General features: G+C 74.2%; 44 protein-coding genes and 1 pseudogene (1 of these 45 cut by a window edge). 24 read left to right on the plus strand and 21 right to left on the minus strand.

Going from position 1 to position 54,073, the window contains the following annotated elements:
* A protein-coding gene (locus tag ACFTWP_RS29085) for a glutaredoxin family protein (protein ID WP_380267886.1) crosses the window boundary here: on the minus strand, nucleotides 1–147 show its 5' portion. Its footprint begins 132 nt before the window's first position; 147 of the gene's 279 nt are visible here — the first part of the coding sequence; its start codon is at nucleotides 145–147; the stop codon falls past the left edge of the window.
* 176 nt (nucleotides 148–323) lie between these two features.
* On the opposite strand from ACFTWP_RS29085, the gene ACFTWP_RS29090 reads away from it, so the two are divergent.
* From ACFTWP_RS29090 to ACFTWP_RS29100, 3 genes are all read left to right on the plus strand, one after another.
* Entirely contained in the window at nucleotides 324–1,367 is a 1,044-nt protein-coding gene (locus tag ACFTWP_RS29090) for an HAD-IB family hydrolase (RefSeq protein ID WP_380267887.1), read from the plus strand.
* 574 nt (nucleotides 1,368–1,941) lie between these two features.
* A complete protein-coding gene (locus ACFTWP_RS29095) occupies nucleotides 1,942–2,766 on the plus strand; it encodes an ECF subfamily RNA polymerase sigma factor, BldN family (protein ID WP_380267926.1) in 825 nt (274 codons plus the stop codon).
* A gap of 256 nt (nucleotides 2,767–3,022) precedes the next feature.
* On the plus strand, nucleotides 3,023–4,249 hold the full coding sequence (locus ACFTWP_RS29100; RefSeq protein ID WP_380267888.1) for a DUF5667 domain-containing protein: 1,227 nt from the start codon (nucleotides 3,023–3,025) through the stop codon (nucleotides 4,247–4,249).
* Between the two features lie 83 nt (nucleotides 4,250–4,332).
* Here ACFTWP_RS29100 and ACFTWP_RS29105 read toward each other — a convergent pair whose 3' ends face one another.
* The 8 genes from ACFTWP_RS29105 to proC all read right to left on the minus strand — a co-directional run bounded on the left by ACFTWP_RS29105 (nucleotide 4,333) and on the right by proC (nucleotide 11,925).
* Nucleotides 4,333–5,340: a lysophospholipid acyltransferase family protein gene (locus ACFTWP_RS29105; RefSeq protein ID WP_380267889.1), complete on the minus strand. Its 1,008-nt coding sequence runs from the start codon at nucleotides 5,338–5,340 to the stop codon at nucleotides 4,333–4,335.
* On the minus strand, nucleotides 5,337–6,449 hold the full coding sequence (locus ACFTWP_RS29110) for an NAD-dependent epimerase/dehydratase family protein (protein ID WP_380267927.1): 1,113 nt from the start codon (nucleotides 6,447–6,449) through the stop codon (nucleotides 5,337–5,339). The genes ACFTWP_RS29105 and ACFTWP_RS29110 overlap by 4 nt, the downstream gene beginning before the upstream one ends.
* A gap of 238 nt (nucleotides 6,450–6,687) precedes the next feature.
* A complete protein-coding gene (locus tag ACFTWP_RS29115; RefSeq protein WP_003948845.1) occupies nucleotides 6,688–6,786 on the minus strand; it encodes a 30S ribosomal protein bS22 in 99 nt (32 codons plus the stop codon).
* A gap of 189 nt (nucleotides 6,787–6,975) precedes the next feature.
* Entirely contained in the window at nucleotides 6,976–7,185 is a 210-nt protein-coding gene (locus ACFTWP_RS29120; protein ID WP_063351305.1) for a helix-turn-helix domain-containing protein, read from the minus strand.
* Nucleotides 7,186–7,693: 508 nt separating this feature from the next.
* Entirely contained in the window at nucleotides 7,694–8,890 is a 1,197-nt protein-coding gene (locus tag ACFTWP_RS29125; protein ID WP_380267890.1) for an acetoin utilization protein AcuC, read from the minus strand.
* A gap of 149 nt (nucleotides 8,891–9,039) precedes the next feature.
* On the minus strand, nucleotides 9,040–10,236 hold the full coding sequence (locus tag ACFTWP_RS29130; protein ID WP_380267891.1) for an MFS transporter: 1,197 nt from the start codon (nucleotides 10,234–10,236) through the stop codon (nucleotides 9,040–9,042).
* Between the two features lie 165 nt (nucleotides 10,237–10,401).
* Nucleotides 10,402–11,058, minus strand: coding sequence for an HAD family hydrolase (locus ACFTWP_RS29135; RefSeq protein WP_380267892.1), 657 nt, complete (start codon nucleotides 11,056–11,058; stop codon nucleotides 10,402–10,404).
* 39 nt (nucleotides 11,059–11,097) lie between these two features.
* Nucleotides 11,098–11,925, minus strand: coding sequence for a pyrroline-5-carboxylate reductase (gene proC / locus ACFTWP_RS29140; protein WP_380267893.1), 828 nt, complete (start codon nucleotides 11,923–11,925; stop codon nucleotides 11,098–11,100).
* Between the two features lie 324 nt (nucleotides 11,926–12,249).
* Here proC and ACFTWP_RS29145 point away from each other — a divergent pair, with 324 nt between their 5' ends.
* Nucleotides 12,250–12,681, plus strand: a complete 432-nt coding sequence (locus ACFTWP_RS29145; protein WP_380267894.1) for a hypothetical protein — start codon at nucleotides 12,250–12,252, stop codon at nucleotides 12,679–12,681.
* Nucleotides 12,682–12,938: 257 nt separating this feature from the next.
* On the plus strand, nucleotides 12,939–14,270 hold the full coding sequence (locus tag ACFTWP_RS29150) for a hypothetical protein (RefSeq protein ID WP_380267895.1): 1,332 nt from the start codon (nucleotides 12,939–12,941) through the stop codon (nucleotides 14,268–14,270).
* A gap of 44 nt (nucleotides 14,271–14,314) precedes the next feature.
* Here the strand turns inward: ACFTWP_RS29150 and ACFTWP_RS29155 are convergent, their stop codons facing one another.
* The 9 genes from ACFTWP_RS29155 to ACFTWP_RS29195 all read right to left on the minus strand — a co-directional run bounded on the left by ACFTWP_RS29155 (nucleotide 14,315) and on the right by ACFTWP_RS29195 (nucleotide 26,724).
* Entirely contained in the window at nucleotides 14,315–14,854 is a 540-nt protein-coding gene (locus ACFTWP_RS29155) for a hypothetical protein (RefSeq protein ID WP_380267896.1), read from the minus strand.
* A 100-nt stretch (nucleotides 14,855–14,954) separates the two neighbouring features.
* Nucleotides 14,955–16,799, minus strand: a complete 1,845-nt coding sequence (gene ilvD, locus ACFTWP_RS29160; protein ID WP_380267897.1) for a dihydroxy-acid dehydratase — start codon at nucleotides 16,797–16,799, stop codon at nucleotides 14,955–14,957.
* A gap of 162 nt (nucleotides 16,800–16,961) precedes the next feature.
* The gene (locus ACFTWP_RS29165) at nucleotides 16,962–17,723 is read right to left on the minus strand and encodes a class I SAM-dependent methyltransferase (protein WP_380267898.1); all 762 of its coding nucleotides are present in this window, start codon (nucleotides 17,721–17,723) and stop codon (nucleotides 16,962–16,964) included.
* A 43-nt stretch (nucleotides 17,724–17,766) separates the two neighbouring features.
* Nucleotides 17,767–18,570, minus strand: a complete 804-nt coding sequence (locus ACFTWP_RS29170) for a sugar phosphate isomerase/epimerase family protein (protein WP_380267928.1) — start codon at nucleotides 18,568–18,570, stop codon at nucleotides 17,767–17,769.
* A 732-nt stretch (nucleotides 18,571–19,302) separates the two neighbouring features.
* A complete protein-coding gene (locus ACFTWP_RS29175; protein ID WP_380267899.1) occupies nucleotides 19,303–20,265 on the minus strand; it encodes a Ppx/GppA family phosphatase in 963 nt (320 codons plus the stop codon).
* Nucleotides 20,266–20,430: 165 nt separating this feature from the next.
* Nucleotides 20,431–21,312 (minus strand): glycerophosphodiester phosphodiesterase, encoded by an 882-nt coding sequence (locus tag ACFTWP_RS29180; RefSeq protein ID WP_380267900.1) that lies wholly within the window; start codon nucleotides 21,310–21,312, stop codon nucleotides 20,431–20,433.
* Nucleotides 21,313–21,546: 234 nt separating this feature from the next.
* Nucleotides 21,547–22,869: an SUKH-4 family immunity protein gene (locus tag ACFTWP_RS29185; RefSeq protein ID WP_380267901.1), complete on the minus strand. Its 1,323-nt coding sequence runs from the start codon at nucleotides 22,867–22,869 to the stop codon at nucleotides 21,547–21,549.
* Nucleotides 22,866–26,066, minus strand: a complete 3,201-nt coding sequence (locus ACFTWP_RS29190) for a toxin glutamine deamidase domain-containing protein (RefSeq protein ID WP_380267902.1) — start codon at nucleotides 26,064–26,066, stop codon at nucleotides 22,866–22,868. The genes ACFTWP_RS29185 and ACFTWP_RS29190 overlap by 4 nt, the downstream gene beginning before the upstream one ends.
* A 172-nt stretch (nucleotides 26,067–26,238) precedes the next feature.
* Entirely contained in the window at nucleotides 26,239–26,724 is a 486-nt protein-coding gene (locus ACFTWP_RS29195; RefSeq protein WP_380267903.1) for a WXG100 family type VII secretion target, read from the minus strand.
* Between the two features lie 327 nt (nucleotides 26,725–27,051).
* Between ACFTWP_RS29195 and ACFTWP_RS29200 the strand changes: the two genes are divergently transcribed.
* Nucleotides 27,052–27,861 carry a hypothetical protein gene (locus ACFTWP_RS29200; protein WP_380267929.1) on the plus strand — a complete coding sequence of 270 codons (810 nt, stop codon included), beginning with the start codon at nucleotides 27,052–27,054 and terminating at the stop codon, nucleotides 27,859–27,861.
* A 117-nt stretch (nucleotides 27,862–27,978) separates the two neighbouring features.
* Here ACFTWP_RS29200 and ACFTWP_RS29205 read toward each other — a convergent pair whose 3' ends face one another.
* A complete protein-coding gene (locus ACFTWP_RS29205) occupies nucleotides 27,979–29,148 on the minus strand; it encodes an NADH-quinone oxidoreductase subunit D (RefSeq protein WP_380267904.1) in 1,170 nt (389 codons plus the stop codon).
* On the minus strand, nucleotides 29,145–30,158 hold the full coding sequence (locus ACFTWP_RS29210) for an SAM-dependent methyltransferase (RefSeq protein ID WP_380267905.1): 1,014 nt from the start codon (nucleotides 30,156–30,158) through the stop codon (nucleotides 29,145–29,147). The genes ACFTWP_RS29205 and ACFTWP_RS29210 overlap by 4 nt, the downstream gene beginning before the upstream one ends.
* Nucleotides 30,159–30,275: 117 nt before the next feature.
* Here ACFTWP_RS29210 and ACFTWP_RS29215 point away from each other — a divergent pair, with 117 nt between their 5' ends.
* The 17 genes and pseudogenes from ACFTWP_RS29215 (at nucleotide 30,276) to ACFTWP_RS29295 (ending at nucleotide 51,180) form a co-directional block, all read left to right on the plus strand.
* Complete coding sequence (locus tag ACFTWP_RS29215; protein WP_380267906.1) at nucleotides 30,276–31,493, plus strand: sensor histidine kinase; 1,218 nt, start codon at nucleotides 30,276–30,278, stop codon at nucleotides 31,491–31,493.
* Nucleotides 31,494–31,661: 168 nt separating this feature from the next.
* Nucleotides 31,662–32,351: a response regulator gene (locus tag ACFTWP_RS29220; protein ID WP_380267907.1), complete on the plus strand. Its 690-nt coding sequence runs from the start codon at nucleotides 31,662–31,664 to the stop codon at nucleotides 32,349–32,351.
* Nucleotides 32,352–32,426: 75 nt separating this feature from the next.
* Nucleotides 32,427–33,507 (plus strand): annotated as a pseudogene (locus ACFTWP_RS29225) (Rossmann-like and DUF2520 domain-containing protein); the annotation flags it as partial.
* Nucleotides 33,428–34,336, plus strand: a complete 909-nt coding sequence (gene panC, locus ACFTWP_RS29230) for a pantoate--beta-alanine ligase (RefSeq protein WP_380267908.1) — start codon at nucleotides 33,428–33,430, stop codon at nucleotides 34,334–34,336. The pseudogene ACFTWP_RS29225 and the gene panC, both read left to right, overlap by 80 nt.
* A 102-nt stretch (nucleotides 34,337–34,438) precedes the next feature.
* Nucleotides 34,439–34,918, plus strand: coding sequence for an aspartate 1-decarboxylase (gene panD, locus ACFTWP_RS29235; RefSeq protein WP_380267909.1), 480 nt, complete (start codon nucleotides 34,439–34,441; stop codon nucleotides 34,916–34,918).
* Nucleotides 34,919–34,935: 17 nt separating this feature from the next.
* Complete coding sequence (locus ACFTWP_RS29240) at nucleotides 34,936–36,612, plus strand: L-aspartate oxidase (protein ID WP_380267910.1); 1,677 nt, start codon at nucleotides 34,936–34,938, stop codon at nucleotides 36,610–36,612.
* 2 nt (nucleotides 36,613–36,614) lie between these two features.
* Nucleotides 36,615–37,586: a carboxylating nicotinate-nucleotide diphosphorylase gene (gene nadC / locus ACFTWP_RS29245; RefSeq protein ID WP_380267911.1), complete on the plus strand. Its 972-nt coding sequence runs from the start codon at nucleotides 36,615–36,617 to the stop codon at nucleotides 37,584–37,586.
* Between the two features lie 39 nt (nucleotides 37,587–37,625).
* Entirely contained in the window at nucleotides 37,626–38,414 is a 789-nt protein-coding gene (locus ACFTWP_RS29250) for a type III pantothenate kinase (RefSeq protein WP_380267912.1), read from the plus strand.
* A 371-nt stretch (nucleotides 38,415–38,785) separates the two neighbouring features.
* Nucleotides 38,786–39,559, plus strand: a complete 774-nt coding sequence (locus ACFTWP_RS29255) for a hypothetical protein (protein WP_380267913.1) — start codon at nucleotides 38,786–38,788, stop codon at nucleotides 39,557–39,559.
* Nucleotides 39,560–39,801: 242 nt separating this feature from the next.
* Nucleotides 39,802–41,571: a hypothetical protein gene (locus tag ACFTWP_RS29260; RefSeq protein WP_380267914.1), complete on the plus strand. Its 1,770-nt coding sequence runs from the start codon at nucleotides 39,802–39,804 to the stop codon at nucleotides 41,569–41,571.
* Between the two features lie 123 nt (nucleotides 41,572–41,694).
* Nucleotides 41,695–43,284 (plus strand): bifunctional lysylphosphatidylglycerol synthetase/lysine--tRNA ligase LysX, encoded by a 1,590-nt coding sequence (gene lysX, locus ACFTWP_RS29265; RefSeq protein WP_380267915.1) that lies wholly within the window; start codon nucleotides 41,695–41,697, stop codon nucleotides 43,282–43,284.
* 4 nt (nucleotides 43,285–43,288) lie between these two features.
* Nucleotides 43,289–43,411 carry a hypothetical protein gene (locus ACFTWP_RS29270; protein ID WP_380255896.1) on the plus strand — a complete coding sequence of 41 codons (123 nt, stop codon included), beginning with the start codon at nucleotides 43,289–43,291 and terminating at the stop codon, nucleotides 43,409–43,411.
* A 131-nt stretch (nucleotides 43,412–43,542) separates the two neighbouring features.
* Nucleotides 43,543–44,073, plus strand: coding sequence for a BlaI/MecI/CopY family transcriptional regulator (locus ACFTWP_RS29275; RefSeq protein ID WP_380267916.1), 531 nt, complete (start codon nucleotides 43,543–43,545; stop codon nucleotides 44,071–44,073).
* Between the two features lie 9 nt (nucleotides 44,074–44,082).
* Nucleotides 44,083–44,619 (plus strand): amino-acid N-acetyltransferase, encoded by a 537-nt coding sequence (locus ACFTWP_RS29280; RefSeq protein WP_380267917.1) that lies wholly within the window; start codon nucleotides 44,083–44,085, stop codon nucleotides 44,617–44,619.
* A 93-nt stretch (nucleotides 44,620–44,712) separates the two neighbouring features.
* Nucleotides 44,713–45,072: an Lsr2 family protein gene (locus ACFTWP_RS29285; protein WP_380267918.1), complete on the plus strand. Its 360-nt coding sequence runs from the start codon at nucleotides 44,713–44,715 to the stop codon at nucleotides 45,070–45,072.
* An 885-nt stretch (nucleotides 45,073–45,957) separates the two neighbouring features.
* Nucleotides 45,958–48,474 carry an ATP-dependent Clp protease ATP-binding subunit gene (locus tag ACFTWP_RS29290; RefSeq protein WP_380267919.1) on the plus strand — a complete coding sequence of 839 codons (2,517 nt, stop codon included), beginning with the start codon at nucleotides 45,958–45,960 and terminating at the stop codon, nucleotides 48,472–48,474.
* Between the two features lie 402 nt (nucleotides 48,475–48,876).
* A complete protein-coding gene (locus ACFTWP_RS29295) occupies nucleotides 48,877–51,180 on the plus strand; it encodes an immune inhibitor A domain-containing protein (RefSeq protein WP_380267930.1) in 2,304 nt (767 codons plus the stop codon).
* Nucleotides 51,181–51,328: 148 nt separating this feature from the next.
* On the opposite strand, the gene ACFTWP_RS29300 is transcribed toward ACFTWP_RS29295, so the two are convergent.
* Entirely contained in the window at nucleotides 51,329–52,477 is a 1,149-nt protein-coding gene (locus ACFTWP_RS29300; RefSeq protein WP_380267920.1) for a threonine aldolase family protein, read from the minus strand.
* A 609-nt stretch (nucleotides 52,478–53,086) separates the two neighbouring features.
* Here ACFTWP_RS29300 and ACFTWP_RS29305 point away from each other — a divergent pair.
* Complete coding sequence (locus ACFTWP_RS29305) at nucleotides 53,087–53,986, plus strand: M23 family metallopeptidase (protein WP_380267921.1); 900 nt, start codon at nucleotides 53,087–53,089, stop codon at nucleotides 53,984–53,986.
* Nucleotides 53,987–54,073: the final 87 nt, after the last annotated feature.

Below are 54,073 nucleotides of genomic sequence, written 5' to 3' on the forward strand. Positions count from 1 at the left end.
CTCCTCGAAGGCGGCACCGGTCTCCCCGGTGACCCGGACGATCACCTCGCGGGCGTCGTCGCAGAGGTGGCAGCCCGGCTTGCCGACCAGGGTGACGGTGCGGTCGGCCGGGTTCGAGTTCTTGTCGCGTCGCAGCAGTGGGCTCACCCGGCCATTGTGCGCCAGCGCCGCGCGCCGTTCGCGGACGCCCGTCCGGACGCACGCACCGGTCGGCGGACCGGGCCCCGCGGCAGCTCTCCGCGTCCCCGTCCGTACCTGGCTGTTAACGGTGCCTGCACGCCGTAGTCACGGGTGAGCGGCCCGTCCTGGCTATGCTCGGTGCCATGGCCGTGCTGCGAAGGCTCACCCAGGCGAGGCGTTCCCCCACCGAGCGGACCGCGCTGGCGGGCGAGGCCGCCGCCGAGGCGGCGGAGGCCGCCCTGCGCGCGGAGCCCGTACCCGCGCCGGACGCCGCCGGCCCGCGCACCGACCCGCTCTCCGGGCCCGCGCCGACGGCCGACGGGGACGCGGAGCGCGCCGCCACCGCCGCGGGCGGCGGGAAGCCCGCGAAGGGGCCCCGGCCGCCGGCCGGGAACCACACGCCGGACCCGGACGACCCGCGCGCCGCCGCCTTCTTCGACTGCGACAACACCATCCTGCGCGGCGCCGCGGTCTTCTACCTCGGGATCGGCCTGTACCGGCGCCGCTTCTTCACCCGCCGCGACGTGGCCCGCTTCGCCTGGCAGCAGGCCTGGTTCCGGCTGCACGGCACCGAGGACCCGGCCCACATGGCCGACGCCCAGCACACCGCGCTCGGGCTGGTGGCCGGCAAGCGGACCACCGACCTGGAGGAGATCTGCGAGCAGATCTTCGAGGAGGTCATCGCCGAGAAGATCTGGCCCGGCACCCGCGCCCTGGTCCAGATGCACCTGGACGCCGGGCAGCGGGTCTGGCTGGTCACCGCCGCACCGCAGGAGGTGGCCAGGATCATCGCCCGCCGGCTCGGCATGACCGGCGCCCTGGGCACGGTGGCCGAGGCCGAGGGCGGCTACTACACCGGCCGACTGGTCGGGGAGCTGCTGCACGGTCCGGCCAAGGCGGCCGCGGTGCGCTCGCTGGCCCGCCGCGAGCGGCTCGACCTCGACCGCTGCGCGGCGTACAGCGACTCGGCGAACGACATCCCGATGCTCTCGCTGGTCGGCCACCCGTACGTGGTGAACCCGGACGGCGCGCTGCGCCGGCACGCCCGGGCGATGGGCTGGCGGGTGCGCGACTTCCGGACCGGCCGCAAGGCCGCCCGGGTGGGCATCCCGGCCGCCGCCGCGCTCGGCGTGGTCGCCGGGGCCACCGCGGCGGGCGTGGCGGTCCACCGCCGGCGCACCGCCTGACCGGTCGCGCCGCCGGGCGCCGGGTCGCCCGCCACCCGTCGCGACGTCAATCCGGGTGCCGGCCCGACCCCTCGTACGAGCGAACTCCGGGGCCCGGAGGCGGGTCGGGCAGCCGGATTGCGGACCTGCCACCGGATGACCGGATCTGATCGTTCGACAGCGCCCGAAAGTCGGGGATTGCCGGGCCCGGAGTCAGGGAAACCGCCGCCCGCACCACCGAAGTGGTCACCGAGCGCTCTCATCCGATCACGTTGAGCCGGGCGAATGACGTCAGCTCCGGTCAGTATCAGCTACATCTGCACGCCGAGCGGATCCCAAACGGCCACTTCGGCAACAGGGTGTAGCTGTCATTGCACAAAGCGTTATTCTCTCCTGGATGCACGCCTCCCCGTGCGTCCCTCAGGGCCGGGGCGGGGTGTGCTCTCCGCGCAGGCGGAGGTGATCCGTCCACAGTTCTGCCTCTGGGAGTCCCGTGTACCCACCCGTCCGGAACGACGCGCCTGCTCCCTCCCGCCCGTCGCCCGCGCCCCTGCGCTCCCGCTCCAACCGGGTCCGGCAGGCCTCCGACCGGCAGATCTCCACCGGCCTGGACCTGCTGCGGACCCTGCTCCGCTCCCAGTTCCTGCCGTCCCCCCAGCTGGTGCCCGCCGGAGCCGCCTTCGCGATCGGCCACGCACACCCTCCCGGGGCGGCCCTGCGCTCCACCGCGACCACCGGCGGCACCAACAGCAGCAGCGGGACCAGCGGCGGCACCGGCGCCGGCACGGGCACCACCGGCACCCGCGGTCGCCCGGCCGCGGGCAGCACCCGGGGGCGGGCCCGGACGGCTCCCAGCCCCGGCTTCGAGACCGAGCACAACCCGATCATGGAGCTGGTCGAGCGGGCCCAGGCCGGTGAGAGCGAGGCCTTCGGGCGGCTCTACGACCACTACGCGGACACCGTCTACCGGTACATCTACTACCGGGTCGGCAGCCGGGCCACGGCCGAGGACCTCACCAGCGAGACCTTCCTCCGCGCGCTGCGCCGGATCGGCACCTTCACCTGGCAGGGCCGCGACTTCGGCGCCTGGCTGGTGACCATCGCCCGCAACCTGGTGGCCGACCACTTCAAGTCCAGCCGGTTCCGGCTGGAGGTCACCACCGGCGAGATGCTCGACTCCAACGAGTGCGAGCGCAGCCCCGAGGACTCCGTCCTGGAGCGGCTCTCCAACGCGGCGCTGCTGGAGGCCGTCGGGCGGCTCAACGCCCAGCAGCAGGAGTGCGTCACCCTGCGCTTCCTGCAGGGCCTCTCGGTCGCCGAGACGGCGCGCATCATGGGCAAGAACGAGGGCGCGATCAAGACCCTTCAGTACCGCGCGGTGCGGACCCTGGCCCGCCTGCTGCCCCCCGACGCACGGTGAGCGGCGGAGTGATCCGGCGGAAATCGGGTGCCCCGTCACCGGCTCCGTCCGGCCCACACGTGCGGGTGAACGGTCGGTCCGATGATCAGTCGTGCGTAACCGACCGCCCGCACCACTCGTTGGCCAGCGTGCAAGCCTCCACCAGGCGTACGGTCAAGCCGGATCGCGACCTCTCACCCGATGGAGTGGCTTTGGCCCGCCGAGGCAACCGTCCGGCAGGCCGGGGTGTCGACAACGACGAAGGGAGGTGTGGTCCGTGACGGCAAACGTGCTGGAGCACCGGCGGGCGAAGGCCTTCGCCGAGGCGCTGGAGGCCCACCAGGTAGAGCACCGGGACGCTGCGCGGCCCGCCGACGCCGCTGACCGCGGGGACGCGATGGGCGCCCTGCTCAGCATGGCCGACTCGCTCGGCGCACTGCCGGGCCCGGAGCTGGACCCGGAGGTCCGAACGGTCCAACGCGCCCGGCTGATGGCCGCGTTCGAGCAGGAATTCGCCGGCGGCGCCGGGGCCACCGTGCCCAGGCAGCGCAGGAGCCGCGCCCACCGGGCCGTCCCGCGCGGGCGCTGGAGCCGCCGGTTCGCCATCGGCGGGCTGGTCGCGGGCATCGCCGTCGGCAGCTTCGCCGGCGCCGCCGCCGCGAGCACCAACGCCCTGCCCGGCGACACCCTGTACGGGATGAAGCGCGGCCTGGAGGGGCTCCAGCTGGACCTCGCGGGCTCCGACAGCGAGCGCGGCGCGCTGCTGCTCGACCAGGCCTCGACCCGGCTCGGCGAGGCCAAGGGCCTGCTGGGACGCGCCGGTTCGCCGACCGGGCTGAACCCGGACACCGTCGAGCAGGTCCGCCGGGCGCTCGCCGACATGCACGCCGAGGCCATCAAGGGCCGCGAGCTGCTGCGCTCCGTCTACCGCAGCAACGGCTCGCTGGAGCCGATGCGGATGCTGGCCGGGTTCGCCGAGGACGAGGACGGCCGCTGGTCGGAGCTGCAGAGCCGGCTCCCGGTCCAGCTCACCCAGGAGGCCGGCCGGGTCGACCGGCTCTTCGACGACATAAGCGAGGACGTCGCGCCCCTGCGGCTGACCGAGCCGTCCGCCCAGGGCGGTTCGGCGGACGGCAGCGGGGCGGGCGGCGGCGAGCACGCGGGCGGTCCGTCCGACAGCGGGCAGACCGGCGGCGACCCGGCCGGCGGCACCGGCGGAGCGAAGCCGGGCACCGCGGGCAAGGCACCCTCGGCCGGGGCGTCCGCGAGCGGTTCCGGCGCGCCGAGCGCGACCCCGGGCAACCCCCCGGCGGCCGTCGGCGGCCTGGTCGACGGCCTGGCCAACGGCATCACCGGCACGCACCCCTCGCCGAGCCCGGACGCCACCGCGGGCGGGTCCACGGCCGCGCCCACCGGCGCGGCGAGCGCCGCTCCGAGCAGCCAGCCGGGCCTGGACATCCCGCCGCTGATCCCCGGCCTGCTGCCGGGGCTGAAGCTGGGCTGACCGGGCGCAAGCAGCAGGGAGGGGCCCGGGCAACCGCCCGGGCCCCTCCCTGCTGCGCTGTCGGCCGGTGCCTGCGGCCGGCTTCAGAAGAACACCGAACGCCGCTGCACCAGCAGCTTGTAGAGGGTGTGCTGGATGGTCTCGCGGACCTCGTCGGTCAGGTCGAAGACCAGCATCGGGTCGTCCGCCGCCTCCGGCGGGTGGCTGTCGGTGGCGATCGGCTCGCCGAACTGGATCGTCCACTTGGTCGGCAACGGGATCGCGCCGAGCGGCCCCAGCCAGGGGAAGGTCGGCGTGATGGGCACGTACGGCAGGCCCAGCAGCCTGGCCAGCGTCTTGGCGTTGCCGATCATCGGATAGGTCTCTTCCGCCCCGACGATCGAGCAGGGCACGATCGGCACCTGGGCGCGCAGCGCGGACGCCACGAACCCACCGCGGCCGAACCGCTGGAGCTTGTACCGCTCGGCGAACGGCTTGCCGATGCCCTTGAAGCCCTCCGGCCAGACCCCGACCACCTCACCGCGCTCCAGCAGCGCCTGGGCGTCCTCGTTGCAGGCCAGGGTGTGCCCGGCCTTGCGGGCCACCTCGTTGACGCCGGGCAGCAGGAACACCAGGTCGGCGGCGAGCATCCGCAGGTGACGGCGCTGCGGGTGGTGGTCGTGGATGGCGACCTGGGTCATCAGCGCGTCCAGCGGGATCGTCCCCGAGTGGTTGGCGACGATCAGCACCCCGCCCTCGGCCGGGATGTTCTCGATCCCGCGCACCTCGACCCGGAAGTACTTGTCGGCGAGCGGGCGCAGCAGCGACAGGAAGACCGCCTCGGTCAGCTCGCGGTCGAAGCCGAACTCATCCACCTCGTAGTCGCCGGTGATCCGGCGGCGCAGGAAGGACAGGCCGCCGGCCGCCCGGTCCTCCCAGCCCTTGCCGAACAGGCGGGTGGCGGCCGGGCCCAGCCGGCCCGCCAGCGCACCGCCGACCGCGTCCGCCAGCCGGTCGGCGAGGCCGGCCTCCGGGGCCTCGTTCCAGCTCGGCGCGGACTCGATCGGGATGACCTTGGCCTCGCCCGTGGCGTACTCCCTCGCGGCACTCATCGCGGGTTCAGCTCCTGTGTGGGGTGGGTCGGGTGTGCCGGGTGGCGGACCGGGGCGCCCTCGGGCCCGAGCAGCGCCGTGAGGCGGTCGGTGACGGCCGTCAGGCGTGCCGGTGGCAGCAGGCCCGCGCCCTGCGCGGCGGCGAAGTCGCCGAAGGCCTCCGCCGTGGTGAACCGCGGCTGGTATCCGAAGGTCTCGCGCAGCCGGGTGATGTCCACCACCCGGCCGTGGGTCAGCAGCCGGAGCTGCTCGGGCGAGAAGTCCGCGAGCCGGGTCTGGCGCACGAGCCCGGCGACCCAGCCGATCACGGGCTGGAGCATCGGGACGGTGGGCCGGCCGAGCCGGCGGGCGCACTGGGACAGCAGCAGGACGCCCTCGCCCGCCACGTTGAAGGTGCCGGTGTTGACGGTGCCGGCGACGGGCTCGACGGCGGCCCGGCAGAGCACCTCGATCACGTCGTCCTCGTGGACGAACTGCAGCCGCGGATCGTGTCCGAGGACGGTCGGCAGGACCGGCAGCGCGAAGTACTCGCAGAGCGGGGTGTCCCCCACCGGGCCGACGATGTTGGCGAACCGCAGCACGCTCACCGCGACGTCCGGGCGGCGCCGGGCGAAGCCCCGGACGTAGCCCTCGACCTCGGCGGCGTCCTTGGCGAAGCCCCCGTTCGGCAGGTTCTTCGGCTGCATCCGCTCGGCGAAGACCGCCGGGTCGCGCGGGGCGGAGCCGTACACGCCGGTGGTCGACTTCACCACCAGGCGCCGCAGGCCGGGTGCCTTCTGGCAGGCGCCGAGCAGCTGCATGGTGCCGATGACGTTCGACTCCTTGACGGCGCTGCGGCCGCCCGGGCCGGGCCCGGTCGCGCTGACGTTGAGGTGGACGACGGTGTCGACCTGGTACTCGGCGATCACCCGGGCGACGGCGGGGCGCCGCAGGTCGAGCCGCTCGAAGCGGTAGTCGGCCGCCGGCCCCTCGGGCTCGGCCACCGGGTCGCGCGGCGGCTGCGCGTCGACCCCGACCACCAGGTCGATGTCGGGACGGCGGCGGATGTCGGCGACGAAGCGGGCACCCAGGTGCCGTGCCACGCCGGTGACGAGCACGACCTTGCCCACGGTGTTGACGTCCTCCTCGGCCGATCCGCCCTGTTCTGCGTGCACCGTACCGCGCCCGCGTTGCGGTGGGGTGTCCCCGTGCGCCCGAGTCGTGCGGTATTGCCCGGCGGGCCGCGCCGGAGCACCGGTGTCGGCCCCGCCGGAGCCGGAATCCCCCCGGATACGGCACTGCCCGCCCCGGCCGTGAGGGCCGGGGCGGGCAGGAAAGCTCCAGGCCGGCAGTGCGCGGCCGTAGGGCTTACTTCTTGTTGCGACGCTGAACGCGAGTCCGCTTCAGAAGCTTGCGGTGCTTCTTCTTGGCCATACGCTTGCGACGCTTCTTGATGACAGAGCCCACGGAACAACCCTCGCTCACTGAGACTCTCGTCCGTGTGAGACGGAGTCCATACGACTGACGGAGGGCCTAGCCTACCTTCCGCGCGGCTCGGGCTGTAATCGCGCTCCCGGCGGCCGGGAAACTCGCGGGAAATCTGCGGCAAACGGGTGCGGGACCCACTGGCTGCGGGCCCGCCCCACCGGTTGTCGGCTACGCGCTCTCAAGCCGCACGTATGACTCCTTGAGGTACTCGTGGACCGCCTGCTGGGGCACCCGGAAGGAGCGGCCGACCCGGATGGCCGGCAGCTCTCCACTGTGCACCAGCCGGTAGACCGTCATCTTGGACACCCGCATGACCGAGGCAACCTCCGCCACGGTCAGGAAGACGACCTCCTGCAGGGGGCGTTCGCCGGAACTCATGACCTCACCCGACCCTTACCCGTGTGCAAGGCACCGGCTTCCCCTCCGGTGACTCCACCGGCACACGTGTATCCCCAGAGTAGTTAAGGGTGGTACCAGTGGGAAGAGGGGGAAGCACCCTGCTCGTACGGTGCGAGATCCCCCCGTTGCAGTACGTAGTCACTAGGCGGTCTGGCGGAGCCCGCCCGCGCAGCGCCGTCGACCGGTTGCGCACGTGGCGGCCGGTCCGGGCGGGGTGCGCGCGGCCCCGGGCCCGGCCGGTGCGGGCGGGCCCGGCGGGCGGCGGCCTGCGGGGCGGCTCGGGCCGGCCCGGCCGGGGTGCGGCGCGGGAGGCCGCCCACCGGGTGCCGGTCGGCCCAAAAGGCGCACGGAAGCACGGCCCGCGCACGCGGAGCGTGCGTGCCCCGGCGCGCCCCGGCACGCGCCGCGGCGAGCGCCCCCGCCCGCCGGCCCGCCGGCGGACCCTCCCCGGGCCGGCGGGGCTGCCCGGACGGCCGGACGGCCGGGCTCAGGGCAGCAGGCCGTGGTGCGGGAACACCGCCCGCCGGGCCGCGAGGATGGCCTGGTCCAGGCGGTCGGACGGGTCGTAGCCGCCGTCGAAGTCACGCCACTGCGGGCCGGCGCCGTCCGTCATCCGCAGCGGACCCTGCCGGCGGGTGCGTCGGTAGACCTCCGCCCGCCAGTCCGCCGGGGTCTCGGCGGCCGGGTCCACCGGCCGCCCCGCCGCCGTGGCGACCAGGTGCGTCCAGGCCCGGGGCACGACGTCGACGACGGCGTAGCCGCCCCCGCCGAGCGCGATCCAGCGGCCCCCGGTGTGCCGGTGGGCCAGCTCGTGCAGTTGCTCGGCGACGTACCGCTGGGCGTCCAGGGTGACGGCGAGGTGCGCCAGCGGGTCCTCGACGTGGGTGTCCGCGCCGTGCTGGGTGACCAGGACCTGGGGGCGGAACGCCGCCAGCAGGTCGGGCACCAGGGCGTGGAAGGCGCGCAGCCACCCCGCGTCGCCGGTGCCGGCCGGCAGCGGCAGGTTGGCGGCGCTGCCGGGGGCGGCCGGCCCGCCGGTCTCGGTGGACCAGCCGGTCTGCGGGAAGAGCGTGGCCGGGTGCTCGTGGAGCGAGACCGTGAGCACCCGGGGGTCGTCCCAGAAGGCCTGCTGGACGCCGTCGCCGTGGTGCACGTCCACGTCGACGTAGGCCACCCGCTCGGCCCCGAGCTCCAGCAGCCTGGCCACCGCGAGCGCGGCGTCGTTGTAGACGCAGAAGCCGGAGGCCTGGCCGGGCATGGCGTGGTGCAGGCCGCCGGCGAAGTTCACCGCGTGCGGGGTCTCGCCGCGCCAGACCGCCTCGGCGGCGGCCACCGACTGGCCGGCGATCAGCGCGGAGGCCGAGTGCAGGGCGGGGAAGGACCAGTTGTCGTCGGTCCCCAGGCCGTGTCTGGAGTCCCGCTCCTCGGGGTGCGCGGCGGCGTACTTGACCGCCTCGACGTACTCGCGGGTGTGCACCAGGCCGAGGGTGGAGTCCCCCGCCGCCGCCGCGGCCCGGACGGTCACGCCGGGCCCGGTGGTCAGCCCGAGGGACTCGGCGAGGCTCATGGTGAGCGCCAGCCGGGTCGGGTCCATCGGGTGGCCTGGGCCGAAGTCGTAGCTCGTGACGGCCTCGTCCCAGAAGAGGTGCAGGCCGCAGGGGGTTTCACGCTCGGCGTCGGGCATGGCCTCCACGGTAGTGGGTGGGGCCCGGCGGTCCTCGCGACGGGTGGGCGCGCGACTCCCGCCGGGGCGGGCCGCCGCGGGTGTCGCGTCCCGGCCGCCGCAGCGGCCGGGGCGGTCGGGGCGGTCGGGACTGCCGGCGGCCGGGGCGGTCAGGCGACCTCGACCGGCTTGCGCACCGCGGCCGGCGCCGGGGCGAAGTGCCCGGCCAGCGGGATCACCGCGAGGATCAGCAGCATCGGCGCGAGCAGCGCCCAGCGGTACGAGCTCGCGTCGGCGATCGCGCCGACCAGCGGCGATCCGATCAGGAAGCCGACGTAGTTGAACAGGTTGAGCCGGGCCACCGCCGCGTCGGAGTCCGCCGGGAAGAGCCGCCCGCCCGCCGCGAACACCTGCGGGATGATCGCGCAGATGCCGAAGCCGAGCAGGGTGAAGCCCGCGATGCCCACCCACTGGCCGGGTGCGGCGGCCGCCACCGCGAAGCCGAGCGCCGCCAGCGCCGCGCCGCCCCGCACCACCGGCACGGCGCCCCAGCGCTGGACGGCCCGGTCGCCGAGGGTGCGGCCGAGCAGCATCGCGACCATGTAGCCGAGGTAGGAGAGCTTGGCGACGTCGTCCGGGCTGCCCAGGCCGTCGGTGAGGTACTTGACGCTGTAGTTGGAGACCGAGGCGTCCGCGATGTAGGCGAAGGCCATCGCCAGGCAGAGCGGCAGCAGGGGGCGCCACGGGATCGAGCGGGCCGCGGCCTCGCTCGCCTCCCGGACGGCGTCGCCCAGCTCGGCCGGCCCGGCGAACCGGGTGCCGGCCAGCAGCGCCAGCGGGATCAGGACGGCGGCGGCCGAGCCGAACAGGGCGAACAGGCTGAGGTGGTAGTGCGAGCCGAGGCCCGCCAGGGCCGCACCGAGAATGCCGCCCAGGCTGAAGGCGGCGTGGAAGCCGAGCATGATCGAACGCCCGTAGCGGTGCTGCAGCCCCACCCCGAGCATGTTCATGCTGGCGTCGAGCGCGCCGACCAGCAGCCCGAACGCGCCGAGGGCCAGACCGAGCTGCCAGAGCTCGCCGCCCAGGCCGACGGCCGCCAGGGTGAGGCAGAGCGCGGGCTGGACGACCCGCAGCACCCCGCGGGCGCTGGTCCGCTTCACCAGGTTCTCGGAGGCGATCGACCCCACGCCGGCCAGGATCGGCACGGCGGCGAGGAAGACCGGCAGCAGGGTGTCGTCCAGCCCGTACCGGTCCTGGATCTCCGGGATGCAGGTGACCAGCAGGGCGAAGGTGACGCCCTGGAGGAGGAAGCTCACGGCCAGGGCGACGCGCGCCTGCCGCAGCCGGAGCGGGACCTCGGTGCTCATGCGGGACCTCGCTACTGGCCGGTACGACGATGTTGGCGTGAGCGTAGGCGGTGGGCGGGGATTTGGGGAGGGGGTACGGGGCTCGGATCACGGCGGCCGGTGCCCGCACCGCCGCCGCCCGCCCCGGCCCGGGGCCCGGCCCGCCTCATCGGCGCTCCGTGCGCCTCAGCCGCGTCCGACCAGGGCGGCGACCTCCGAGAGCTCGCCGACCAGCCCGGTCGCGCCGGCCGCGGTGAGCTTCACCGGGTCGGTGAGGGCGGCGTGGCCGTAGACGTCCATCCCGGCCGCGCGGGCGGCCAGCACGCCGTTCACGCTGTCCTCCACCACCAGGCAGCGGGCCGGGTCGGCGCCCAGCGTGCGGGCCGCGTGCAGGAAGAGGTCCGGGGCGGGCTTGCCGACGCCGACGTCCTGCGCACTGAAGATCCGCTCCTCGGCGAAGTACCCGCGCAGGCCGGTCAGGTCGAGGGCGGTACGGATCCAGGCGTGGTGGGCGGAGGACGCCAGGCAGTACGGGACGGAGCTGCGCCGCAGCTCCCCGAGCAGCTGCTCCGCGCCGCGGACGGCGGTGAGCTCGGCCGCGAAGGCGTCGAAGACGCGGGCGTGGAAGAGCTCGTCGAAGTCCGCGGGCAGGGTGGCGCCGTAGCGCTCCCCGATCACGTCGTGCACCCGGTGGGCGGCGGTGCCCATGAAGTCCCGGTAGGAGTCCTCGATCGTGGTCGGGAAGCCCAGTTCGGTCAGGTACTCGGCCAGCAGCCGGTTGGAGACCGGCTCGCTGTCCACGAGGACGCCGTCATTGTCGAAGATCACCAGGTCGTAGCTCACCCCGCGAGCCTACTGCCGCCGGCGCCCGCGCCGGCCTGCTCACTTGCCGCCGGAGGCCAGCTCCCGGGAGCGGTCGCGGGCCGCCTCCAGCGCGCCGAGCAGGGCCGCCCGGACACCGTGGTTCTCCAGCTCGCGGATGGCCGCGATGGTGGTGCCGGCCGGGGAGGTGACGGCCTCGCGCAGCTTCACCGGGTGCTCGCCGGAGTCGCGCAGCATCACCGACGCGCCGATCGCCGACTGCACGATCAGGTCGTGGGCGACGTGCCGGGGCAGGCCGAGCAGGATGCCCGCGTCCGTCATCGCCTCGACCAGGAAGTAGAAGTACGCCGGGCCGGAGCCGGACAGCGCGGTCGCCGCGTCCTGCTGCGTCTCGGGCAGCCGCAGGGCCTTGCCGACCGAGCGGAAGATCGCCTCCGCGCGCTCCAGGTGCGCCTCGGTGGCGTGCGAACCGCCGGAGATCACGGACATGCCCTCGTCCACCAGCACCGGCGTGTTGGGCATCACCCGGACCACCGGGGTGCCGACCGCGAGGCGGGCCTCGAACCAGCGGGTGGGGATGCCGGCCGCCGCCGAGATGACCAGCCGGTCGGTGCCGACGTGCGGGGCCAGCTCCTCCAGCAGGGTGCCCATGTCCTGGGGCTTCACCGCGAGGATCAGGGTGTCGGCGAGCTTGGCCGCCTCCGCGTTGGTCACCACGCCCACGCCGTACTTCTCGACGAGTTCGGCCGCACGCTCCGGGCGGCGTGCGGTGACCAGGACGTCCGCCGGGTCCGTGCCGGCCCGCAGCAGGCCCGAGAGCAGCGCCTCGCCGATCTTTCCGGTGCCGAGGAAGGCGATCTTCTGTCCGTGTGCTGCGCTGCTGCTCATGGCCGCTCCTTCGTACCGTCCCGACTCGGTGCTGCGGCCATCCTCGCACCGGCGGCGGCGCGGGCGGGTGTCCGTCCAGCCCGTGGGCAGGGTCGGGCCCGGCCGTCTCAGCCCTCGAACAGCGTTCCGGGAGCGGGGCGTTCGGGGGCCTCCGGGGCGGGCTGCCGGGCGGGCCCCGGGCATCGCGGGGCCGTCCGGTCGGCACCCGGGGCGTCCGGAGCGCGGCCCCGCCGGACAGCCGGCTCCGTAGGGGGAAACTCGGGGTTCTCCCCTATGGCTTCCGGCATCCCGGCGGAGCACCGTGGAGACATGGCACACGGAGACTTGACCCGACGCGAAAACCAGCAGCTCGCCGTCGCCTCCGCGACGATGGGCCCGTGGAAGACGGCCGCAGGCGTCGGTGCGGTGGTGGGCGGTGCGGCGCTCGGCGTGAACGTGATCACCGGGCACTGGTCGCTGGACATCCTGGCCGGTCCGGCCGGCTGGGCCCTGTTCTTCTTCTTCCTGGTCGGCACGGTGGGCGGCAGCCTGCGCCGCGACACCGGGGACCGGCGGATCCGGCGCTGGGCCGGCGAACACCCCTGGCAGGCCGCGATGCCGGCCGCGGGGGCCCTGCTCGTCCTCAACACGCTGGCGCAGACGATCCTCGGGGACGCGAGCCTGATCGGCGCCTTCCTGGTGTCGCTGCTGCCCGCGGGACTGCTGCTCGCGATCGCGGGCGTGGTGGGCTCGGTGAAGCAGGCCCGCGGGAAGTGACGCCGGCGGACGACGGCCGGGCGGGTCGGACCTGACGGGGCGTCCGGCCGCCGGACGCCCCGCCGGCGCACGACGACTGGGGCACGGCCGCCGGACGCCCCGTCATGCCCCCGGACGCCCGCACGACGGCCCGCACGACGGCCCGCACGGCCCGCGCGGCCGGACAGAACGGCACCAACGGGCCGAACCGACCTGCTCCCACCAGGACTTGTCCCCCCGATCACCCGGTTGTCACCGACCGTCGGCATACTGACGCGATGCCGATAGCCGAAGATCCGGATCCCCGATCGTCCGAGGGGTCCGAGCCGGGCGGGAGCGACCCGTTCGAGAACCTCGTCCTGGACGAGACGTTCGTCCGGGGTGCCACCGTCAGGGAGCAGAGCGGGCGTACCCGGATGCTCGCCGCGCGCTGGAAGGACCAGCCGCCGGTGGACCCGGGGGCGCGCCGCACCGTCCTCGACCCGACCCCGCCCCGACCCCGGCGCCGGCTGCGGCTGCGGCTGCGCCGCGCACCGAAGCCGGTCGACCCGTGGGGCGGCGACCGCCCGAAGCGGGACCGGCGCACCCCGCTGATCGTGCTCCTCACCATCGGCCTGCTGCTCGCCGTGCTCAACCTCGGCGCCCTGCGCGACTGGTTCGACGGCGCCGGATCCCCCGGTCCGCGCGCCACCGCCCCCGTGGTCGGCCCGGAGACGGCCCAGCCCACCGCCGCGCCGCCACCGGTCGCCGAGCTGACCCCCACCGTCGACCGCCCCTGGGCGGGCTCGCCCGCCGAGGGCTGGCCGGCCGGCCCGGACGCGATCGTGCTGCCGCCGGCCCAGGCGGTCGGGGCGTTCGACTCCGAGCAGGTCGCGGGCCAGCTCGCGCTGGTGAAGGCCTTCCTGACCGCGGCCAACCTGGACCCTGCGGTGATCGCGGGCGGCCACCCGCAGGGCGCGCTGGACCTGCTGAACCGGGAGTACCAGGACCCGCTCGCCAAGTCGCTGGCCCACCCGGACGCCACCCACGACCCGACCTGGCTGGTCAGCCGATTCGACCCGCGCGACGCCGTCCCGGTCTCCGACGTCCGGATCCAGGGGCGGATGAGCATCGAGGGCGACGGCGAGCGGGGCGTCCGGATCGTCACCGACTACACCTTCGTGTACGCGCTGCGCCCCGGCCCGGAGGCCGGTCGGGAACTGCCCAGCGAGAAGCCCCGGGCGAGCGCCGACCCCGCCGCGCCGCCGGCCCCGGACGCCCCGAAGCCGGTGGGTTGGACCACCCGCGTCGCCGACGGGGTGGACGGGAGCACCCGGACCGCCCGCACCGTCGTGCGGCGCACGGCCGTGTTCCGGTTCTACGACCCGGCCAGGTACCGGATCAGCACGCAGAAGCTCAGCCTGGAGAAGTACGACAGCGAGGCCGGCAACAGCGCCTGCTTCGTCTACGACGGCTTCTACCACCCGCAGTTCAAGCAGTTCGCGAAGCCGGCCCTGCCGGGTGCGCCGAAGCCGTCCGGGCCGACCACCGACCCCTACGACCGGAGCAAGTCGCTGCCCGAGGGCGCCCCGGGCGCCGAACCCGCCTGCGGCTCGGTCAGCCGGAGCTAGGGCCTGTCGGGCGGATCCGCGCCCGGCAGGATCCTGCCGGGCGCTCAGCGCCGACGGCCGCCGCGGCCGGGGCCCCTGGTGTCCGGCCGGCGGCTGCGGCCCGCCTGGCGGCGCTCGTAGCGCTCGGCGGCCTGCTGGTAACGGGCCCGCTCGACGGCCTCGCCGGGGGCCTCCACCAGGCTGCGGGCGAAGTAGGCGAGCAGGGATCCGACCCCGCCGATGATCCAGACCGCGCCGAGCGACTTGTCCTCGGCCATCCAGCCGGTGAGCGCGTCCCTGCCCTCGCTCAGCAGCTTCCAGGTGCGCAGGGCCGCCAGGCAGGAGCAGATCGCGATGGCCGCGACCAGCAGGCCGTCGACGAGGGTCCCGGCGTCGGACATCCGCACGCCCTCGACGCCGAAGCGCAGCAGCAGCGCCCCGGCGGCGGCCGCGAGCAGGGCGCCGACGGGGACGAGGACGCGGCGCCGCCGGTAGTCGGAGCCGCGCGCGACCCAGCTGGTGCCGAACCAGCGGATCGCCGCCGGTTCGGGGGCGCCGGCGGGCGCGGCGGCGGAGCCGGGACTGGGGGCGGGAGCGTCGTTCACGAGTCCGATTATCACCCGGCGCCGGGCGAACGCGGCGGGAGCCGCCCCGGAGGTCGGGGCGGCTCCCGCGTCGTTCGCGTGCCGGTGGGGCCGGGCCGGGTCAGCCGAGCTTGCTGACGTCCCGGACGGCTCCCTTGTCGGCCGAGGTGGCCATCGCCGCGTACGCCTTGAGCGCCTGGCTGACCTCGCGCTCGCGGTTCTTCGGCCGGTAGCCGCCCTCGGCCTCCAGCTTCAGCCGGCGCTCGTGCAGCTCCTCGAAGGAGACCTGCAGGTCGACCGTCCGGGCCGGGATGTCGATCGCGATGATGTCGCCGTCCTCGACCAGCGCGATGGTGCCGCCGGAGGCCGCCTCGGGCGAGGCGTGGCCGATCGAGAGGCCGGAGGTGCCGCCGGAGAACCGGCCGTCGGTGATCAGCGCGCAGGCCTTGCCGAGCCCGCGGCCCTTGAGGAAGGAGGTCGGGTAGAGCATCTCCTGCATGCCCGGGCCGCCCTTGGGGCCCTCGTAGCGGATGACCACCACGTCGCCCTCCTTGACCCGCTTGGTCAGGATGGCGTCGACCGCGTCCTCCTGGGACTCCAGCACCACGGCCGGGCCGCTGAAGGTCCAGATCGACTCGTCGACGCCGGCCGTCTTCACGATGCAGCCGTCCTCGGCGAGGTTGCCGTAGAGCACCGCGAGGCCGCCCTCGACCGAGTACGCGTGCTCCACGCTGCGGATGCAGCCGCCGGCGGCGTCGGTGTCCAGGGTGTCCCAGCGCTCGGACTGCGAGAAGGCGGTGGCGGAGCGGACGCAGCCGGGGGCGGCGTGGAACAGCTCGACGGCCTTCTGCGACGGCGAGCCGCCGCGGATGTCCCAGGTCTTCAGCCACTCGTCGAGCGAGGCGGAGTGCACGGTGTGCACGTCCTCGTTGAGCAGCCCGCCGCGGTAGAGCTCGCCCAGGATGGCGGGCACGCCGCCGGCCCGGTGGACGTCCTCCATGTAGTACTTGCCGTTCGGCGCGACCTTGGACAAGCAGGGCACCTTGCGCGAGATGGCGTCGATGGCCCGCATGTCGAAGTCGACCTCGGCCTCCTGGGCCGCGGCGAGCAGGTGCAGGATCGTGTTGGTGGAGCCGCCCATCGCGATGTCCAGCGCCATGGCGTTCTCGAACGCGGCGCGGGTGGCGATGTTGCGCGGCAGGACGCTGTAGTCGTCCTGGTGGTAGTGCCGCTTGGTGATCTCGACGATGTTCCGGCCGGCGTCCTCGTACAGCGCCCGGCGGGCGGTGTGGGTGGCCAGCACCGAGCCGTTGGCGGGCAGCGAGAGGCCGATCGCCTCGGTGAGGCAGTTCATCGAGTTGGCGGTGAACATGCCCGAGCACGACCCGCAGGTCGGACAGGCGTTCTCCTCGATGATCGCGATGTCCTCGTCCGAGACGTTCTCGTTGACGGCGTCGGAGATCGCGTTGACCAGGTCGAGCTTGCGGACGGTGCCGTCGACCAGGACGGCCTGGCCGGCCTCCATCGGGCCGCCGGAGACGAAGACCGTCGGGATGTTGAGGCGCAGCGCGGCCATCAGCATGCCGGGGGTGATCTTGTCGCAGTTGGAGATGCAGATCAGGGCGTCCGCGCAGTGCGCGTTGACCATGTACTCGACCGAGTCGGCGATCAGGTCGCGCGAGGGCAGCGAGTACAGCATGCCGGCGTGGCCCATCGCGATGCCGTCGTCCACCGCGATGGTGTTGAACTCGCGCGGGATGCCGCCGGCCTCCTTGATCGCCTCGGAGACGATCCGGCCGACCGGCTGCAGGTGGGTGTGGCCCGGCACGAACTCGGTGAAGGAGTTGGCCACCGCGATGATCGGCTTGCCGAAGTCCTCGCGGGCTACGCCGGCCGCCCGGAGAAGCGCCCGGGCGCCTGCCATGTTGCGACCGTGGGTGACCGTACGGGACTTCAGCTCGGGCACTGTGCTCCACTCCTTCGGAGGCTGCTGCGGCCGACTGCGCTGGTGGGAGGGTGCAGGGCCGCTGGTAGCTATCGAGCGTACGCCCCGGGCCCAGCGCGCGGACGCTCCGTCCGCGATGCGGTCAGCGCGGGTCGCGCCGCGACCCCGGGCGGGGCCGGTCGGTCAGCCCTCGGTGACGGCGACCGTGAGGTCCAGGACGTACGGCTCGACGACCCAGCCGTCCGGGAACTCGGCGAGCAGCGCCGCCCGCTCGACGGCCAGCAGCGGCTCGCGCCGCTCGGGGGTGAGGGCGGCGAGGTAGGAGCGCGAGGTGAGGTCGGTGATCACCTGGTCGACGGTGATCCGGCGCTCCCAGCGCAGCACGGCCGTGCCCACCCGCAGGTCGTAGGGCTCCAGCCGGCCGATGATCTCGTTCACCGCGCCGTAGGCGTGGTAGGAGCCCTGCAGCGCCTCGGCGAGCCGGGTGCCCATCGCCCGGACCCAGCCGACCGAGCTGTCCTTGACGTTCCACCAGGTGGCGAGCGCGCCGCCCGGGCGCAGCACCCGGATCGCCTCGGGGATCGAGCGGGCCGGGTCCGTCCAGTGGAAGGCCTGGGCGTAGGTGACCAGGTCCGCGGTGGAGTCGTGGAACGGCAGGTCGTTGCCGTCGCCCCGGACCAGCGGCAGCTCCGGCGAGACCGCGTGCAGCTGCCTGGCCATCCCCGGGGTGGGCTCGACGGCGGTCACCCGGGCGCCGCGCCCGGCCAGCAGCCGGGTGGCGATGCCGGTGCCCGCCCCGACGTCCAGCACGTTCGCGCCCTTCAGCGGACGGCCGGCCAGCCGCTCCAGCTCGTCGAAGAGCGCGTCCGGGTAGGAGGGCCGGGCCCGGTCGTACTCCTCGGCGACCGAGCCGAAGGATGACGCAAGAGTCTGAAAGTCGGTCAAGTCTCCCCCTCGGAGCGATGGTTCGCACGCATGCGGCGCACCCTCAGCGTACGCGGGCCGGGGTGGCCAGGTGGAGCCTGGTGAAGGCGAGCGCCTCGGCGAGGTCGGCCTCGCGTTCGGCGGGGGACGCGGAGCGGCGGGTGTTGACCTCCAGGACCACGTGGCCGTCGAAGCCGGTCCGGGCCAGGTGCTCCAGGAGCTCGGCGCAGGGCTGGCTGCCCCGGCCGGGGATCAGGTGCTCGTCCTTGCCGGAACCGGAGCCGTCGGCCAGGTGGATGTGGGCCAGCCGCCCGCCCATCCGCCGGACCATCTCCATCGCGTCGATCCGGGAGGTGGAGGCGTGCGACAGGTCGATGGTGAAGTGCCGGTACTCCTCCTCCGTGACGTCCCAGCCGGGCGAGTAGGCGAGCATCTCGCGGTCGCGGTACCGCCACGGGTACATGTTCTCGACGGCGAAGCGGACGTCCGTCTCGCCCGCCATCCGGTCGATGCCCTCGACGAAGTCGCGGGCGTACTGCCGCTGCCAGCGGAACGGCGGGTGCACGACCACGGCGCTCGCGCCGAGCTTCTCGGCCGCCGCGCGGGCCCGGACCAGCTTGGTCCACGGGTCGGTGGTCCACACCCGCTGGGTGATCAGCAGGCAGGGCGCGTGGACGGCCAGGATCGGCATCCGGTGGGCGTCGGAGAGCCGGCGCAGCGCCTCGACGTCCTGGCTGACCGGGTCGTTCCAGACCATCACCTCGACGCCGTCGTAGCCCAGCTTCTCGGCCAGCTCGAAGGCCACCGAGGTGGACTCCGGGTACACCGAGGCGGTGGACAGGGCGACCTTGGTGTCGGGGATGTGCAGGGCCGGGTGGGAGGGCAGGACCAGCCGGTCGGTGGTGCGCAGCAGGGGCGCCGTGCGGGCGGCGCGCTTCGCCGCCTTGACCGCGCCGACCGTCCGCACCGCGCGCTTCACGGCGGCCTTCGCGGGTGTCCGGGGCGCCTTGGCCTCCTGGCGCGGGGCCCCGGCGGGCTCGGTGCCGGCAGGCTCGGTGCCGGCCGGGTCGCTGCCGGCCGGATCGCCGGAACGGCCCCGCGGCTGCTTCGACCCCTCGACCGCCTTCCCGGCCCGGGCGGCCCTGGCCGCCCTCCCGGCCTTCGGTGCCCTGGCCGCCTTGGCCGGCCTGGGCGGCTCGGCCGCCATCGCGGGTACGGCCGCCGCCGGATCTCCGGTCGCTGCTCCGGCGGCCTCTCCCGTCGAGGATCCCGCGGGCTCTCCGGTGGGTGCGTCCGCAGGCTCCCCGGGACGGGCCCGGCCGGGCGGGGCGGCCTGCGCCGCCGCGGCCTTCCGGCCGGCCCTGCCGCCGGTCGCGGACTTCACCGTCCTGGCCGTCCGGGAGGCGGCCTCGACCGTCCGCCGGGCGGCGGTGCCGGCCCGGACCCGGCGCGGGCCGTCCGGCCGCGGCTGCCCAGCAGCGGCAGCGCGGCCCTCCTGCGTACCGTCCTCGTCCGCTGGTTGCGCCACGGGACACAGCGTATGCGGACACGGCCCGGAACGGGACGTAGGCGACGAACGTCACGGACCGGGCAGGTGCCGTCAGGTGGTGAGGGCCGCCCGGTGACGGTCGGCCGGGCTGTGCAGGGTGTCGAGGCGGCGCAGGATGATGCCCTCGCGCAGCGCCCACGGACAGATGTCCAGCTCGGCCAGGCCGAAGATGTCCATCGCGGCCTCCGCCACCAGCGCGCCGGCCAGCAACTGCCGGGCCCGGCCCGGCGAGACGCCCGGGATCCGCGCCCGGTCGGCCACCGACATGGCGCAGAGCCGGGGCACCCAGGCCGACAGGCCCGCCCGGGGCAGCTTGCGGGCGGTGTACTGGCCGGCGTCGGCGGGAGCGGCGCCGGTCATCCGGGCCAGCTGCTTGAAGGTCTTGGAGGTGGCCACCGCGTGGTCGGGCGGCCCGAGCCGGGCGATCTCGCCCGCCACGCCGGCGATCTCGGCCCGGATGTGGCGTCTGAGCCGGCGCAGGTCGTCCGGGTCGGCGACGTCCCCGGGCAGCCAGCCGGCGGTGAGCCGCCCCGCGCCGAGCGGCAGGGAGCAGGCGACGTCGGGCTGCTCGTCCAGACCGCAGGCGATCTCCAGCGAGCCGCCGCCGATGTCGAGGTTGAGCAGGCGGCCCGAGGACCAGCCGAACCAGCGCCGGACGGCCAGGAAGGTGAGCCGCGCCTCGTCCTGGCCGGAGAGCACCCGCAGCTCCACGCCGGTCTCCTCGGCGACCCGCCGCAGGACGTCCTCACCGTTGCTGGCCTCGCGGACCGCGGAGGTGGCGAACGGCAGGACGTCCACGACGCCCTTGTCCTCGGCGACCCGGATCGACGAGGACACCATGTCGATCAGCTTCTCCACGCCGACCGCGCTGATCGAGCCCTCGGCGTCGAGCAGCTCCGCGAGCCGCAACTCCGCCTTGTGGGAGTACGCGGGCAGCGGGGCGGCCCCGGGATGGGCGTCCACCACGAGGAAGTGGACGGTGTTGGAACCTACGTCTAGAACACCGAGTCGCATAACGGTCCACGCTACGCGATACCGCCGACGACCGGTCCTGGGCCGCGGCCCCCGGTTCCGGGCCGCGTTCTCCGGGTGCCGGGGGGTCGGGCTCGGGGCACGGACGACGGGGCGCCGGCGCGGGCCCTGCCGGTACGTCAGGTACCCCCGCGGTGACGGGCGGTGCTACCGCGCGCCGTCCGGAGCCGGCGGGTAGGTCCGGGGTGCGCGGCAGCGGGCGTCCACCCAGGCCCTCGCCCGGTCCGGCACGTCGGTGATCAGGCCGGAGGCGTCCCGGTCGGACATGCCCTGCCAGGACGGCTCGTCGTCCAGCACCCAGACGTACACGTCCCGCCCGGCCCGGCGCTCGGCCGCGATCCGCCCGGCGGTGGCCAGCCCCGCGTCCAGCGCCACCCCGGCCAGCGGCAGGCCGCCCGGCGGATCCGCCAGGCCGGCGCCCTGGATGAGCACCAGCGGCAACCGGGGCGCCTCCTCGTGCGCCTGCTGCAGGTGGGCGGCCGAGAAGGAGTAGAGGACGACGTCGGCCCGGCTGGCCGCCGCGATCCGGGCGATCCGCCGGACGTCCTCGGGCCGCTGCCACTTGATCTCCATCAGCAGCCGCGTCCGGCTGCCGGCCAGCCGGGTCAGGAGCTGTTCGAGGGTGGGCACGGGCTCCGGGGCGCCCGGGCCGACGGTCACCCGCAGGCCGGCGATCTGGGCCGCCGTCAGCTCGGCCACCTCGCCCTTGCCGTCGGTGACCCGGTCGACGGAGGAGTCGTGCATCAGCACCGGCACCCCGTCCCGGGTGGTCTGCACGTCCGTCTCCAGCCAGTCGGCGCCGCCGCGCAGGGCCGCCTCGAAGGAGGCCATGGTGTTCTCCGGCGCGCTCCCGGGCGCACCCCGGTGGCCGATCACCACCGGCTGCGCGCAGGCCTTGGGGGCCGCGGCCAACCGCGCGCGCAGCGGTGTCGGCGCGGATGCCGGGCCGGTGGACGGCGCGGCGCAGCCCGCGGCGAGCACCGCCAGGGCGGCGAGGACGACCGCGTGCGCGCGGGGTGGAACGGTCAAGGCGGGGCTCCGGCTCGGGTGGTGCGCGTCCGGGCGGGGCCCGGACGGAACGGGGCTGGTGTGGGAGCTGGTCGGACGGAACGCTTCACGGGTCATGATGCGCTGCGCGGGGCCGGCCGGCCGCCGGCAGCGCGGCGGCGGTCGCCCGAACGGCGGCCCGGCGGGACCGGACGGACCGTCGGGTGCCGGCGGCCGGTAAAGGTGGGGCTGCGGGTGCACCGAGGAGGGGTCAGTTCACAACAGCCCGTCCCAGAACTGCTCGACCAGCACCCCCCACCAGCTCTCCGGGTCCTCGAAGACCGTCCGGTCGAGCGCCGCCAGCCCCCACTGGAGCTCGGCGACGGCCTGACCGGCGGCGTACGGGTGCAGGCCGCGCACCCGGGGCAGCCAGTCCGCGAACAGGGCCAGGCAGCGGACGAAGGCGGTGAGGTCCGCGTTGCAGTGGCGGGCCGTGGCGTGGTCCGGATCGACCGCGCGGACCACACCGCGTGCGGTGTCCACGGTGATCAGCGACCAGCCGTCGGTGCCGATCAGCAGCTGCGAGACCAGCTCCCTCCCGGCCCGGACGGTGGCCAGCGTGCCACGCCCCAGCTCCGCCAGGTGCTCGGCCACCGGCGGGAGCACCCGGCCGGGCCTGCTGCCGTCCGCGATGCCGTCGGGCAGCGGGTGGTGCAGCGCGAAGTACCCCTCGACGAGCACCGGCACGCCGACCGCGAGCAGCGTCCGGGCCGTCACCTCCGGCAGGTCCGCCCGGCCGACGTCGGCGGGGTCGAAGCAGCGGACGCCCTGCGGGCCGAACTGCTCCTCCAGCCGGGCCGCCAGGGTCCGCCCGTGCTCTGCCGGGGCGGCCGGCACCGAACGGGGGAACGGCACCCGGTTGCGCCGCGCGGGCGCGGGCCGCCCCGGCTCCGCCGGCGGCTCGGGCAGCGCCCGCAGGGCCCGCGCCCTGGCGTCCGCGCGCGGCCCGTACGGGATGTCGAACCCGACCCGGGCGGTGGGCAGTTCGGCGGCCAGCGCGTGTGCCCAGTAGCCACCGGGCAGCGCGCCGATCCGCAGGTCGGTGTGGACGGCGAGGACGTCCTCGGCCCGCACGCCCTCCGACTGCAGCTGTCGCCAGGCCCGCAGCGCGGGGTGCGGCAGGCCGGGCCCGGAGCGCAGGGCCAGGGTCCGCTCCGCTCCCAGCTCGTCACGGTAGGTCAGTTCGGCCCGGGCGCCCGGGCCGGTGGCCGGCGGCAGCGCCGGGTCGTAGCAGCCGGCGCCCCGGCTGTCGCGGTAGAGCCGGACCACCTCGGGGACGGGGACGGAGGGCCAGACGCTCAGCTCGCCGCTCACGCGGTCCACCACCGCGCAGGCCGCGCCGATCTCCTCGGGCGCCCGGCGCTCGCCGGTCAGCGGGTCCACCCGGACCGGGGAGGGATCGGCCCAGAGCACCCAGCCGAGATCGAACTCGTGGGCGTGCACCGCCCGGCTGCCGGTGCCCGCGTCGGCGGACGCACGGGGGAGTTCGCCGTTGATCCAACGGTGGGCGGCGTCGACCGCCTGCGCGCGGGTGGTCACGAGTCGGCGCTCCTAGCGCTGGTGGGGGCGGTCGCGGCGGTGGCCTCTCCGGGCACGGCGGCGGGCGCCGCGGTGGCCGTCTCGGGCACGGCGACGGACACGGCAGCCGCGGCGGGCGTGCCGGCGCCGGGCGGGACGGTGGCGGGCGGGACGGTGGCGGGCACGTCGGCGGCCGACGCATCGGCGGCGGGCGCGGCGGCCGTCGGGCGGGACCGGCAATCGGCGAGGTCCAGCGGGCGGCAGTCCGGGTCGAGCGCGATCGCCCACAGGCCGTGGTCCGCACTGTGCAGCGGCACCGGGCCCTGGCGACCGGCCTGGTGGTCCAGCCAGGTCACGGTGTCCCGGTGGTTGACGACGTTCCAGGCGTGCGGGCGGCCGTACCCGTCGAGGGTGAGTAGGACGGCCTGCGCCCCGTGGCCGGCCCGGCGCAGCTCGACGGCCAGCCGTTCGAACGCCTCGGCGCCCTCGCCCAGGTCCCGGAACGGCGCGCCGAGTTCGCGCTCCGCACGGTCCCGGCCGCCGCGCTCGCCGGCGGCGCCCTCGGTGGGGATCCGCGGCGCGGCGCAGGCCGGGCGGCCGGTGAAGGTGTCCACCGCCGAGAGGGCCACCTCCAGGGCGTTGTTGGCCCGGCCCGGCTCACGGTGGCCCGCGGCGTTGACCACCTCGGCCCAGCCGCCCGCGGCCGGGTCGGGGTGCCGGACGGGCAGCCCGTCGGTGCCCCTGGGCACCCGGCGCTCCAGTTCGGCCTGCTCCTGCGGGTCGACGGGCCCGAGCCCGCCGGGCACACCGTAGGGGCGGCTGTCGGCGATGCAGCGGATCCGTCCGGCGGCCTCCGGTTCCTCCCCGCCGGGGCCGCGGCGGGCCCGCGAGGCCAGCTGCAGGGCCAGCAGTTGCGCGGTGGCGACCGGCGCGACCCAGCCCGTGGCGCCCTCGCCCGGGCCGTGCTCGCCGCGGCGGCGGCCCTCCCCCGCTGCCGGCCCCGCCGTGCCGGCGGCGCCCTCGGGCGCGGAGCGGCCGGGGCCGGGGGTGAGGACCGGCGCGGTGCCGATCGGCACCCCGCCGGTGGCGCCGGCCCCGGACCGGACACCGCCCGCCCCCGTACCCGGCCTGGTCTCCTGCCCCGTACCAAAAACCGCACCGGCTCCCGAGGCGGCCGAACCCGCACCGCCCGCACCGGATCCACCTGCACCTGCACCGGCACCGGCACCGGGGGCGGACGCCCCCGGGATCCCGACCACACCGGCAGCACCGCCGGGGCCAGCGGCCACGGCTCCGCCCTGGCCCCCGCCGGAGGACGGCAGGTGCCCCGCCCCGGCCGCCGCGCCACCACCGGCACCGGCACCGGCACCGGCACCGGCACCAACGCTTCCACCGCCGAACCCACCACCACCGCCGACGCCGCCACCGGTGCCGAAACTCCCGCCACCGGTCACCGGCAGCGGCGTCGCGACGCCGTACCCGCCACCGCCACCGCCACCGCCACCGGCCGGGGCGGCACCCGCACCCGAGCCGTACCCGCCCGAACCGCCACCGGTGGGCGCGCCGCCCGCCGAGTGGCCGGGAGTGAAGGGGGTACCGGAGCCGAGGCCCGCGTCCACCGCCGGCACCGGCGGCGCCAGGACGGAGTCGGTACGCACCGAGACCGGGGCACCCGGGCCGCGGGGCGGCGCCAGCGGGGCCTGCGCGGCGCCGTCCGGGGCCCAGCCGCCGGAGGGCGCGGCCACCGGCCCGTAGCCGCCGCCCGCGTGGCCGGAGCCGCCGGCCGGGGCCGGGCGCTCGGGCCGGGCACCCGGCGAGCCCGCAGCGCCGCCGGGCGGCCCGTCGTCGCCGCCGAAGGCCGCACCCACCGGGCCGGTCCTGACCCGGACGTCCGGGCCACCGGCGCCACCGGCGGTCACGTCGACGACCGCGCCCGGCCCGCCGGCACCGGGCGGTTGGGAGCCCGGACGGGCCGACCCCGGGAGTTCGGAGCCGGGGAGTTCGGCGCCCGGCAGTGCCGAACCCGGCAGGGTCGAACCCGGCAGGCCGTCCAGTCCGGTGCCGAGCGGGGGCCGGCCGCCGGCGGCCGAGCGCGGGGCGAGGTCCACCGCGACCACCGGCTTGCCGTCCGGCCCGTTCAGGACGGTCCGGCCGTCGGCGCCCACCACCGGCTTGCCGTGCTCGTCGAGTTGCACGCTCAGCCCCTCGACCGCGACCACCGGCCTGCCGTCCTTGCCGGTCACCAGCGTGAGACCGGCCGGGTCCGCCACCTCGGTGCCGTCGGCCCGCAGGATGACCGGGTTGCCCTGCTCGTCGAGGGCCGGCTTCCCGTTCTCGTCCAGCTTGACGGTCAGCCCGTCGACCCCGACCACCGGCTTGCCGTGCTCGTCCAGTCCGACGACCAGGCCGGCGCCGCCGGCGCCGAGCACGCCCGGCTCGCCGAGGACGGCGGGCAGGCCGGCCGCCGCCGGGTCGAAGCCGCCCTTGGCCGCCATCACCTCGGACATGGTGGGGACGTCGACGGCGCGGGCGCGCGCCACGCCGTCGGCGCCGGCGATCCGGGTCAGCGCGGTGAGCGCCGGCTCCTTCATCGCGTCGTGCATCGCGGCCTTCATCGCCCGGCCGAGTTCGTCCAGCAGACCGGCGACCTTCAGCCTGGCGGCCTCCACCGCCACCGTCCGCACCGCGTCCGCGACGGTGTCGGCCGCCGCGCTCTTGACCGCCGCGGACACCGCACCGACCGCATGCGTCACCGCGCCGAACACGCCCTGGGTCTGCGGCGCCCCGGCGGTGGCGGTGGAGACCTGCGCGGCGGCCTGCTTGGCCGCCGCGGCGTGCTCCTCGGCCTTCTTCAGCTCGTCGGCGAGCGCGGTCAGGGTGGCGACCAGTTCGGCCTTGCAGGTGTCGGTGGCCCGAGCGGCCGACTCGAAGGCCTTCGCGACCAGTTCGGCGGCCTGCTGGGCGTCGTCCAGGTGTCCGCGGCCACGGCCGCTGAAGGTCTGCCAGTGGTCGGCGAAGGCCTCCACCGCGCGGCCGGAGTTCTCCCCCGTCACCCGGCCCGCGGAGGCACCGCCGCGCCGGCCGAGCCGTTCGGCCTCGACGGCGAACTCCCGCCACAGGCCGGCGGCCTGACGCAGTCCGTCCTCGTCCGCCTGCGGCCAGCTGTGGCCGAGCCGGGCCAGCACCGGGGCGAGTTCCTCGGGCAGCTTCCGGGACACGCGCTTCCCCCTTCGACAGACGACAGACGACAGACGACGTGCGGTACGCGGCTTCGCGCCGCGCGGACCTACAGGCGAACGGACGTACAGGCGAACGGACGTGCCGGCGGGCGAACGCGACGGCGCGAACGAACGGGACGGCGCGAACGAACGGGACGGCGCGACGGCCGTCTCAGACCGCCGAGCCGCGGGCGCCGCCCGCCGCGGATCCCCCGCCGGGGTGGACGGCGCCGGCCGGGGCGGAGGTTGCACCGCGGCCGAAGTCCGCCGAGATCCCGGCGTCGGTGTCGGCCGCGTGGTCGGCCATGGAGTGCAGGCCGGTACCGATCTTCCCGAGCCGGTCGGCGATGCCGTTCAGCGCGCCGAACACGGTCTCGCGCGCCTCCTGGTAGCCGCCGCCGAAGCCACTGCCCGGGGTGTCCTGGCCCCAGGGGGCGCCGAGGCCGGCCAGGGACTGCTCCAGGCCCAGCGCGGCCCGGGCGAAGTCGTTGGAGATCTGCTCGAACTCCCGGCCCTCACCGTGCATCTCCCACGGCTTGACCGAGAAGTGCCCGCCCGGGCCGGACCCGCCGTTCCCCGAACCGCCCGAACCACCCGTACCGCCCGCAGCGCCCGGACCACCCGCACCCGGACCACTCGTGCCCGCACCGCTGCCCATCCCCGTACCTCCCCGTAGCGGACCCCACCCCGTGGGGCCGCCCGCTGCGCGCGGCCGGCGGGATGACTCCGGCGGCCGCCATCCTAGGGCGCCCGGCCGGGGGCGCCGCAGGGCCCGGCGGCCTTTTCACCCCGCCTTCACGTCCACCGGCCGCCCACCGCGGCGGACTTCCGGCGAAATCATGCCAAATGCCTCGACCGGGAGCGGATTCACACCCCAGAAAGGCTCTACCCTTGCCGAGTGGCAGCAGCAGAGACCTCGAAGAACGCCCCGCACGAATCCCCCGCGAAGTCCAAGAAGCCCAAGTCCCGCGCGGTCGACCTCGCGATGCCGGGTCGGCGCCCGGAGGTGCCGCTGGACTTCCCGCGCGCCTGGGTGGAGTTCACCGACCCCGACGACGACGAGCAGGTCTTCCGCTGCGACCTCACCTGGCTGACCTCCCGCTGGAGCTGCATCTTCGGCAAGGGCTGCCACGGCATCCGGCCCGGTCGCGGCGAGTCCGACGGCTGCTGCACGCTGGGCGCGCACTACTCGGACGAGGACGACGAGAAGCGGGTGGCCGGCCACGCCGCGCGGCTCACCCCGGAGACCTGGGAACTCTTCGAGCACGGCACCGACGCCAAGGGCCGGATCAAGGTCGACGGCGGTATCACCATGTTCGACGAGGACGGCGACCGCCAGACCCGGCGGGTCGACGGCGCCTGCATCTTCCTCAACCGCCCCGGCTTCCCCGGCGGTGAGGGCTGCGCCCTGCACACCCTGGCCCTGAAGGAGGGCAAGGAGCCGCTGGAGACCAAGCCCGACGTCTGCTGGCAGCTGCCGGTCCGCCGGACGTACGACTGGATCGACCGCCCGGACGACACCCGCTACCTCCAGGTCACCATCGGCGAGTACGACCGCCGCGGCTGGGGCCCGGGCGGCCACGACCTGCACTGGTGGTGCACCGGCAGCCCGGAGGCGCACAACGGCCCCGACCCGGTGTACGTCAGCTACCGCCCCGAGCTCACCGAGCTGATGGGCCCCGCCGCGTACCGGGTGCTGGCCGACCTCTGCGCGGAGCGGATCGCCACCAAGGGCGACCGCAAGGTCGCGCCGCACCCGGCCGACCCGGCGCCGAAGAAGCCCAAGCACGGCTGACGGGGAAGCGTCGAAGAAGCCCAAGCACCGCTGGCGGGGAACCCGGGCACGGCCGACCGGGCCCGCGGGCCGAGGATCGGCGGGCCGCTCCCCCACGGGGGCGGCCCGCCGCCGGTGCTACTTGTCGATGTCGCCGACCACGAAGAACATCGAGCCCAGGATCGCCACCATGTCCGCGACCAGCGTGCCGGGCAGCAGTTCGGTGAGCGCCTGGATGTTGTTGAAGGACGCCGAGCGCAGCTTGAGCCGCCACGGCGTCTTGTCGCCGCGCGAGACCAGGTAGTAGCCGTTGATCCCGAGCGGGTTCTCGGTCCACGCGTAGGTGCTGCCCTCCGGGGCCTTGAGCACCTTGGGAAGCCGCAGGTTCACCGGGCCGGGCGCCAGCGTCGCCAGCTTGTCCAGGCAGGCGTCGGCGAGGTCCAGCGAGTTGGCCGTCTGCTCCAGCAGGCACTCGAAGCGGGCCAGGCAGTCGCCCTCCTCGCGGGTGACCACGGTGAGCACCTGCCGCAGCTCCTGCGAGCCGTACGCGAGGTAGGGCTCGTCGCGCCGCAGGTCGAGGTCCACGCCGCTGGCCCGGGCGATCGGGCCGCTGACCCCGTACGCGTGGACGTGCTCCCGGGAGAGCACGCCGACGCCGGCGGTGCGGGCCCGGAAGATCTCGTTGCCGAGCACCAGGTCGTCGAAGACCGGCAGCTGCGAGCGGACCGTGGCCACCGCCGCCCGGACCCGGCCGAGCCAGCCGGCCGGCAGGTCCTCCTTGAGGCCGCCGACCCGGTTGAACATGTAGTGCATCCGGCCGCCGGAGGCCTCCTCCAGCACGTGCTGGAGCTCCTCGCGGCCGTGGAAGGCGTGGAAGACCGGGGTGATCCCGCCGAGCTCCAGCGGGTACGAGCCGAGGAACATCAGGTGGTTGAGCACCCGGTTCAGCTCGGCCAGCATGGTGCGGATCCAGACCGCGCGCTCGGGCACCTCCATGCCGAGCATCCGCTCGACCGCCAGCACCACGCCCAGCTCGTTCGAGAACGCCGACAGCCAGTCGTGGCGGTTGGCCAGCATGATGATCTGGCGGTAGTCGCGGGCCTCGAAGAGCTTCTCCGCGCCCCGGTGCATGTACCCGATCACCGGCTCGGCGGAGACGATCCGCTCGCCGTCGAGCACCAGCTTCAGGCGCAGCACGCCGTGCGTGGACGGGTGCTGCGGGCCGATGTTGAGCACCATGTCCGTGGTGCCCGCTTCGCCCGAAAAGTTTTCCGCACCCGCGCCGATGCCGACCGTGGTCTCCCTCATGGCACCAGAGTCTGCCATCCCGCGAGCCCCGCCAGGCTCGGCGGTCCCGGCATCCGGACGGGCTGCGCCAGCCATCCGAAGCCGCCCAGCCCCGCCGGGTCGGTCAGCTCCGCCGCCTCGCCCGCCCCGCCGAGCGCCCGCAGGTACGCCACGGGGTCGCTCGACGCGAGTGCCAGCGGCGGCCGGGCGCCGCTCACCCCGAGCGCCCGCAGCGCCTCGCGCTGCGTCGTCCACAGGCTGTGGACACCGGGCGCGGCGGCCGCGTCCAGCGCCACGTGGGCGGTCACGTCGCGGGAGCCGTCGGGGACGGCGGCCACCTCGCGCCCGTCCCGGAACCCGGCCAGGGTGCCGAACGGCGGCCGCCGCCCGGCCGTGTGCCCGTAGTCGACCGCCACCGCGAGACCGCGCTCCAGGGTGGCGACCGCGCCCGCCCAGGCCGCGTCCCGGGGTCCGCCGAGCTCCACGAAGTCCCCGGGCTCGCGCACCGGCCACCAGCGCTCGGCCCAGCGCCGGTCGGCCTCCGCCACGGCGGCGCCCGGCCGCTCCCGCCCGCTCGCGGTGTCCACCTCCCGGTAGCGCAGCACCCCGCCCTCGTCGAGCTCGGCGACGTCCAGCGGCACGTTGTCCAGCCACTCGTTGGCGAACAGCAGCCCGGTCACCCCCTCGGGCGGCGCCGCCGTCCACACCACGGCGTCGGGCAGCCCGGGCGGCCGGGCCGCCAGCTCCACCCCGTAGGGGCGCAGCCGCCCGGCCAGTTCGGCGGGCACCGCGGCCAGCACGCCGGCCAGCAGCTCGCCCCGGCCGGCCCCGACGTCGACGAGGGCCAGCTCCGGCGGGCGCCCGAGCAGCTCGTCCACCTCCCCGAGCAGCCGGGCCACCGCCCCGGCGAACAACCCCGAGGCGTGCACGGACGTCCGGAAGTGCCCGGCCGGGCCCTCCGGCCTGCGGTAGAAGCCCTCCGCGCCGTACAGCGCCTCTTCCATGGCAGGCCGCCACCGCATCCACGTCATGGGGGTGGACGCTACCCGGCGCGGGCCCGCACCGGGGTTCGTCTCCGACCTAGGGAGTAGACGGGATCGCTCTCCCGGCGGACCTGGGGGCACCGCGCGACTGCCTAGGCTGGACCTGTGCATCGACTCAACGCCTGGCTCCGCCGACACCCCATGGTGGCCGACTCCGCCTGGGCGCTGTTGTTGCTGCTCCTAGGCCTGCTGCCGGACGACAGCGAACACGGCTGGCGACTGGTCGTGCACTACCTGATCGCGGTCGCCGTCCCGGTCCTGATGGTGTTCCGGCGCCGCAACCCGGACCTCACGCTGGTGCTGGCGGTGGCCCTCGGTCTCAGCCAGATCGCACTGGACGTCAACCCCGCGGCCTCCAGCATCGGGTACCTGGTCTTCGCCTACACGGGCGCCGCCTTCGGCTCCACCTGGGCGTCCCGGTTGGCGCTCGGCGCCGGACTGGCCGCCGGTCCGCTGACCCTCTGGCGCTTCCCCACCGGCTCGGTGGACGACCGGGGCGAGCCGATCGGGCCGCACTACAGCGTCATGCAGAGCCTGCTGCTGGCGACCCTGATGTCCACCCCGTTCGTGCTCTGCTGGGCGTGGGGCCGGCTCACCCGGGTGCGGCGGGCGTACCTGGTGGAGCTGGAGGACCGGGCCGCCCGGCTGGAGCGCGAGCGGGACGCCCAGGCGAAGGTCGCGGTGGCGGCCGAGCGGGCCCGGATCGCCCGGGAGCTGCACGACGTGGTGGCGCACAACGTCTCGGTGATGATCGTGCAGGCCGACGGCGCCGCCTACGTCCTCGACAACTCGCCGCAGCAGGCGAAGGAGGCGCTCGGCACGATCGCCTCCACCGGCCGGCAGGCGCTGGTGGAGATGCGCCGGCTGCTCGGGGTGCTGCGGACGGCGGGCACCGCGGAGGAGTACGTGCCGCAGCCCGGTGTGGAGGAGCTGCCGGACCTGCTGGACCAGGTCCGCACGGCCGGCCTGCCGGTCGACTTCAGCGCCTCCGGCGACTCCCGCGAGCTGCCCCGGGGGGTGGAGCTGACGGTCTACCGGATCGTCCAGGAGGCGCTGACCAACGTCCGCAAGCACGGCGGCCCGGACGCCCGGGCCAGGGTCGCGGTCGACTTCGGCGAGCGGGAGCTGGCCGTGCTGATCGAGGACGACGGCCGCGGCACCACCGACGAGCAGTTGATCACCGGTGGGACGGACGGTCTCGGGCATGGTCTGATCGGCATGCGGGAGCGGGTCGGCATGGTCAGCGGCACCCTCGACATCGGCCCCAGGCCCGGCGGCGGCTTCCGGATCCGGGCGGTGCTGCCGCTCAAGGCGGCCAAGTAGCCGCCCGCCGCAGACCCCACGACCGCCCCGCGGCGGCGGGCGCTCCCAGCCCGTCCCCTCCCGTCCCCTGCCGTCCCCCCAGCAAGTCCGAGCAAGTCCGAGCAGGTCCCGAGCAGGTCCCGAGCCCGGCCCGTACGGGGCCGCCGGTCCGCAGCAAGAAGGAGAGCCATGACCATCCGCGTGATGCTCGTCGACGACCAGGAGCTGTTGCGCACCGGCTTCCGGATGGTCCTGCAGTCGCAGGGCGACATCGAGATCACCGCGGAGGCCGGTGACGGCGCCCAGGCGCTGGAGGTGCTGCGGCACACCGAGGTGGACGTGATCCTGATGGACGTCCGGATGCCCCGCCTGGACGGCGTCCAGGCCACCCGGCGGATCTGCCTGTCCCCCGAGGGCACCCCGCTGCCGGGCGCACCGCACGTGCTCATCCTCACCACCTTCGACCTGGACGAGTACGCCTTCGCGGCGCTGAAGGCCGGCGCCAGCGGCTTCCTCCTGAAGGACGTCCCGCCGACCGAGCTGGTGGCCGCGATCCGCGCGGTGCACGCCGGCGACGCGGTGGTCGCCCCGACCACCACCCGCCGCATGATCGACCGGTTCGCCGAGGTGCTCCCGACCGTCGGCGCCCGCCCCGGCGCCGACACCCTGGCCCCGCTCACCGAGCGCGAGCGCGAGGTCTTCCTGCTGGTCGCCCAGGGGCTCTCGAACAGCGAGATCGCCGCCCGGCTGGTGCTGTCCGAGGCCACCGTGAAGACCCACGTCGGCCGCATCCTCGCCAAGCTGGGCCTGCGCGACCGCGTCCAGGCCGTCGTGCTCGCCTACGAGGCCGGCCTGGTCAGGGCCGGCGCCGGGGAGTAGCCGGGGCGGCGTGGCGGCCACGGCGGGGCCGCCGGGCCCGGGCACCCCGGTGGGCGGTGGCCGCCCGGCCGTAGAATGGCCCGGTACGTCTGGTACCCGAAGAGGACCGGAACGGAATGTGAGGACGAACGCCAAGCCGTGAGCACGTCCGACCCCTTCGGGGCCCCCGATGCCCGTCCCGGCTCCGCCGATCCCGGCGACCGCCCCGCCCGCCTCGCGGTCGGCGTGGTCGGCACCGGCCGGGTCGGGCCCGCCCTCGGCGCCGCCCTGCAGCTCGCCGGCCACCGGGTGGTCGCCGCCTCCGGCGTCTCGGCGCTGTCGCGGCGCCGGGCCGAGGCCCTGCTGCCCGGGGTGCGCCTGGTGACGCCGCCGCAGGTGCTGGCCGCCGCCGACCTCGTCCTGCTGACCGTCCCCGACGACGCGCTCGCCGACCTGGTGCGGGGCCTGGCCACGACCGGCGCGGTGCGCCCGGGGCAGATCCTCGTGCACACCTCCGGGGCCCACGGCGTGGCCGTCCTCGACCCGGCGACCCGGGCCGGCGCGCTGCCGCTGGCCCTGCACCCCGCGATGACCTTCACCGGCACCTCGGTGGACCTGGCCCGGCTGGCCGGCTGCCCGTTCGGGGTGACCTCCCCGGAGGAGCTGCGGCCGGTGGCGGAGGCGCTGGTCGTGGAGATGGGCGGCGAGCCCGAGTGGGTGCCCGAGGACGTCCGCCCGCTCTATCACACGGCACTGGCCCACGGTGCGAACCACCTGGTCACCCTGGTCGCGCAGGCCCTGGAACTGCTGCGCACCGCCGGGGTCGCCGAGCCCGGCCGGCTGCTCGGCCCGCTGCTCGGCGCCGCGCTGGACAACAGTCTGCGCTCCGGCGACGCGGCCCTGACCGGCCCGGTCGCCCGGGGCGACGCGGGGACGCTCCGCCGGCACCTGGAGCAGTTGCGTACGGTGTCCCCGGACATCGATCAGGCGTACCGCGCGATGGCCCGGGCCACGGCGCAGCGGGCGGTCCGGGGCGGATCGCTCAAGGAAGAGTCGGCGGCGGCGCTGCTGGACGTACTCAACGAGGAGAACCACTGATGGCGGGCAAGAACCAGCGCGGCAGGCAGCAGGTCCGGGAGCCGAAGGTCCGCAAGGCGGCCCTGACCCACACGATCGCCGACTTCGAGCCCGCCTTCTGGCCGGACGAGCAGCCGGTGGACAACGCGGTCGTGATGACCATGGGCGCCCTGCACGAGGGCCACGCCGCGCTGATCCGGGCGGCCCGCAAGCAGGTCGGCGCGGACGGCCGGGTGGCCGTGACGGTCTTCGTGAACCCGCTGCAGTTCGGCGCCGGCGAGGACCTCGACCGCTACCCGCGGACGCTGGCCGCCGACGTCCGGCTGGCCGAGGAGAACGGCGCGGACGTGGTCTTCGCCCCGCTCCCCGAGGAGGTCTACCCGAACGGCGAGCCGCAGGTGCGGCTCTCGGCGGGCCCGATGGGCGAGCGGTTCGAGGGCGCGACCCGCCCCGGCCACTTCGACGGCATGCTGACCGTGGTCGCGAAGCTGCTGCACATCACCGACCCCGACTTCGCCTTCTTCGGCGAGAAGGACGCCCAGCAGCTGGCGATCGTCCAGCGGATGGTGGCCGACCTGGACTTCGACGTCGAGGTCGTCGGCGTGCCCACCGTCCGCGAGGAGGACGGCCTGGCGCGTTCCTCGCGCAACCGCTTCCTCTCCGAGGAGGAGCGCGAGCGGGCCCTGGTGCTCTCCCGGGCGCTGTTCGCCGGCCGCGACGTGGCCGCGCAGGGCCCGAAGGCGGTCCGCGAGGCGGCCTCGGCCGTGATGGACACCGCCGAAGGTGTCACCCTTGACTACCTCGCCCTGATCGACCCCGACGACTTCACCGAAGCGGCGGACGACTTCCAGGGCGAGGCGGTGCTGGCCGTGGCCGCGAAGGTGGGGGCGACCCGCCTGATCGACAACGTCCGCATCATCGTCCGCTAGTCCGCCGGTCCGCCCGTCCGCCAAGACGGAAGGACGAGCACCCGCACCACCCGCACCACCCCCGACCCTCAGGCATGCACTCACCTCTGGAGGCGTGACCCCGTGCTCCGCACCATGCTCAAGTCCAAGATCCACCGGGCCACCGTGACCCAGGCCGACCTGCACTACGTCGGCTCGGTCACGGTGGACGAGGACCTGCTCGACGCGGCCGACCTGCTCCCCGGCGAGCTGGTCCACATCGTCGACATCAACAACGGCGCCCGCCTGGAGACCTACACCATCGCGGGCCCGCGCGGCTCCGGCGTGATCGGCATCAACGGCGCCGCCGCCCGGCTGGTCCACCCCGGCGACCTGGTGATCCTGATCGCCTACGGGCAGATGGACACCGCCGAGGCCAAGGGCTACGTGCCCAACGTGGTGTTCGTCGACGCCGACAACCGGATCACCGGCTTCGGCACCGACGCCGCCGAGGCCCCGGAGGGCAGCGGCCTGCTCCGCGGCGACCGGACCTACGCCGACGGGGCGCCCGACACCGGGGCGTACGGTGGCCCCGACAACGCGGCCGCCACCGCCGCGCGCTGAAGGAGCCACTGAACGCCATGTCCGTCACGCACCGCCTCACCGCTCCCGCCCCCGGCTGGACGACCACGACCGACGTCGTCGTGGTCGGCTCCGGGGTGGCCGGACTCACCGTCGCCCTCAACGTCCGCAAGGCAGGCCTGCGGGCCGTGGTGGTCACCAAGGCGATGCTGGACGACGGCTCCACCCGCTGGGCCCAGGGCGGCATCGCCGCCGCCCTGGGCGAGGGCGACACCCCCGAACAGCACCTGGACGACACCCTGGTGGCCGGCGCCGGCCTCTGCGACGAGGAGGCCGTCCGCACCCTCGTCACGGAGGGCCCGGACGCCGTCCGGCACCTGATCGCCACCGGCGCGGCCTTCGACCTCGACGACGAGGGCGAGATCCTGCTCACCCGCGAGGGCGGGCACCACCGGCGCCGGATCGCGCACGCCGGCGGCGACGCCACCGGCGCCGAGATATCCCGCGCCCTGGTGTCGGCCGTCCGCAGCGACCCCGGCCTGGAGCTGATCGAGCACGCCCTGGTGCTGGACCTGCTGACCGACGCCGACGGCCACGCGGCCGGCCTGACCCTGCACGTGATGGGCGAGGGCCAGCGCGACGGCGTCGGCGCGATCCGGGCCCGCGCGGTGGTGCTCTCCACCGGCGGCATGGGCCAGGTCTTCTCCGCCAGCACCAACCCGGCGGTCTCCACCGGCGACGGCGTCGCGCTGGCGCTGCGTGCCGGGGCCGAGGTCACCGACCTGGAGTTCGTCCAGTTCCACCCGACCGTGCTCTGGCTGGGCCCGGAGGCCGAGGGCCAGCAGCCGCTGGTCTCCGAGGCCGTCCGCGGCGAGGGCGCCTACCTGGTCGACGCGGACGAGCACCGCTTCATGGTCGGGCAGCACGAGCTGAACGAGCTCGCCCCGCGCGACATCGTCGCCAAGGCGATCACCCGGCAGATGCAGCTCAAGGGCACCGACCACATGTACCTGGACGGGCGGCACTTCGGCGCCAGGATGTGGGAGGAGCGCTTCCCGACCATCCTGGCGTCCTGCCGCTCGCACGGCATCGACCCGGTCACCGAGCTGATCCCGATCGCCCCGGCCGCGCACCACGCCTCCGGTGGCATCCGCACCGACCTGCTGGGCCGCAGCACCGTGCCGGGGCTGTACGCCTGCGGCGAGGTGGCCTGCTCCGGCGTGCACGGCGCCAACCGGCTGGCCTCCAACTCGCTGCTGGAGGGCCTGGTCTTCGCCGAGCGGATCGCCGCCGACCTGGCCGCCCTGCACCGCGCCGGCGAGCTGCCGGAGCGTGCCGTGGACGTCGCGGCCGCCCGGGCGGCGCGCGCCGTGCCGCTGCCGGCGCCGGAGGCCCGGGCCGACATCCAGCGGCTGATGTCCAGGGGCGCGGGCGTGCTGCGCTCGGCCGCCAGCATGGCCGCCACCGCCGCCGGGCTGGCCGCGCTCGCCGAGGAGGCGTACGCCCACCTGGCCGACGAGAAGCCGGCCGACCCCCGGGTGGAGACCTGGGAGGCGGCCAACCTGCACCTGGTCGCGACCGCCCTGGTGGCGGCCGCCGCCCAGCGCGAGGAGACCCGCGGCTGCCACTGGCGCGAGGACTTCCCCGAGCGGGACGACGCGCACTGGCGGCGCCACCTGGTCACCACTCTCGCCGGCGTCGCCGGCACCCCCGTCAGCACTCCCGAGGAGCAGTAGCCATGACGCACGACCACGACGAACTCCCCATGGCCGATTCGGGCGACGGCTGCGGCGACGGCTGCGCCTGCGGCGACGGCGAGGGCTACGAGAGCGGACTCGACCCGCAGCTCGCGCAGCTGCTGGAGGAGGCCGGCCTGGACCCGATCGAGGTCGAGGACGTCGCCACCCTGGCGCTGGCCGAGGACCTGGCGGGCGGCGAGGACGTCACCTCCGTCGCGACCGTGCCGGCCGAGGCCGTCGCCACCGCCGACTTCACCGCCCGCGAGGCCGGCGTGGTCGCCGGCCTGCGGATCGCCGAGGCCGTGGTCTCGCTGATCTGCGAGGAGGAGTTCGAGGTCGAGCGGCACGTCCAGGACGGCGACGCGGTCGAGGCCGGCCAGGTGCTGCTCTCCGTCCGCAGCCGCACCCGCGACCTGCTGACCGCCGAGCGCAGCGCCCTCAACCTGCTCTGCCACCTCTCCGGCATCGCCACCGCCACCCGCGCCTGGGCGGACGCCCTGGCGGGCACCGGCGCGGTCGTCCGGGACACCCGCAAGACCCACCCGGGCCTGCGGGCGCTGCAGAAGTACGCGGTGCGCTGCGGCGGCGGCGCCAACCACCGGATGGCGCTGTCGGACGCCGCGCTGGTGAAGGACAACCACGTGGTCGCGGCCGGCGGCGTCGCCGAGGCCTTCCGGGCCGTCCGGGCCGCGTACCCGGAGCTCGCGGTGGAGGTCGAGGTCGACACCCTGGAGCAGATCCCGCCGGTGCTGGAGGCGGGCGCGGACCTGATCCTGCTGGACAACTTCTCGGTGGCCCAGCTCAAGGAGGCCGTCGCGCTGGTGGCCGGCCGGGCGAAGCTGGAGGCTTCCGGCGGACTGACCCTGGCCACCGCGCGCGAGGTCGCGGAGACTGGTGTCGACTACCTTGCGGTGGGCGCGCTGACGCACTCCTCGCCGATCCTCGACATCGGCCTGGACCTGCGTCCGTAATCCCTCGTCAGAGACCCCTTCTAGCCGTTACGGGACCTCATGCTCCTCACCATCGACGTCGGCAACACCCAGACCACGCTCGGCCTGTTCGACGGCGAGGAGGTCGTCGAGCACTGGCGGATCTCCACCGACCCGCGCCGCACGGCGGACGAACTGGCGGTGCTGATGCAGGGGCTGATGGGCTCGCACACCGCGGTCTCCGAGGCCAAGGTGGACGGTCTGGCGATCTGCTCGTCCGTCCCCGCCGTGCTCCACGAGCTCCGCGAGGTGACCCGCCGCTACTACGGCGACGTCCCCGCGGTGATCGTGGAGCCCGGCGTGAAGACGGGCGTGCACGTCCTGATGGACCACCCGAAGGAGGTCGGCGCCGACCGGATCGTGAACGCGCTGGCGGCCAACCACCTGTACGGCGGGCCGTGCATCGTGGTCGACTTCGGCACCGCGACCACCTTCGACGCGGTCAACGAGCGCGGCGACTACGTCGGCGGCGCGATCGCGCCCGGCATCGAGATCTCGGTGGAGGCGCTCGGCGTCCGCGGCGCCCAGCTGCGCAAGATCGAACTCGCCCGGCCGCGCAACGTGATCGGCAAGAACACCGTCGAGGGCATGCAGTCGGGCATCCTCTACGGCTTCGCCGGGCAGGTCGACGGACTGGTCGACCGGATGGCCCGGGAGCTCGCCAAGGACCCGGAGGACGTCCAGGTGATCGCCACCGGCGGCCTGGCCACCCTCGTCCTCGGCGAGGCCAGCAGCATCGACGTGCACGAGCCCTGGCTCACCCTGATCGGCCTGCGGCTGGTCTACGAGCGCAACCGCCCGGCCGCCTGAGCCGGCCGGTCCCCCGGCGGCCGTGGCCGCGGCTGCCGCCGCGCCCGCGCCGCGCCGACGGAGCCGAGGGGAGGGCCGGCCGCGGACGGCGCACAGGCGCGCCGGCGCCACCGGCCCGGGAGAAGCGGCCGGCGCCGCGGACACGCCGGGTGCGGACCGCCCCGACCGGACCGGACCCCGGCGGGCCGCCGAAACCCCCGCCGGACCGCCGCCCGGCCCTCACCCGACCGCCGCCGCACCGCGTACGACGCCGCTGGTCACGACCGCTGCGACCGGGCTCCGACGCCACCCGCGGTGATCGTTTCGGGCCAAACGGGGGGCGCGGCGCGACACTACCGACAAATCGGATATTCGTCACGTAGTGTCAACCCATGCCTACGCCACACGGATCGCGCGGCGGCATGGCCTTCAGCGCCGACGAAGTCCGCGTGCTGCGCCGCGCCCTCGCCCACGCCCTGCACCCCGCCGTGCCAGCCCAGCTGTCCGTTCTCGGCCACCAGTCCGCCGGCCCGTGGGCCGAAGACGTCCAGGAGGCACTGCGCCTGACCGAGGCGATCGACGAAGCGGTCCAGGAGGGCGGCCGGCTGCGCGCCTTCCTGCTCGCCGATCTGGCCCGCTACCGGGCCGCCCTGCCGGGCAGTGCCGGCGGGTACCTCGAACGCCTGGAGGACGCCGTCACCGACGGCTACCTGCCGGGCGCCGAGGACCTCACCGCGCTGCGCGTCCTCACCCGGCTTCCCTGCGGGAGCGCGGAACGCTCCCGCCGCTCCCGCCTGGCCGGCCGCTGCCACGCCCTGGCCGAGGCCGCCGTCCGCGAGCGTCTCGCGCTCACCTCAGGACAGCGCCACCTCACGGCCGTACCGAACCCCGCCGCACCGCCGAGCGCCCAGCTCGTCTTTGCCGGCCCCATCCAAACCGGAGGACGGATTCCGATGAGCAGCCCCGCCGACTCCCCCACCCCCAAGGCCGCCCCCGCCCCCAAGGGGGCCGGCGCCAAGGCCGGCACCACGGGCCCGGCCCCGCAGGGCGGCACACCGCCGCACCGGATGCCGACCCCGGCCGAGCTCTTCGGCCGCCGCCCCAAGCCGCCGGCCCGCCCCGAGCCCGCCGACGAGGAGCTGGAGCTGGCCACCGGCACCGGCTGACGCGTCCGACGCGGGTGGGGGGAGGCCGTCGTCACGGCCTCCCCCCACCCGTGTCGACTGTCCATGTGTCGACATCGCCGTCGCGCCTTCACCGCACGGCGATAACGCTTTCGTAAACGATGGCGGGGAGCCCGCGGGTTCCGCCCCGTCCTGTCCCCATTCGTGCGCGATCAACCGCCTTGCCGCTGACGGACCAAGCCCTAGAGTCGCGAGCATCCCCATTCGCGATCTTGAGGATCCACATGACTCAGCTGCCCATCCGGCGGATGATCGGAGCCGGCGCCGCGAGCATGGTGGCCGCGCTGGCGGCGGGCACCATGGCCACCCCCGCGTACGCGAGCACCGTCAAGCTCAACATCAACACCGCCGCGTCCGTCCAGATCTCCGCCGACCCGGCCGCGCCACCCCAGTTCGGCGAGAACCTCTCCATCCGGATCGGACGGAGCGGCACCTCGGCACCGATCACCAACGCCACGCTGACCCTGGACACCGGCGGACTCACCGGCCTGGCCACCCTCGCCAGCCCGGGCTGCACCACCGCCGGCACACTGGTCAGCTGCCCGGTGCACTACCTGAACTACGAGGACATCAACCTCAGCTCCACCAACCTGTGGCTGAGCGCCGTCAGCGGCGTCCGGCCCGGCTCCAGCGGCACCGTGCACGTCACCCTCTCCGCCCCCGACGCCGACAGCGCGGAGGCGGACGTGCGGGTGGACGTGGGCGGCCCCGCCTTCAAGGCCAAGGAGCTCCAGCCGCTGAGCGCGGTGGCGGTCGGCTCGACCGTCACCCCCGCGCCGGAGTTCGCGAACCGCGGCGGCGCCCCGGCCTCCCGTGCGATCGTCGAGATCACCGCGCTGCCCGGCCTGGGCATCACCGAGTGGCCGTCCAACTGCGAGCACGCCAGCGCCGAGTGGGGTGGCGGGGCCGGCACCGAGGGCCTCCGGACGCAGTACGCGATCTGCACGATCGACGCGGCCATCGCGCCCGGCGAGGCCGTCCGGCTGGAGGGCCTCAGGTACAACGTGACCAGCGAGGCCTTCTACACCTTCGTCGACTTCAGCGTGTTCGCCACCCCGGACGCCGAGGCCGCCTCGGGCCCGCGCCTGCGCAAGGAGCTGACGTTCCAGCGCGGCACCGGTGCGCCGCTCGGGCTCGCCAAGGTCGCGGACTCCGTCCCGGCCGGGTACCCGGACCGCAACGGCTTCTTCACCGAGCTGGAGGTGTCCGCCGAGAACACCGCCGACTTCGCCGCGAGCGGCTCGTGGGCCCCCGACGCCACCGGCAGGCACGGCAAGCTCGACGTCGGCCTGCAGAACCAGGGCCCGGCCTCCGTCTTCGACCGCAGCGGCGGCGAGGGCGCCGTCGTCCTGAAGGTCGCGCTCCCCCAGGGTGCGAGCGCCCAGTCCGTCCCGGCCGGCTGCACCGCGGTGACCCGCGAGCACGGCGAGGCGGTGACCGGGCCGACGAACACGTACACCTGCGAGGGCCTCGGGTCCTGGATGCCCAACGGGGGCCGGAAGACGTACCAGTTCGACCTGGCGCTCGACTCGTCCGACCTCGCGCCGGCCGAGGTCTCCCTGCAGAACACGCAGAGCGAGCTGGAGCCCGGCCACGACAGCGCCGTCATGCGCTGGGACGCGAACCCCGCGAACGACCTGGTCAAGGTCCGGCTGGGCGCCGCGGCCGGTGGCGGCACGCCGTCGCCGACCGCGACGCCCTCCGGCACCGCCTCCCCCTCCGGCACCGCAGCGCCGACCGGCACCGCCACCACCGGGGGCACCACGCAGGTCTCGCTGGTGACCTCGCCCGCCGCGGGCGCCCCCGCCGGGACGGCCGCGCCGTCGACCGCCCCGGTGGCCACCGGCGCCGACGGCCGGCCCGTCGGCGGCAGCCTCGCCTCGACCGGCGGCTCCGGCACCCTCCCGCTCGCGGGAGCGTCGGCCGCCGCCCTGCTCACGGGCGCGGCGGCGGTCGTCGTCGCCCGCCGCCGCAGGACCGGCTCGCACGGCTGACGCGGCCTCGGCCGGAGGGGAGGACGGCGGCGCCGTCCTCCCCTCCGGCAGGTCCGGGGCCACCGCGGCGCACCGGGGACATCCCGTGGCGGAACCCGCCCGCGGGCTGGCTACCCTGGTGGGGTGAGCGATCAGAGCACTGCCCCCCCGTCACCCGCGGCCGCCCCTGCGACCGACGACCTTCCCGAGCAGATGCGCGTCCGGCGCGAGAAGCTGGACCGGCTCCGGGCAGCCGGCGTCGACCCGTACCCGGTCGGCTTCCCCCGCACCACCACCATCGCCGACCTGCGCGCCAAGCACCCCGACCTGGAGCCGGACGTCACGACCGGCGAGCGGGCCGGCGTGACCGGCCGGGTCGTCCTGGCGCGCACCGGCGGCAAGCTCTGCTTCGCCACCCTGCGGGACGGCTCCGGCGACCTCCAGGTGATGCTGTCCCTGGACAAGCTGGGCCCGGAGCGGCTGGCTGCGTGGAAGTCCGACATCGACCTGGGCGACCAGGTCGGCGTCGAGGGCGAGGTGATCACCTCCAAGCGCGGCGAGCTGTCCGTGATGGTCGACCGCTGGGAGCTCACCGCCAAGTGCCTGCGTCCGCTGCCGGACAAGCACAAGGGCCTGACCGACCCGGAGGCCCGGGTCCGCCAGCGGTACGTCGACCTCATCGTGAACCCCGAGGCGCGCGAGATCCTGCACCTGCGCAGTAAGGTGGTCCGCTCGATCCGCCGCACCTACGAGGACCGCGGCTACATCGAGGTCGAGACCCCGATGCTGCAGCCGGTGCACGGCGGCGCCAACGCCCGCCCGTTCAAGACCCACATCAACGCGTACGGCATCGACCTGTACATGCGGATCGCCCCCGAGCTGTACCTCAAGCGACTGGTGGTCGGCGGCGCGGAGAAGGTCTTCGAGATCAACCGCAACTTCCGCAACGAGGGCGCGGACTCGACCCACAACCCCGAGTTCACCTCGCTGGAGTCGTACGAGGCCTACGGCGACTACGACACCCAGGCCGAGCTGATCCGCGAGACGATCGTCAACGCGGCGCGGGACGCGCTGGGCACCACCGTGATCCGCGGCACCGACCCGCACGGCGTCGAGCACGAGATCGACCTGGCGGAGCCCTGGGACGAGGTCTCCGTCTACCCGGGCATCTCCGCGCACCTGGGCGTCGAGGTGACCCCTGAGACCGGCGTCGAGGAGCTGCGCAAGCTCGCCGCCGAGCACGGGATCCCGTTCGAGCAGAACTGGGGCCACGGGCAGATCGTGCTGGAGATGATCGAGCGCCTCCTGGAGGAGAACGCGATCAGGCCGACCTTCATCAAGGACTACCCGACCGAGGTCTCCCCGCTGACCCGCCAGCACCGCTCGATCCCGGGCGTGGCCGAGAAGTGGGACCTGGTGATCTTCGGCACGGAGATCGGCACCGCCTACTCGGAGCTGGTCGACCCGGTCGAGCAGCGCGCCCGCCTGACCGCCCAGTCGCTGCTCGCGGCCGGCGGCGACGTCGAGGCGATGCAGGTGGACGAGGACTTCCTGCGGGCCCTGGAGTACGCGATGCCGCCCACCGGCGGCCTCGGCCTCGGGGTGGACCGCCTCATCATGCTGCTCACCGGGAAGAACATCCGCGAGACGGTGCTCTTCCCCCTGGTGAAGCCGGAACAGCGGAGTGCCGAGCCCAAGGCGGCCGCCGAGGCGCCGAAGAGCGACGAGGAGTGACCTGATGGACTACGTGAGTGCGATCGTGCCGCCGCTGGTCATGGCGATCGGGTTCGGCTTCCTGGTGCGGGCCATCATCCGCAGCCAGGGCGGGGCCCAGAAGGCCAAGGAGGACGTCGTCGACTGACCTCGACGAGCGGTCCGCGACGCCTTCGTGAGCCGTCCGGCGCGCCGCCGTCCCCATTCGGGACGGCGGCGCGCCGTTTTGCTCGCTCATGGCGGGATTCGCCCCATTCATTCCCCTATCCTGGCCCCACTATGGTTCGGCAGCTCGGGGAACTAGAGAACGACATCATGACCAGGGTCTGGCAGTGGAACCGCCCGGTCACGGTTCGCGAGGTTCTGCTCGACCTCCAGGCGGAACGCGATATCGCCTACACCACCGTGATGACGGTGCTCGACAAGCTCTTCAGAAAGGGCTGGTTGCGCCGGGACCAGGTGGGGCGCGCCTATCGATATGAACCGGTCTCCTCGCGCGAGGCCTACACCGCCGCTCTCATGAACGACGCATGGGGCACCAGTGACAATCCCGCGGCGGCCCTGGTGCACTTCTTCGGTCTGATGTCCCCGGAGCAGCGGGAGGCACTGCGGGACGCACTGCGTGTCGCGGCTCTCTTCCCCGCCCCCGCGGATCCCGAACCCTCCCCGCCGGATGCGGAACCCGATAGGGCCGCCGAAACCCGATCCGATACCGGTGCCCATACCGGGGGCCATAGCGAGCGCCCCGACGGGCCGCATAGCGGCGCCGGCGGCGAAACCGGTGGGACCGCGGGGGCCGGGACGCGATAACGTCCCCGCATGGAGGTCACCATCCGCCGGGCGCGGACCACCGATGTGCGGGCCGTTCGACGGCTCATCGACGGCTACTCGCGCGACGGCATTCTGCTCGACAAGCCCACCGTCACACTGTTCGAATCCGTCCAGGAGTTCTGGGTCGCGGAACGCGACGACACCGGACTCGTGGTGGCCTGCGGCGCCCTGCACGTGATGTGGGAAGACCTGGCCGAAGTGCGCACGCTCGCGGTCGATCCGTCCTGCCTGGGGCACGGCGTCGGACACCTGCTGCTGGAGAAGCTGCTGCAGACCGCGCGATGGCTGGGCGTCCGTCGGATTTTCTGCTTGACGTTCGAGGTGGCCTTCTTCGCGAAACACGGTTTCGTGGAGATCGGCGAGCTCCACGAAACCGACGATGGTACGACAGACCCGGCGGCGATCGCTACGGATGTCTATGAAGAACTTCTCCGCTCGTACGATGAAGGCGTCGCGGAGTTCCTCGACCTGGAGCGTGTGAAGCCCAACACTCTGGGCAACTCGCGCATGCTGCTGCACCTCTGAACCACTCCCGTCGGGCACAGGGGTTTGTGTTTTCTGCGGAAAGACGCTTTCCTTTCCTTAGGCAATGGGTCGTTTACGCGGAAAGGGAAGCCCGTGGCACAGAGGGTGCAGGTCATTCTTGAAGACGATCTCGACGGCGGTTCGGCGGACGAGACGGTGACGTTCGCTCTCGACGGCGTTGCCTACGAGATCGATCTGAAGAGCACGAACGCGGACAAGCTCCGCGGGCTGTTGGCCCCGTACGTCGAGAAGGGCCGCAAGCAGAGCGGCCGGCTCACCAGCGCCCGTCGCAGCAGCGGCGGCGGCCGGGGTGCGGCGGCCCGTCCGGCGGCCGGCGCCCCGGACACGGCGAAGATCCGCGCCTGGGCGAAGGAGCAGGGCCTGGAGGTCAACGACCGCGGTCGGGTCCCCAGCAACATCCGCGAGGCGTACGAGAGCGCCAACGCGTCCTGAGCCCGTCCGGGGCGCCGCACAGGGTGTCCCGGGGGCTCCGGAGGCGGCGGGGCCCGCAGGGCCGGCCCCGGCGGCCGGCACCGGCCCCGGCGTACCGCGCGGCCGGTGCGGGAGCGGGCGGCCGTGGGAGCACACGGCACGTTTTCGGGGCGTGGAGGACATCCTCCGCGCCCCGCGGTGCTGTCTCCGCACTCCCCGCGCCCCCCACGCCCCCGCGCGCCGACCCGGGCCCGCGCGGGCGCACCCGCCCCGCCGGCACCGCCGGGCGGGTCGGCCGGGACCTCCGTACGGGCGGCGGAACACTCATGGGCTGTGCAACGCTGTAGGAGCGAAGCGGTAACGCGGGTGCCACCCGATCGGCCGCACCCGCCCCTGCGGCCCGCCCCGGGTCGCAGTCGGCACCGGGCCGACGGTCACGGGCCGACGGGGCCCCGCTGAGCCGCCGTCACCCCGGCGGCCCCGGCACCGGGCGGCCCGTCAGCCGACTTCTCGCCAGGCGAACACCGCCACCGCGGAAACTGCGCGAGATCCGGCGGAATACCGGGTATGAATGCAGGTGGGACGGGCCGTGAGGCCCGACCGGGGCAGATCGCGCGACCACCCGCAGCCGGTGCGGCCGCGCCGCGGCGGGCGTTGTTCGCCGATGGCGTAGCGGTATCGGGTGCATCGGGACCACCTGTGGGAACACCGTCTCCCAACATCAGGTTGGGATTGGTGTCTGCTGGTCGCGCAGCACGACTTCCCACGAGAGTGGGGCTGATCCACCCTTCTCGTCCATTTCGGACAGGAGGGGCCCATGCCGCGCCGCTGAGCGGGACTAGCATGCGGAAGGACAGGGCGGGGACCGACCCCGAACTGCCCGACCGCTCTGAGGAGCGATAAACGATGTTCGAGAGGTTCACCGACCGCGCGCGGCGGGTTGTCGTCCTGGCTCAGGAAGAAGCCCGGATGCTCAACCACAACTACATCGGCACCGAGCACATCCTCCTGGGTCTGATCCACGAGGGTGAGGGTGTCGCCGCTAAGGCCCTGGAGAGCCTCGGGATTTCGCTCGAGGCTGTTCGCCAGCAGGTCGAGGAGATCATCGGCCAGGGCCAGCAGGCCCCGTCCGGGCACATCCCCTTCACCCCGCGGGCGAAGAAGGTCCTGGAGCTGTCGCTCCGCGAGGCCCTTCAGCTCGGCCACAACTACATCGGCACCGAGCACATCCTGCTCGGCCTGATCCGCGAGGGCGAGGGCGTCGCCGCCCAGGTCCTGGTGAAGCTGGGCGCCGACCTCAACCGGGTCCGCCAGCAGGTGATCCAGCTGCTGTCCGGTTACTCGGGCGCCAGCAAGGAGTCGGCCACCGCGGGCGGCCCCGCCGAGGGCACCCCCTCCACCTCGCTGGTCCTCGACCAGTTCGGGCGCAACCTGACCCAGGCGGCCCGCGAGGCCAAGCTCGACCCGGTGATCGGGCGCGAGAAGGAGATCGAGCGGGTCATGCAGGTGCTGTCCCGCCGCACCAAGAACAACCCCGTGCTGATCGGTGAGCCCGGCGTCGGCAAGACCGCCGTGGTCGAGGGCCTGGCCCAGGCGATCGTCAAGGGCGAGGTCCCGGAGACGCTCAAGGACAAGCAGCTCTACACGCTGGACCTCGGCGCCCTGGTGGCCGGCTCCCGCTACCGCGGTGACTTCGAGGAGCGCCTGAAGAAGGTCCTCAAGGAGATCCGCACCCGCGGCGACATCATCCTGTTCATCGACGAGCTGCACACCCTGGTCGGCGCGGGCGCCGCCGAGGGTGCCATCGACGCCGCCAGCATCCTCAAGCCGATGCTGGCCCGCGGTGAGCTGCAGACCATCGGTGCGACCACGCTGGACGAGTACCGCAAGCACCTGGAGAAGGACGCCGCGCTGGAGCGCCGCTTCCAGCCGATCCAGGTCGCGGAGCCGTCGCTGCCGCACACCATCGAGATCCTCAAGGGCCTGCGCGACCGCTACGAGGCGCACCACCGGGTCTCCATCACGGACGCCGCCCTGGTCGCCGCCGCCACCCTGGCCGACCGGTACATCTCGGACCGCTTCCTGCCGGACAAGGCGATCGACCTGATCGACGAGGCCGGCTCCCGGATGCGCATCCGCCGGATGACCGCGCCGCCGGACCTGCGCGAGTTCGACGAGAAGATCGCCGACGTGCGCCGCGAGAAGGAGAGCGCGATCGACGCGCAGGACTTCGAGAAGGCGGCCTCCCTGCGCGACGACGAGAAGCAGCTCCTGACCGCGAAGGCCAAGCGCGAGAAGGAGTGGAAGGCCGGCGACATGGACGTCGTCGCCGAGGTGGACGAGGAGCTGATCGCCGAGGTGCTGGCGACGGCCACCGGCATCCCGGTCTTCAAGCTCACCGAGGAGGAGTCCTCGCGCCTGCTGCGCATGGAGGACGAGCTGCACAAGCGCGTCATCGGCCAGAAGGACGCCATCAGGGCGCTCTCCCAGGCCATCCGGCGCACCCGGGCCGGCCTCAAGGACCCGAAGCGCCCCGGCGGCTCGTTCATCTTCGCCGGCCCCTCCGGTGTCGGTAAGACCGAGCTGTCCAAGACGCTCGCCGAGTTCCTCTTCGGCGACGAGGACGCGCTCATCTCGCTCGACATGTCGGAGTTCTCGGAGAAGCACACGGTCTCCCGGCTCTTCGGTTCTCCCCCCGGCTACGTCGGGTACGAGGAGGGCGGCCAGCTGACCGAGAAGGTCCGCCGCAAGCCGTTCTCCGTCGTCCTCTTCGACGAGGTGGAGAAGGCCCACCCGGACATCTTCAACTCGCTGCTGCAGATCCTGGAGGACGGTCGCCTGACCGACTCCCAGGGCCGGGTGGTCGACTTCAAGAACACCGTCATCATCATGACGACCAACCTCGGCACCCGGGACATCTCCAAGGGGTTCAACCTGGGCTTCGCGGCCACGGGCGACTCCGCCACCGGGTACGAGCGGATGAAGGCGAAGGTCGGCGAGGAGCTCAAGCAGCACTTCCGCCCCGAGTTCCTCAACCGTGTCGACGACATCGTCGTCTTCCACCAGCTGTCCGAGGAAGACATCATCCAGATCGTCGACCTGATGATCGACAAGGTGGACGGCCGGCTCAAGGACCGCGACATGGGCCTGGAGCTCAGCGTCGAGGCGAAGAAGCTGCTCGCCAAGCGCGGCTACGACCCGCTGCTCGGTGCCCGTCCGCTGCGCCGCACCATCCAGCGCGAGATCGAGGACCACCTCTCCGAGAAGATCCTCTTCGGTGAGCTGCGGGCCGGCCACATCGTGGTCGTCGGTGTGGAGGGTGAGGGCAAGGAGGCCAAGTTCACCTTCCGCGGCGAGGAAAAGTCCGCGGTCGCGGACACCCCCGCGGCCGTCGCTTCGGCCGGGCCGGATCTGACGAAGTAACAACAGTTAACAGTTAACAAAACGGTCCAGGCCCCCGGCATTACCGCCGGGGGCCTGGACCGTTTTTTCGTGATGTCACGAAATCTGTGACCTGACGCACTCGGGGGCAGGCCCGGGCCGGTGGGCCGGGTCCGTGCGGGTGCGATGCGCCCCTTTAGGGCCGCTATTCGCAAGGCTTTTGACCGATCATCAGCTGATCAGGGAGCGGCGGAGGATAGCGCCGTGTACTTGTCATGGTCAAGGTCTATCTTTTCGGCGTCCTCTTGGATCAAATGTCGTCCACCTGTCTTCATTGGTTTGCCGGAAGGCCAAGAGCCGGACCGGTTTGGGGAGGACGTCACCACGTTGAAGAAGACCACGAAAGCCGCTTCGGTCGTCGCGACCGCTGCGGTCATAGCCGCGATGGGAGCGGGCCTGCTCCCGGGCGCGGCCTATGCGGCCGGCGCCGCTCCCGTCCCGCGCGACCCCGCCGATGCCGTCCAGTCGCTGAAGAGCGACGACGTGCTCCCGGGTCCGCTGTCGGGCAAGGTCGAGGCCGAGCAGAAGGCCGCCACCGAGCAGCTGCTCGCCGGCACCGCGCAGGTCGAGTCCCACGGCGGCAGCACGAGCGTCAAGCTCGGCCGCGACAAGTACGTCGAGCTCGGCCGCGAGCGCACCGACAAGATCTTCACCATCCTGGTGGACTTCAGTGACCAGGTGGACAGCACCACCAAGCTGCCGAACGGTCAGGTGAAGTACGGCGGCCAGCCCGGCCCCGCGCACAACCAGATCAAGCAGCCGGACCGCGCCACCAACAACTCCACCGCCTGGCAGGCCGACTACAACCAGGCGCACTACCAGAACCTGTACTTCAGCAAGGACCAGGACTCGCTGAAGACCTTCTACGAGAAGCAGTCCTCCGGGCGCTACTCGGTCGACGGTCAGGTCACCGACTGGGTGAAGGTCCCGTGGAACGAGGCCCGTTACGGCTCGGACTACTGCGGCCAGCACGTCTGCAACAACGCGCAGGACCTGATCCGCGACGGCGTCAACGCCTGGGTCGCCGACCAGAAGGCCAAGGGCCAGACGGACGCTCAGATCAAGGCCACCATCGCGCAGTACGATCAGTGGGACCGGTACGACTACGACCACGACGGCAACTTCAACGAGCCCGACGGTTACGTCGACCACTTCCAGATCGTGCACGCCGGTGAGGACCAGTCCGCCGGTGGCGGCGTCCAGGGCACCGACGCGCTCTGGGCCCACCGCAGCTACGCCTACGGCACCGCCGCGGGCCAGACCGGCCCGGCCGACAACAAGCTCGGCGGCACCCAGGTCGGCACCTCCGGCCTCTGGGTCGGCGACTACACCATGCAGGCGGAGAACGGCGGCCTCGGCGTCTTCGCGCACGAGTACGGCCACGACCTCGGTCTGCCGGACCTCTACGACACCAGCGGCAGCGGCATCGACAACTCGGTCGGCTTCTGGTCCCTGATGTCCTCCGGCTCCTGGCTGGGCGACGGCAAGACCGAGATCGGCGACAAGCCGGGTGACCTCGACGCGTGGAGCAAGCTGCAGCTCGGCTGGCTCAAGTACGACAAGGCCACCGCGGGCAAGGGCTCGAAGCACCACATCGGCCCGGCGGAGTTCAACACCGCCCTGCCGCAGGCCCTGGTCGTCGACCTGCCGAAGAAGACCGTCACCACCGAGATCAACACCCCGTTCGCGGGTGGCAACGAGTGGTGGAGCGGTAGCGCCGACGACCTCAACGTCTCGGTCACCCGCGACGTCGACCTCACCGGCAAGACCTCGGCGGCGCTGACCGCCAAGGGCTGGTACGACATCGAGCAGGACTACGACTACGGCTACGCCGAGGTCTCCACCGACGGCGGCGCCCACTGGAACGCCCTCAACGGCACCTTCAACGGTGTGGCGATCCCGGCGGACCCGGCCGGCAAGGCCGGTCTGACCGGCACCTCGGGCGGCAACTGGGGCGACCTGGCCTACTCGCTGGACGCCTACGCCGGCCAGGCCGTCAAGGTCCGGTTCCACTACACCACCGACGGTGGCGTGCACCTCAAGGGCCTGGCCCTGGACGACATCGCGATCAGCGCCAACGGCGCCGTGGTCTTCACCGACGGTGCGGAGAACGGCGACAACGGCTGGACCGCGAACGGCTTCTCCCGGATCACGGGCAAGTTCTCCAAGGACTACGCCCAGTACTACATCGCGGAGAACCGCCAGTACATCTCGTACGACACCACGCTGAAGACCGGTCCGTACAACTTCGGCTTCGCCGGCTCCAAGCCCGACATGGTTGAGCACTACGCCAACCAGGACGGCCTGCTGATCTGGCTGTGGGACACCTCCCAGAGCGACAACAACGTCACCAACCACCCGGGTTCGGGCCTGATCCTCCCGATCGACTCGCACCCGGCACCGCTGAAGTGGTCCGACGGCGCCCTGCTGCGTCCGCGCGTCCAGGGTTACGACTCCACCTTCGGCTCGCAGAAGACCGACGGTCTGACCCTGCACAAGGCCGGCGTCGAGACGGTCATCCCGAAGGCCAAGGGCGTTGACTCGTTCAGCGACCTGAAGTCCTACTGGGACGCCGCCAACCCGTACAGCAGCGTCATCGTCCCCAAGACCGGCACCAGCATCGAGATCGAGAACGAGTCCTCGAACTACCTCGAGACCTGGATCCGCGTCCGCCCGGTCGACAACTGACCGAGCCGTTCGGCTGATCACTCGGCCGAGCAGTCGGATCGTCTGACGAACCGGCACTGACAGACCGTCCGGCCCGGCTCCGCACCCTGCGTGCGGAGCCGGGCCGGACGTTTTTCCCCACCGGGGCGCCCGCCCGGGCCCGGCCGGGTCAGAGCAGGGCGAGCAGGGCCTCCACGCCCGCCGCGACGTCCTTGGCCGTCCACTCCAGCGCCGGCCCGGCGACCGTCACCTCGGTCAGCGCCAGCCCCGGCAGGGCCGAGTCCCGCCAGCCGCCGAACAGCCCGGTTCCGGCCTCCTCGGCGAGCCGGATGCCCGCCTCGTCCAGGACGCGGGCGGGGTACGGCAGCCAGAGCTGGAACTGGTGGGTGTGCGGCGGCTCGGGGAACACCCGGGCGCCCGGCACGGCCGCCAGGGCGTCCGCCAGCGCCGCCGCGACGACCTTCGCGTGCGTCACATACGACTCCAGGAGCGGGAGTTCACGCTCCAGACCGGCCAGCGCGGACAGCGCGGCCGGCCACTGCTGGAAGAGCTGACCGCCGTAGCGGTGGCGCCAGGCCTTGGCCGCCCCGACGAACTCGCGGTCCCCGGTGAGCGCGGCCCCGCTGACGCCCCCGAGCGTCTTGTAGAAGGAGACGTAGACCGAGTCGGCCAGGGCGGCGATCTCCGGCAGCGAGTGACCGAGGTGGACGGTGGACTCCCACAGCCGCGCGCCGTCGAAGTGCACCGGCGCGCTCTCGGCCGCCACCGTCGCGGTCAGCTCCTCCCAGGTCGGCAGGACGAACCCGGCGTCCCGCAGCGGGAGTTCCAGGGTCAGGACGGCGTACGACTCGTCGAAGTCACGCAGCTCCCGCGGGGTCGGGATGCGCGGCGCGGTGGTCGGCCACACGCTGTGCAGGCCGCCGAGCGTGGCGTAGGCGCGGCGCTCGTGCACCTCGGGGTGGGCCAGCGGGTGCAGCGCGACGTTGCGCTCGCCGCGCCGCTCGGACCAGATCCGCAGGGCGACCTGCTGCGCCATGGTGCCGGTCGGGAAGAAGGCCGCGTCCTCGGCGCCGAGCAGGCCGGCCACCCGCTCCTCCAGCGCCCGCACCACCCCGTCGCCGTAGAAGTCGGGCTGCTGGTCGAGGTCGTGGACCAGGTCCGCCTCCGCCGTCAGGGCGGCCAGGCGCTCCCTCATGGTCTGCGGCCGGGTGCCCGAGAGCAGCCGCTCGCACCCCCGCAGGGCCGCGAACCGGCGCTCCTTGACGCTGGGCCCCGGGGCGGTGCCGGCCGGGGCTTCGTCGTTCTGGTTGACATCCATACGTCGATGGTCGCTCAGAACGCCGGTCGGGTCAGCGTGGCGAATGGCGCGAGTACGACCGGACCGTCCCGTGCGGCTTCCCGTCGGCCCCCCGCGACCCGTGGGGCGCCACCCGTACCAGGGGGCCCCGCCGGCGACCGCCCGCCCGGCGGGGCGCGCCGGCGCCGCCGGACGCCTCCCCGCACTGCCGGACGCCTCCCCGTGGCGAGCGGCTCCGCCCCGGGCGTGACCGGGCTCACGATCGCAGCCGTCGGACGGCGGGGCGGGCGGGCCCTGACGGTGAGCCACGGCACACCCGGGGCGGGGGCGCCGGTGGCGATGGTCACAGGCCGGGCGCCACTACTAGGGGCGGTAGGAGAGCCGGCCGCGCCCCCGCCCGACGCCCCGGGAGGACCCACGAGGCAGCGCTCGGACCATCAGACCATGATCAAATCGGCCGATCGTTACTCCGACAGCCTGAAGTTCGGACCTCACCGTGACTACACGCCGTAGTACGTCACACCGTTTGGGACTCCACTCGGTAACGGTTTACACCTGAGTGGTCCCCGCTCTGCACGCCCTACCGGGCTCAGTGCTGTCCCCGTACGCCCCGTGAGGTTGAGCTTCCCGATGTCCGACATCCCGAACCCGGGGGCGGCCCTGCGCCGCCTCGCCGCCACCGCGGCCACCCACGCGGCTGCCTGGCAGCCCCGCCTCGGCCAGGCCGCCCGCGCCCACGTCGCCCCGCTGCGCGCGCTGGCCGCGCCGCACCTGGCCCTGCCCCGCACCCGCGTCCGGGCCGCCACCGCGGCCGGCGCGGCCGCGGTGATAGTGTCCGGCGTCCTGGTCGCCGGGGTGCCCGCGAACGCGTCCGCCCAGACGGTCATACCCACCACCCCGGGCAGCTCCGCCTTCACCGCCCCGCACGGCGAGGCACCGGCCGCCGGCCTGGTCCAGATCGCCGGGCCGAGCGCGTACCAGGTGAAGCACACCCCCGCCCACGACTCGGTCGCGGTCGCCGCCAACCTCGCGGCGCCCGTCCCCGTCCCGGTGCCCGCACCCGCGCCCGCACCGGAGCCGGCGCCCGCCCCCGAACCCGCGCCGGCCCCCGCACCGGCACCGGCCTGGTCCGCGCCCGTGCCCAACGCGCCGACCAGCAACCCGTACGGCGTGGCCAACCCCGAGTACGCGGCCGGCTACCACACCGGCGTGGACTTCGCGGTGGACCCGGGCACCCCGCTGCTCGCGGTCGGCGAGGGCCGCGTGGTCTCGTCCGGCTGGGACGGCGCGTACGGCAAGGAGGTCGTCCTGAAGCTGACGGACGGCCACTTCGCCCAGTACGCCCACATGTCGGAGCTCGACGTCAGCGCGGGCGACCACGTGACGGCCGGGGAGCGGATCGGCGCCTCCGGCAACACCGGCAACTCCACCGGGCCGCACCTGCACTTCGAGATCCGCTCCAGCAACCACTACGGCGCGGTGATCAACCCGATCGCCTTCCTGTCCGGCAAGGGCGTCACGGACTTCTGACGCCGCGCGGCGGCGGAGCGGACGCGGGGACGGCGTCCGCTCCGCCGGGCGGCGACGGCAACGGCAGCGGCCGACCGGGTTCTCCCC

This window comes from Kitasatospora sp. NPDC057015 (assembly GCF_042673745.1).
Classification (GTDB): domain Bacteria; phylum Actinomycetota; class Actinomycetes; order Streptomycetales; family Streptomycetaceae; genus Kitasatospora.

Coding starts and splice junctions, on each gene's coding strand:
- ACFTWP_RS29090 (WP_380267887.1), top strand. CDS start 324: ATGGCCGTGCTGCGAAGGCTCACCCAGGCGAGGCGTTCCCCCACCGAG.
- ACFTWP_RS29105 (WP_380267889.1), bottom strand. CDS start 5,340: ATGAGTGCCGCGAGGGAGTACGCCACGGGCGAGGCCAAGGTCATCCCG.
- ACFTWP_RS29120 (WP_063351305.1), bottom strand. CDS start 7,185: ATGAGTTCCGGCGAACGCCCCCTGCAGGAGGTCGTCTTCCTGACCGTG.
- ACFTWP_RS29125 (WP_380267890.1), bottom strand. CDS start 8,890: ATGCCCGACGCCGAGCGTGAAACCCCCTGCGGCCTGCACCTCTTCTGG.
- ACFTWP_RS29130 (WP_380267891.1), bottom strand. CDS start 10,236: ATGAGCACCGAGGTCCCGCTCCGGCTGCGGCAGGCGCGCGTCGCCCTG.
- proC (WP_380267893.1), bottom strand. CDS start 11,925: ATGAGCAGCAGCGCAGCACACGGACAGAAGATCGCCTTCCTCGGCACC.
- ACFTWP_RS29150 (WP_380267895.1), top strand. CDS start 12,939: ATGCCGATAGCCGAAGATCCGGATCCCCGATCGTCCGAGGGGTCCGAG.
- ACFTWP_RS29175 (WP_380267899.1), bottom strand. CDS start 20,265: ATGCGACTCGGTGTTCTAGACGTAGGTTCCAACACCGTCCACTTCCTC.
- ACFTWP_RS29195 (WP_380267903.1), bottom strand. CDS start 26,724: ATGGGCAGCGGTGCGGGCACGAGTGGTCCGGGTGCGGGTGGTCCGGGC.
- ACFTWP_RS29200 (WP_380267929.1), top strand. CDS start 27,052: ATGCCGGGTCGGCGCCCGGAGGTGCCGCTGGACTTCCCGCGCGCCTGG.
- ACFTWP_RS29205 (WP_380267904.1), bottom strand. CDS start 29,148: ATGAGGGAGACCACGGTCGGCATCGGCGCGGGTGCGGAAAACTTTTCG.
- ACFTWP_RS29210 (WP_380267905.1), bottom strand. CDS start 30,158: ATGACGTGGATGCGGTGGCGGCCTGCCATGGAAGAGGCGCTGTACGGC.
- ACFTWP_RS29220 (WP_380267907.1), top strand. CDS start 31,662: ATGACCATCCGCGTGATGCTCGTCGACGACCAGGAGCTGTTGCGCACC.
- panC (WP_380267908.1), top strand. CDS start 33,428: ATGGCGGGCAAGAACCAGCGCGGCAGGCAGCAGGTCCGGGAGCCGAAG.
- ACFTWP_RS29240 (WP_380267910.1), top strand. CDS start 34,936: ATGTCCGTCACGCACCGCCTCACCGCTCCCGCCCCCGGCTGGACGACC.
- nadC (WP_380267911.1), top strand. CDS start 36,615: ATGACGCACGACCACGACGAACTCCCCATGGCCGATTCGGGCGACGGC.
- ACFTWP_RS29250 (WP_380267912.1), top strand. CDS start 37,626: ATGCTCCTCACCATCGACGTCGGCAACACCCAGACCACGCTCGGCCTG.
- ACFTWP_RS29255 (WP_380267913.1), top strand. CDS start 38,786: ATGCCTACGCCACACGGATCGCGCGGCGGCATGGCCTTCAGCGCCGAC.
- ACFTWP_RS29260 (WP_380267914.1), top strand. CDS start 39,802: ATGACTCAGCTGCCCATCCGGCGGATGATCGGAGCCGGCGCCGCGAGC.
- ACFTWP_RS29270 (WP_380255896.1), top strand. CDS start 43,289: ATGGACTACGTGAGTGCGATCGTGCCGCCGCTGGTCATGGCGATCGGG.
- ACFTWP_RS29275 (WP_380267916.1), top strand. CDS start 43,543: ATGGTTCGGCAGCTCGGGGAACTAGAGAACGACATCATGACCAGGGTC.
- ACFTWP_RS29280 (WP_380267917.1), top strand. CDS start 44,083: ATGGAGGTCACCATCCGCCGGGCGCGGACCACCGATGTGCGGGCCGTT.
- ACFTWP_RS29290 (WP_380267919.1), top strand. CDS start 45,958: ATGTTCGAGAGGTTCACCGACCGCGCGCGGCGGGTTGTCGTCCTGGCT.
- ACFTWP_RS29295 (WP_380267930.1), top strand. CDS start 48,877: ATGGGAGCGGGCCTGCTCCCGGGCGCGGCCTATGCGGCCGGCGCCGCT.
- ACFTWP_RS29300 (WP_380267920.1), bottom strand. CDS start 52,477: ATGGATGTCAACCAGAACGACGAAGCCCCGGCCGGCACCGCCCCGGGG.
- ACFTWP_RS29305 (WP_380267921.1), top strand. CDS start 53,087: ATGTCCGACATCCCGAACCCGGGGGCGGCCCTGCGCCGCCTCGCCGCC.